Raw genomic sequence first — 44657 nt, 5'->3', positions numbered from 1 at the left:
CTCCGTCGGCCCACTCGGGCCCTCCCTCCTTGGCTGATGCCAAGTCTGGAGGTGTTCAGCCGACGGGGGTCACTTCAGTGGTGAGCCTTGGAACACCTGACGGCGGTGCCAGGCGACGTGCTCAACGGCAGGGGACTGGGTGCCCGGCCGCGGGGTAAGCCGCCTGCCGTGTATTTCGTACACCGCTCGCCCGGACGACGTTCTGGCGCTGAAGCGTTGCGAGACCGTCACAGCCAGGTCGTCGTCCAGTCCGAGTACCCCGCGGTCGAACAGCTTGTGGTGGAGGGAACAGAGGGCCAGGCCGTTGTCCAGGTCGTCGGGCCCCTGCTCGGTGAACCAGCGCACGTGCGCGGCCTCGACGGCCACCGCCATGCCTGCCAGCCGCCCATCGAATCCACAGAAAGCGCACTGGTCGTCCCAGGCGCGCAATATCGAAGTGCGCCACGCAGCGCTTCGCTTGCGCACCGTGGGGGAGGGCACGCCCAGGTGCGACACCTCCGGGTCGAAGCCCACGGCCAGCAGGACGTCACCTGCCACTGTCGGTGGGAAGTGGCTGTCGACGAGGGCACGGGCCACTGCGCCAGCCAGCGTGGGATCCGCCGCCAGCCGTTGCTCGAGAGCCGCCTCGAAGCGCCCGGTGACGCCGGCGCGCAGGGGGCTGACCTTGTCGTCGTCCACGTCGCGGTCCAGTACCCAGATGTGATCGGCGCGTAGTCGGGTGAACGGATAGGCGGCGCTCTGCGCACGACCGGTGTTGGACGCTGGGCCGAACTCGGCGATCAGGTCGGCAAGTTGCTCCTCGGCGACCGACCAGGGGACGTCACTCCTGCCGGTCGCGGCAAGCCGACCGAGCGCGAGAAGTGCCAGCAACGGCTTGTGTGGTGACCGCTGCCCGTTCCGCTGGTGCTGGCGAAGTGACGAGAAGGCGGCGAACACGTCCGGTGCCTCAGCTCGGGACAGGAACCGGCCGCTCTCCGTCTGTGGTGACACGGGCGAACTGTCGCACGGCGGGGACACCTTGTTCGCGCGCCGTACGGCGGCTGCAGCGGCGCACTCGAGGCCTGCGAGGCCAGTCCGAGTAACGGGTGTGACGGATGAGTCTGAAGCGGCGCTTCCGGGCGTCACCTGACAGAAGTGTGCGACGTGGTTGGTCGACTGTGGTCCCCGGTTGACAGTTCACGACCGCCTAGTTTCGGAACAGCACGTCTTGGACCAACACGGGGAGACCGACATGACGCATTCGCCCACGCTCGAGCAGCGGCCTGAGCAGCCGCCGCAGGCGAAGGCCAAGAAGCCGCTGTACAAGCGCGCTTGGTTCATCATCCTGGCCGTCATCGTGGTCTTCGGTGTCGCCGCCAACATGGGTGGCGACGCGGACACCGATGCGGCAGCGAATGGCGCGGACACCGCGGCCCCCGAAGCTGCGGCCCCGGACGCTGCAGTTCCCGACGCCGCGGCCCCGGAGGCCGAGCCGGTTGTGGAGGAGTCCAGCAACCCGGGCATCGGTGAGCCGGCTGCCGACGGCAAGTTCACCTTCGTCGTCAACGGTGTGGACTGCTCTGCGACGGAGATCGGCAGCGAGTACCTGAGCACGACGGCCCAGGGGCAGTTCTGCATGATCGACGTGAGCATCACGAACACCGGAAATGAAGCGCAGAGCTTCTTCGGTGACAACGCCACGCTGTTCAACGCCGAGGGGCAGGAGTTCTCGGCCGACAGCGAGGCTGCCATCTACCTGGAGGACTCGTCGTCGCTGTACGAGGAGATCAACCCGGGGAACAGCCTCAACAGCAAGGTGGTCTTCGACGTCCCGGCGGGGACCGTGCCGACCGCGATCGAGCTGCACGACTCGGCGTTCTCCGGTGGGGTCACCGTCGACCTGCAGTGAGCTGACTGATCGAGCGGGGCCCCTCACCAAGCGTTGGTGAGGGGCCCTTCGTCATAGCGAAGGCGCTTCGTCCCGAGTTGGCTGTGCCCCCTGGGAAGCCACACGCGCTCCGATTCGCGCGCTTCCTGCTGATGGTCAGCTGGTCCAGTTGCCGATCGGGGGTCGCCCTTGCGGGTGGATTCGCTACCGGCCGTGACCGTCAGGAGAAAGGCTCTGCCTTCTCACCGCGTGGTGAGGCGACCACACGAACGGACACATGATGACGACGTCGACACCCGATGCCGAGCCACTCGACCCGCCGGCGGGCGCTGACGGTCGACAGATGACACCCGCGCCGAGTCAGGGACGTCGTCGCTCGGTTCCCTTGCTCCTCTTCGTCATCATCGCGCTTTCCCTCCTCGCGGCGGTTGGAGGAGCCTCTGCCGCAGCAGTGGCGGCCAACAACCGGGCAGGTGAACTGGTTGCTGCCCTGGCGGACGAAAAGGCGGCTGCCGAGGCCGCGGCGGATGAAGCTGAGCAGGTCCTCCACCAAGCGGAGGCCGCTACGAGCTCAGCGGAAGCTCGCGCCATTCAGGCCGAGCAGCGTGAGCGTGTCGCCGAGCAAGCCGCTTCCGACGCAGCCGCAGCAGCTAAGGCTCAGTTGGTGCCATCTGCTGACGAGAGGGAGTTCCTCGAGCTGCTGCGCTCGAACAACCCGATATTCGGGTCGGTTGATGACAGAGCCCTCGTCGACTTGGCCAACAACGCGTGCGCTTACCTAGGGACGATGGGGGGCGCGGAAGGCGACTTCGTCGATCTCATGGACATGGGGATTGCTGCCGGATTCACGGAGTACCAGACGGCATCGGTGCTCAGTGCGGCAACGGTCGCCATGTGTCCGGAGTACCAACTGCTCGGTGGATGAGCCTTCGTGGCGAGAGAGCCCTTGCACAGGGGGTTCCCTGCTCCGGCGGATACCAGTGGCGGGGCAGCAGCTGTCAGCCATGGTTCGGAGGGAGGCGGCGCGTCGACGCGTCTGATCGGCCGCTCGTCGCTCGGGCGCGGGTCCCCACGGGGTGGGCGGTGGCGATCCGCTCGGTCAGGTGCACGTCGACGGTGTCGCCGGCTTGCTTGCCGATCGCTTCGCGCAGCGTGGCCCGCACCGGCAGCTTGTGCCTCCCATCGCCGAGCGCCATGAACGAGCTCCGGAATGGGTGCCCGTCGATCGTCCCGCAGACCTTGACCAGCCCACGGGTGCCGAAGAACGCAACCGAGTCCGGCCACACCAGGTAGGTCCACCCGCCGTCCGCCGGGCTCTTCAGCAACCGGGCCGTGAACCGCTCGTCGAGGGCCGTCATCACGCACCTTCCACCAGCACCAGGACGTTGCCGTCCGGGTCGCGGACGGTGAACATCGGCGGGGCCATCTCGCCCATCCGCAGCACCTCGTCGTCGACGTCCACGCCCCGCCCGCGCAGCTGCGCGTGGGCGGCGTCCGCGTCGGCCGTGCCCAGCCGGATGCCCGGTGGGAAGCCGCTGTCCGCCGCGATCAGGGCGATCGACGTCCCCCCGCCGGCCGGCGCCACCTCGACCCAGCGCATGCCCGGACCCATCTCCGTGTCGCGGACGACCTGCAGGCCCAGGTCGTCCACGTAGAAGTCCAGGGCCCGCTGCAGGTCCGACACCACCACGGTCGTCGTGGCGACCCGGGTGATGCCTGTCGTCGTCTGGTTCATGACGCTCCCACTCCGCCCGGCGCGCACCGCCAGGCAGAGATGAAGACCCGGCTCGTCCCCGGAAGTCATCGCCGAAGCCCGGGAGGGGCCGAAGTCGCGACTTCGGCCCCTCAGGGGATGGGAGCGCCGAGGAGGGCTTCTGGGGTCCAGGTCCCGAGGGCGTCGGCGTGGCCGGCATGGCGGAAGGCGAGGGCGGCGGCGCCGATCCAGCCGGCTTCGCTGCCGAGTTCGGCCAGCTTCACTGGCGGGGCGGAGCGCCAGGCGAGGCCAGCGGCCAGGCCAGCCCGGAGTGGTTCCAGCAGGGCGTCCCCGGCCGCGGTGAAGCCGCCGCCGAGCACGATCGTCGTCGGGTCCAGCAGCAGCGTCGCGGTCACCAGCCCCTGGACCAGCACCTGCATCGCCTCGGCCCACACCCGGTCGGCGTCCGCGTCGCGCCCCAGCCGGGCGACGACGTCCTCCGCCGGCAGCGAGACACCGGAGAGAGCCGCATACCGGCGGGCCAGCCCGGCGCCCGACGCGTACACCTCCAAGCACCCGCTCTGTCCGCACGTGCACGCCTCGCCGCCGGGCACCATCGGGATGTGGCCGAGCTCGCCGGCCGCCCCGCCGTCCCCGGTCACCGGCCGCCCGCCGGTCACCAGTGCCGCGGCCACGCCGGTTCCGATGGTCACCAGCACGAAGTCCTCGACGCCGCGCGCCGCCCCGAGCAGCTGCTCGGCCAGCCCCGCCGTCCGCACGTCGTGGCCGGTCACCACGGGCAGTCCGGTCGCCCCGGCCAGCAGCGCCCGCAGCGGCACGTCCCGCCAGTCCAGGTTCGACGCGTAGACGACCGTCCCGGCCGCCTCGTCGAGCATCCCGGGGGTCACCACGCCAGCGCCGACCACGTCCAGGCCCTCCTCACGTGCGACGCCCGCCAGCGAGCGGAGGTGGCCGGCGATGGCGCCGACGGTGTCCGTCGCCGGGTCGGTGGGCCAGCGCTCGACCACGACCGGCCGGCCGTCGCGCGTCACGACCGCGCCCTTCATCGACGTGCCGCCGACGTCGAGCGCCAGCACCGCGGGAGTGGTCGTCACGAGGCGAGCGCCTCGAGTACGGCCCGGATCGGGCCGGGGGAGGTGGCCAGTCGCGGGACGGCGTAGTCGACGCCGGTGGCCGAGCCGGCGGCCGAGGAGACGACCGGCGAGGCCGCCCGCAGGTGCACCTCCGGCACACCGGTCTCCGCGACGAGGGGTGCCACGTTCGACCCACGCACCGACCCGCCGGCGAGCACGGTGATCCGGTCGCCCGCCAGCTCGACCAGCGAGCGCAGCATGGCTGCCCCCGCCGCCGCCGTCGGCGCACCACCCGAGGTCAGCACCCGGGAGACCCCGGCGGAGATCAGCACCGGCAGCGCGGCGGGGAGGTCGGGGAGGGTGTCGAACGCCCGGTGGAACGTCACCGGGCACCGCCCGGCGGCCGTCACCAGCCGGGAGAGGACGGCGGTGTCGATCGCGCCCTCGGCGGTCAGCGCCCCGACCACGAACCCGACCTGTGCCGACGCGGGCAGCGCCCGGACGGCGGCGATGTCGGCGAGCATCACGTCGACCTCGGCGGGGGAGTACACGAAGTCCCCGGCGCGCGGCCGGATAAGCACCTGCACGCCGATCCGCGACACCTCGGCGAGGACCGTGGACACCAGCCCGATCGACGGCGTCGTCCCGCCCTCCGACAGCGCCGCGCACACCTCGACCCGGTCCGCCCCGCACTCCTCGGCGATCGTCGCGCCGGCGACGTCGTCGATGCAGATCTCGACCGCGGTCACCGGCCGGCCAGCCACGCGAGGACGTCGGCGCCCGGCTCGATCGCACCGACCGGCACCCCACCGCCGAGCACCGGGAGCGTGGTCAGCGAGGCCGCGGCGGAGACGTCCACGCCCAGCCCACCCAGCACGGTCAGCGCCAGCAGCGTCGTCGCCCGCGGGCTGCCGTCGACCACCTTCATCGCCACCGACTGACCATCCGGACCGGCGACGCCGATGACGCCCTCCGCACCGCCCTTGGCCACCGCACCCGGCACCAGCTCCATCACCGCGGAGTTCTGGTGCCCGGTGCCGCCCACGAAGAAGGGGTGCGTCCGCATGGCAGCGGCCACCTCGGCGGCCGGTCCGTCCGTGGCCAGCGACAGCGCACGGAAGGCGGTCGCCAGCCCGCGCACCGTGGTGCCGAACAGCGGGGCGCCGCAGCCGTCGATCGCGTCGTGCCGCACCGGCGCACCGGTCCACTCCGCGGTCACCGCGCGCACGTGCTGCTGGAGCGGGTGGCCTGGATCGAGGTAGGTACCCACCGGCCAGCCGTTGACCGCGCAGGCCAGCAACATCGCGGCGTGCTTGCCCGAGCAGTTCATCCGCACCGCACTGCGTTCTGCGCCGGCCCGGATGAGCGCGACGCGGGTCGCCTCGTCCTCGGGCCAGTCGACCGGGCACTGCAGCGCCGACTCGTCCAGCCCGGCCCGGTCCAGCAGCCGGCGGACGACGTCGACGTGCGCGTCCTCGCCGGTGTGGCTGCCGGCGGCGATCGCCAGCTCCGCCCCGGTCAGCGGGGCGCCGGCGGTCAGGCAGGCCAGCGCCTGCAGCGGCTTGGTGGTGGAGCGCGGCAGGATCGTGGCGTCGGGATCGCCCAATGACAGCGCCACGGAACCGTCGGCGTCCAGGGCGAGCAGCGAGCCGAGGTGCCGGCTCTCCACCAGGCCCGAGCGGCGGACCACGGCCAGTTCAGCGGACAACGGGGGTCTCCAGTTCACGGTCGGCGGCCTGCTCGGCGGGCCCGGACGGCGGCGCCACCTGGCGGCGGACCCGGGTGCGCAGCCGTGCGGCCAGGTAGGACAGGGCGCCGTTGAACACCAGGTAGATCAGCGCCACCACGAGGAAGGTCTGGATGAGCAGCCGGTTGTAGGCGCTGAGCACCTGCGCCCGGTACAGCAGCTCGGTGAAGGCGACGACGTAGCCCAGCGACGTGTCCTTGATCAGGCTCACCAGCTGGGTGACCAGGGACGGCGTCACGTGCCGCAGCGCCTGGGGCAGGACGACGAACCGCATCGCCTGGCCGCGCCGGATGCCCAGGCTCAGCGCCGCCTCCATCTGCCCGCGCGGCAGGGCCAGCACCCCGGCCCGGACGATCTCGGCGACCACCGCGGCGTTGGCGATGGTCAACGGCACGACGAGCTTCCAGAGCACCGGCAGGTTGATCCCGTAGGCCGGCAGCCCGAACAGCATCAGGTAGATCAGCAGCAGCACCGGGATGGTGCGGGCCACCTCGATGTAGCCGGTCGACAGCCAGCGCAGCGGCCGGCTCTGCGACAGTCGGCCGATGGCCAGCAGCACGCCGAACGCCCCGGCCAGGACGGCGACCAGCGCGGCCGCCAGCGCCGTGCCACGCAGCCCGACCAGCAGGTAGGACCAGATCGGCCAGTCGAGGAACGGAGTCCACCGGTCGGCGTCCAGCTGCCCGGTCCGGCCGAACTGCACCAGCGCCAGGGTCAGCAGGCCGGCCAGCACCAGGGCGCTGACCACCGAGCCGAGCATGATCCGCCGGCGGGTGCGGGGCCCGGGGGCGTCGTAGAGGAACGCACCGGTGTGGCTCATCGGTGGATCGCCACCTTCTTCTCGATCCGCCCGGCGGCCAGCCCGATGGCCAGCGCGAGCGCCATGTAGGTGAGGCCGGCGGCGGTGAAGATCGGGATCGGCTGGGCCGCGACGAGGTTCACCTTGTTCACCGCCGACGTCAGCTCGACCACGCCGACGGTGGCGGCCAGCGCGGTGTTCATCAGCAGCGCGATCATCACGTTGCCCAGCGGCTGGACGACGGCGCGCACCGCCTGCGGGACGACGACGTGCCGCAGCGTCTGCGACAGCCGCAGCCCCAGCGCCCGGGCGGCCTCGACCTGCCCGGCGGCGACGGTGTTGATGCCGCTGCGCACCGCCTCGGCGACGTACGCCGCCTCGTAGACGGTGAGCACGACGATGACCGTGGTGGTCAGCGGCATCAGCAGCCCGGCGTCGGGCAGCGCGAAGACGGCCAGCAGCAGCAGCGCCAGCAGAGGGACGTTGACGAACACCTGCACGTAGGCGAACGCGGCCCCGCGCAGCACCGGGATCGGGCTGACCCGGGCCACGGTGACCAGCACGCCGAGCACGAGGGAGCCGACCGCAGAGATCACCAGGATCAGCACGGTGGTCCCCAGCGCCCTCAGCAAGGGGTCCAGGTTCTCGATCACTGCAGTCACGTCGTCGTCCTCTGCTGGCGCTGCTGCCTCAGGGGCGCCGGGTCAGGAGCCCGGCACCGAGCCGATCTCGGGCGGCGTCGGGGCGTCGCCCTCGACGACCGTGCCGAGGGTCGCCTCCCAGATCTCGGCCCAGGAGCCGTCCTCCTGGATCTGCTCCAGCCAGTCGTTGACGAACGCCTGGTACTCCGCGTCCTCCGGCGGGAGCCCGATGCCGTACGGCTCCTCCGTGAAGGGCTGGACGGCGATCTTGATGTCGGGGTTGTTCGCCGCCGCAGCCAGCAGCAGGGTGTAGTCCTGCACGTAGGCGTCGCCGCGGCCCTGCACCAGCGCCTGCACCGCCTGCGGGTCGGTGGCGAAGCTGGTCACCTCGGCGTCGGGGGCCACCTCGGGCACCGCGGTGACCGCCGGGGTGTTCGCGCCGACGATGACGTCCTTGCCGTTGAGGTCCTCGACGCTGTCGATGTCCTCGTTGTCCGCCCGGGTCGCGACGGCCAGCCCCGAGGTGAAGTACGGGCCGGCGAAGTCGATCTGCTCGGCCCGCTCCTCGGTGATCGTGTAGGTGTTGAAGACGGCGTCGACGGTGCCGTTCTGCAGCAGCGCCTCCCGGGTCTCCGACGCCGGCGGCACGATCTCGATGTTCGGCTCGCCCAGGAGGTAGATGGCGAGCATCTTCGCCAGGTCGATGTCGAAGCCCTCGACGTCCTCGGGGTTGCTCGGATCCTGCTGGGAGAGCAGCGGTGCGTCGAGGGCGGCGGCGACGCGCAGCACGCCGCGCTCCTGGATCTCGGCCATCGTCGAGCCCGAGGGGATCGCGGAGTCGTCGGCGACCGGCGCGTTCTCGTAGACGGCGTCCAGGCCGGCGGCGGCGGTGTCGCCGCCACCACCCGGGACGGCGTCGGACGAGGACTCGGACGACCCGCACCCGGCGACCGCCACCGAGGCGGTGGCCAGCACGGCGGTGATCAACGGGAAGCGACGCCTGGGAAGGCGGATGTCACTCATGCCTTGCCTTTCTGATCAGCCCTGCCGGGGGAGCGGCGCCGGGCGTGGGGTGGGCGGGTCCGCCCGGGGTGCGCTCGGCCGTCAGTGGGCCAGCACGTTGGAGAGGAACGAGCGCGCGCGCTCGCTCCTGGTGGCGTCGAAGAACTCCGCCGGTGGGGCCTCTTCGACGATCTGACCGGCGTCCATGAAGACGACGCGGTCGGCGGCACGGCGGGCGAAGCCCATCTCGTGGGTCACCACGACCATCGTCATGCCGTCCCGGGCGAGGCCGACCATCACCTCGAGGACCTCGCTGACCATCTCCGGGTCCAGCGCGGAGGTCGGCTCGTCGAAGAGCATCAGCTTCGGGTGCATCGCCAGCGACCGGGCGATCGCGGCACGCTGTTGCTGGCCGCCGGAGAGCTGGGCGGGGAAGCGGTCGGCCTTGTCGGCGATGCCCACCCGCTCCAGCAGCGCCATCGCCTCGGCGCGGGCGGTCGCCTTGGACACCTTGCGGACCTTCAGCGGTGCCAGCATCACGTTGTCCAGCACGCTCAGGTGGCCGAACAGGTTGAAGGACTGGAAGACCATGCCGACGTCGGCGCGCAGCTGGGCGAGCTGGGCGCCCTCCTCGGGCAGCGGCCGGCCGTCGACCCGGATCTCGCCGGCGTCGATCGGTTCGAGGCGGTTGATCGTGCGGCAGAGCGTCGACTTGCCCGACCCGGACGGCCCGATGACCACGACGACCTCCTGCGGAGCGACGTCCAGGTCGATCGAGCACAGCACGTGCAGGTCGCCGAAGCGCTTGTCGACGCCGCGCATGCTCACCATCGGTGTGCTCATGGTCGTCCTCCTCACGATCGGCGTTGAACGTTGGAGGAAGGCTAAGTGGCGATCGTTACAACGAGAAGTCCATGAAGTATTTCCACTTCCGGAGTAAGTGGCCGTTGCTTCGGACGGCGGGCGTTGCTTCACTGATCGACATGCCCACCCCCGCCGGTGACCGGTCGGCCACCTCCCCGAGCGAGGTGCTCTCCCTCGTCCGGCTCGGCCGCGCCTCCTCGCGCGCCGACGTCGCCCGCGAGACGGGGCTCTCGGCGACCACCGCCGCCGCCCGGGTGGAGATGCTCATCCGCCGCGGCTGGCTCGTGGAGACCGGCAGCGGACCCTCGGCCGGGGGGCGGCCGCCGCGCCGGCTGGAGATGCGCGGCGCGGCCGGCCTGGTGGTCGCCGTCAGCCTGGGGGAGCGGCACGCGGCGATCGCCGTCCTCGACGCCGCCGGCCGGCAGGTCGCCGAGCGGCACCTGCCGATCGCCGTCTCCGACGGGCCGGAGGCGGTGCTGCGCACCGTGGTCACCGCGGTCACCGACGCCGTCGACGGGCTCGGCGAGTCCGCGCCGCTGCTGGCCATGTGCGTGGGGGTGCCCGGGCCGGTCAGTGCGCGCACCGGGCTGGTCGTCTCCCCGGCCCGGATGCCCGGCTGGAACGGTGCCGACGTCGCCGCGATCGTGCGGCAGTGGCTGCCCGTGCCGGTGATCGTGCAGAACGACGCGAACCTGATGGCACTGGGCGAGCACGCCGCCGGCGGTTCACCGGCGGAGCAGATGGTGTTCGTGAAGGTCGGCTCGGGCATCGGCTGCGGCGTCGTCGCCGGCGGGGTGCTGCACCGGGGGAGCGGCGGGTTCGCCGGGGACATCAGCCACACCACCGTGCCCGGCGCCCCGCCCGTGCCCTGCTCGTGCGGGCGGGTCGGCTGCCTGGACGCGGTGGCCAGCGGCGCCGCCCTGGTCGAGCAGCTCGCCGAGCGCGGCGTCCCCGCCCCGGACACCGAGGGGATGCTCGACCTGGCCCGGGACGCGCACCCGCTGACCACCCAGCTGCTGCGCGAGGCCGGCGGCAGCACCGGCACCGTGCTCTCGACCATCCTGAACTTCTTCAACCCCGAGCGGTTGGTGATCGGCGGGCACCTGAGCAGCGCTGAGGCCTTCGTCGCCGGGGTGCGGTCGGCGATCTACGCGCAGTGCCCGCCGATGATCACCGACGGCTTGGAGATCGCGGTCAGCCGCGTGGGCCAGCAGGCCGCCGTGCTCGGTGCCGCCCGCGAGGCGCTGGACCTGGCGTTCTCCCCGGAGCAGCTGGCCGCCCGCGCCGCCGCCCGCTGAGCCGGGAGGCGGCGGCCCGGGTCAGGACGTCCGGTGCTCGGCGAGGAAGCCGTCGACCAGCGGCACGAACTCCTCGGCCCGCTCGACCCCCAGCGCGTGGCTGGACCCGGGACCGGTGAACATCTCCAGCCGTGCACCCGGGATGGCGTCGGCCACCTGCCGGCCGTGCCACGGTGGGGTCAGCAGGTCCTGCTCCCCGGCGATCACCAGTGTCGGCGCCGTGATCCGGTCGAGCCGGTCCAGGGTGTCGTGTGCCAGGTCGGCGTCCCACTGCTCGGCGGTGGTGCGGATCTGCTCCGGCGTCGAGGGGAACAGCGGGAGCAGCTCCTCGATGAGGGTGCCGAACTCCGGGCTGTCGAGGAGCTGCGGGGAGAAGGCCACGCCGAGGGCGCCGAGCGCCGCCGGCAGGTCGCCGGTCCGCCACGGGTGCGCCAGGCCGGTCATCAGCGCCCGTTGGAAGCCGTCCGACCGCGCCCAGGTGCAGTACAGGACGAGCGAGCTGACCCGCTCCGGCGCGGCCAGGGCGAGCTCCTGTGCGATCGCGCTGCCGAGTGAGTAGCCGAGCACGTGGGTGCGCTCGATCTCCAGGGCGTCGAGCAGTCCGAGCGCGTCGGCGGCCAGCGAGGCGATGCTGAACGGGCTGGACCCGCGCTCGGTCCCGCCCATCCCGCGCAGGTCGTAGGTGACCACCCGGTGGCTGCCCGCCCACACCTGCACCAGGTCACCCCAGAAGCCGAGGGACTGGCTCGTGCCGTTGACCACCAGCAGCGGCTCGCCGTCGCCGTACTCCTGGACGGCGACGGCGATGTCGCCGACCTGGACGGTGCGCGGCGCGTGGATCGTCGGTGTGCTCAACGGGACTCCCGTGCTCGGCTGAGGGGTGGCCTGGAGCACACCACACGTCGTCGACGGCCGAAAGGCGGACCGGGCAAGAAAGTGAGCTGGACCACACATGGCCGGTGGTGAGTGGTAGAACGGCGAGGGGACGCCGCACGACGAGGTGCGCCGTCTCGCAGGAACTGGGGGATCGGCCATGACGATGACGCAGCCGGCTCGGACGGCGACCGACGAGCGGGTCGAGCACGTCGACGTGCTGATCGTGGGAGCGGGGATCTCCGGCATCGGGGCCGCCCACCACCTCAGGGAACGCTTCCCGGACAAGAGCCTCGTCGTCCTCGACGCCCTGGCCGGCCACGGCGGGACGTGGCGCACGCACACGTACCCGGGCGTGCGCTCCGACAGCGACCTGTTCACCTTCGGCTACCGGTTCAAGCCCTGGCGCGGCCCCTCGATCGCGTCCTCGGAGGAGATCCTCCGGTACCTCGACGAGGTCATCCGCGACGGCGGCCTGGACGCCCACATCCGCCACCAGCACCGCGTCACCTCCGCGCGCTGGTCGAGCGACGACCGGCGCTGGACCGTGGAGGTGACCCGCGGCGACACCGACGAGCAGCTCGTCTTCACCACCGACTTCCTCTGGATGTGCCAGGGCTACTACAAGCACGACGAGGGCCACACGCCGCAGTGGCCGGGCACGGACCGGTTCCCGGGCCCGATCGTCCACCCGCAGAAGTGGCCCGCTGACCTCGACTACGCGGGCAAGCGGGTGGTCGTCATCGGCTCGGGCGCGACGGCGGCCACGCTCATCCCCGCGATCGCCGAGACCGCCGCGCACGTGACGATGCTGCAGCGGTCGCCGACCTTCTTCTACGCCCGACCGAAGACCCACGAACTGGCGACGACGCTCCGCGCGCTCGACGTCCCGGAGGACTGGACGCACGAGATCCTGCGGCGGGCCTACATCGCGGAGCTCGACGAGCTCACCCGCATCTCGGCCGAGTCGCCGGACGAGGCCCGTGAGTTCCTGATCGAGTCGATGCGCCCTCAGCTGCCGCCGGACGTCGACATCGACAAGCACTTCAACCCGTCGTACCGGCCGTGGCAGCAGCGGATCGCCGTCCTCCCCGACGGCGACCTGTTCACCGCCATGCGCGAGGGAAAGGCCTCCGTCGTCACCGACACGATCGAGACGTTCACCGAGCGGGGGATCCGGCTGACGTCGGGAGAGGAGCTGGAGGCCGACGTCGTCGTCACCGCCACCGGCTTCGACCTCAGCGTCTTCGGCGACATCGCCTTCACCGTGGACGACGGACCGGTCGACTTCGCGCAGACCGTCACCTACCGCGGGCTGATGTTCACCGGCCTGCCGAACCTGGCCTACGTGTTCGGCTACTTCCGGCACAGCTGGACGCTCCGGGCCGACCTGATCAGCGACTTCGTGTGCCGGCTCCTCGCGCACATGGAGGAGAAGGGGGCGACGACGGTCGTCCCGCAGCTGCGGCCGGAGGACGCCGACATGCCGCTGGGCCCCTGGGTCGACCCGGCCAACTTCAACCCCGGCTACCTGGCTCGCTCCATGCACCTCATGCCCAAGCAGGGCGACCGGGAGCCGTGGACGCACCTGCACGAGTACGCCGTCGAGCGGGAGCTGCTGCCGGCCGCCGACCTCGACGACGGCACGCTGGTCTGGTCCTAGCCGGGGTCGGCTCCTTGGACGCCGATCCGCTCGGGCTGCCCGTCCGGGCGGCTGCCGGATGAACAGCTCGTGCCCCGAGTCGACTTGTCGGCATCCCTCGCTACCTTGACCCGGCAACCGGACGGCCGGCCCAGGAGGGCGGCTGACGAGCTGGGGGAGATCGAGTGCGCAGACGGACGACGGTGACGGTCGCGGCAGCAGTGCTGGCGATGACCTTCGGGGCGGTGACCCCCGCGGCAGCGAGCCCGGGCCATCACGACAAGGGCCACGGCAACGGGCACGGCAACGGCCACGGGCACGGCCACGGGCACGGCAAGGGCAACGGCGGCGGGCACGGCACGGGGCAGAGCCTCGAGCTGACGATGCTGGCCACCACCGACCTGCACGGCCGCGTGCAGGACTGGGACTACTTCCGCGACGCCCCGTACACCGAGCGCTCCGGGGACGCGACGGGTCTGGCCCGCGTCTCCTCCGTGGTCGACTCGGTGCGCGCGGAGAAGGGCGCGGACCGCGTCTTCGTCGTCGACAACGGCGACTTCCTGCAGGGCACCCCGCTCACCTACCTGGCCGCGCAGCAGCCTCCGGAGGCCGAGCACCCGATGGCGGCGGCCTTCGACGTCATCGGCTACGACGCCCAGGTCGTCGGCAACCACGAGTTCAACTACGGCCTGGACACCCTCGCCGACTACGTCGACGACGTCGACCACCCGGTGCTCGGTGCCAACGTCGTCGACGCCGCCACCGGTGAGCCGTACCTGCCGCCGTACACGCTGCAGGAGATGAAGGTCCGCGGCGCCAAGCCGGTCACCGTGGGCATCCTCGGGCTGACCACGCCGGGCTCGGCGATCTGGGACCGCAACAACGTCGAGGGCCAGGTCGAGTTCCGCGACATGGTGGAGACGGCGCAGGAGTGGGTGCCGATCGTGGCCGAGCAGGCCGACGTCGTCGTCGTCCTCGCGCACGCCGGCGTGGGTGGGACGTCGTCCTACGACGACCCGGCCGTGGGCACGGAGAACCCCTCCGACGTCATCGCCCGCACGGTGCCCGGCATCGACGCGATGGTCGTCGGCCACACGCACCGCGACGCCCCGTCCCAGGTCGTGGTCAACGAGGTCACCGGCGAGGAGGTGCTGCTCACCCAGCCCTACCGCTGGGGCGGCACGGTCAGCCAGGTCGACTTCGCGCTGACCAAGACCCGCGGCCAGTGGGACGTCACCGGCGCCACGGCCACCGCGCTGCGCACCAAGGACTACCCCGAGGACCCCGACGTCCTCGCCGTCACCGACGAGGCGCACCGGACGACGGTCGACTACGTCAACCAGGTCGTGGCCACCTCCACCGAGGAGCTGACCACCCTCACCAGCCGGTACTCCGACACCCCGATCCTCGACTTCATCCAGCAGGTGCAGACCGAGACCGTCGACGCCGCGCTGGAGGGCACCGAGCGGGCGGACCTGCCGGTGCTGTCGATCGCCGCACCGTTCAGCCGGGAGGCGGTCTTCCCGGAGGGCGAGGTCACCATCCGGGACATCGCCGGGCTCTACGTCTTCGACAACACCCTGGAGGCGGTGGAGATGACCGCCGCCCAGGTGCGGGACTACCTGGAGGAGTCGGCGAGCTACTTCACCCAGGTGCCGGCCACCGGTGACGTCGACCCCGAGACGATCACCAACGCCGACGGGACGCCGGACTACAACTACGACGTGCTCTCCGGTGTCGACTACGACCTGGACGTCTCCCGCCCGGTCGGGGAGCGGGTCACCCGGCTGGAGATCGACGGTGTGCCGGTGGCCGACGACGCCCGGTTCGTGGTGGCGGTGAACAACTACCGGCGCTCCGGCGGCGGCGGCTTCCCGCACGTCTCGACGGCGCCCGTGGTCTACAACGAGCAGCTGGAGATCCGCCAGCTGCTCATCGAGTGGGCGCAGGAGCGCGGCGTGATCGACCCGGCCGACTTCTACGTCGAGAACTGGCAGCTCGTCCGCGACGGTGAGCCGCTGCTCGGCTGATCCCCCCGGAGGGGCCGGGTCCACGGCCTCTCCGGACCGACGAACGCCCCGTCCTCCCTCGGGAGGGCGGGGCGTTTGCGTACGTCCGGGCCTCGGACGACGTCCGCCCCGCTCCGGCGGACCGGAACGGGGCGGACGTGGTCGTGCGGGGAGAGCTCAGGCGCCGGACTCGGCGATCCCGAACTGGACCGTGCCGGCCGGGTCGGCCTGCGCGTCCAGGACCTTGTCGTCGAGGACCGTCGCGGCCTTCTCGTCCAGGAACACCCGGGCGCCGGACTCGTCCAGCACCTGGTCGTCCTCGGCCGGCACGGCGGCCAGGCTCAGCGCCAGCGACTGGCCGGTCGGGTCGTTGGCGATCCGCAGGCCGCCCTGCTCGGGGATCTCGGACTGGTCGAGGATCCCGCGGATCGCGGTTGCTGCCTGGGGGGTCAACGTCAGCATCGGTGAGGTTTCCTCTCGTGTCTGGGTGCCCTGACCAGCTGCGGGAGGGTGCGGCGCGGCACTGCGCCACACCCTCCGCAGTTCGTCGGCCGCCCCTGCGGACGACCGGGCCGTACGGGGCCGGGACTCGCTACCTCGCACGTCCCAACCTCGCGGGCAGGGCGACACGGGGCAAGAGGCAACGCCGATCGTCACGGGGTCGCAACACCCCGGGCGACGTCAGACCAGACGACGCGCGGAGTTGTAGCCCCACATCGTGTCGACGTTGATGGTGCGGACGACGTCCCCTGCGGTCGGCGCGTGCACCATCAGACCGTTGCCGATGTAGATGCCGACGTGGCCCACCGGGTCGTAGAAGAAGACCAGGTCACCGGGCTGCAGGTCGGCGCGGGCGACCGGGACGCCCATCGTCGACTGCATGCGGGAGGAGTGCGGCAGCGTGATGCCGGCGGCCGCGTAGGAGTACTGGGTCAGCCCGGAGCAGTCGTAGACGTTCGGACCGGCGCCGGCCCAGACGTAGGGCTTGCCCTGCTGGGCGAGCGCCGTGTCCACGATGATCTGGGCAGCTGCGTTCGGAGCCGCGACCGGGGCGGCCGCTGCTGCGACGGGTGCTGCGACGGGCGCTCCACCGCCACCGACGGAGGCCTGGGCGGCCATCGGGGTGAGGGCGACGCCGGCGCTGGCGAACAGCGCGATCAGTGCCCGGCGACCGGAGCGAGAGGGACGACGGGCAGGGGACGTGCGAGTGGTCGTCATGGACGACGGGTTCTCCTTGTTCTCCTCGACCGCCTACCGAGTTAGCTGACGGGTTCGGGCGGGGAACTCGCCCGGCGCTCCGGCACTCGCATGCCGTCGCGCTTCACCCCAGAACTGCGGTGGGTCCCCGGTCCGGGCATTCGCTGCGACGTCGCAGCGGGTGCCCGGTTCGGCGGTGCTCGCCGGTGTCACCGTGTGTGGTGACTCATGGACCGGCGGGCGCGGATGACGGTAGGGCTGTCATGGATTCGTCACAAAGTGCCGCCTGTCGCGGTTCCGACACCCCGTGGGGCCGCAACACGCCCGGGCGACTCGGGCGACTCGCCGACGTGACGTCGGGCAACGCCGGAGGGTGCTGCGTGCGACGACGGCTCGGATCGGCTGTTCCCGGGCGGGAGCCGATTTTGGCCGGCCCGGCGGGTGTGCACGGTCTGTGCTCGGCGCATCACGCCGACGTCGGGCGTTGTCGCGACGCCCGCTGTTGGAGTCCGGTCGCGACCGGGGAGACCGGCGTGGGCTGCTGGCGCGTCGACCGAGGGGGAGTTCGAGCGGCGTGCTGGTGTGTCGGACCGGCTCGCGTCAAGGGGTCAGGGTGATCTGTGGACAAGCTCCTGACCTCGGGGTTTGTGTTGTGGCAACCCTTCTTCGGCCGTAGTATTCGTACACACGTTCGAACCGGTCGGGAGGTGTCGTGAGCGAGTTGCAGTCGGCTCTGGACGCCCTTGCGGCCGAGGACCTGCATGGGTTGACGGATGGCGCTGTGTTGGACCGGACGACGTTGCTGGTGCAGGTCGGCAATCGGGTCGCGGCGGAGTTGACCCGCACGGTGCGGCACGCGGAGACCACTCAGGCTGCGGAGTACGACGGGTTGAAGTCGATGCGGTCGTGGTTGATCGGTCATCCCCGGTTGTCGCAGGCGGAGGCGTCGCGGGTCGTGCGGTCGGGGCGGGTGCTGGAGCACTTCCCGGCGCTGGCGGCCGGGTTCGCCGAGGGTGTGGTGACCGCAGCGCAGGTGAACGTGGTGGCGGAGAAGATCGGCCCCCGCGAGGTCGCCCGGGCCGAGGAGCAGGACATCGACCTGGGTGCCTTCGACCAGGTGTGGGCGAGGGTGGCCACGGAGTCCACGCACGAGTCGCTGGCCGCCGCGGTGCAGGCCTTCGAGGACGCCCTCGATCCCGACGGACCGGAGCCGGATCCGACCGAGGGCCGGCGGTTCACGATGGTCAAGCACGCCGATGGCACCGTCACCGGCCACTTCGAGCTGGATGCTGCCGGTGGGGAGAAGGCGCAGACGGCGATCGAGTCGATCGTGCAGGCCAACCGCCCCAAGAGCGATGAGCGGACGCGGTTGCAGCAGAACGCCGATGCCTTCGTCCAGCTGTGTGACAACCAGCTGGCCAGCGGGAACCTGCCGATCCTGCGGACGGTGAAGCCGCACGTGGTGGTGGGCATCGACCTGGAGGACCTGGTCGACCCGGCGACCGGTCCTGGTGCCGGGGAGATGGGCTTCGGAGCGACGATCTCCGCCGCCCGGGCCCGATACCTCGCCTGTGACGGCAGCATCTCCCGGATCGTGATGGGCCCCGACGGAACCCCGCTCGATCTCGGTCGAGATCACCGGGTGGTCACCCCCGGGCTGCGCAAGGCCGTGGAACGCCGCGACAAGAGCTGCGTGTTCGCCGGCTGCGGCGCCCCGAGTTGGTGGTGCGACGTTCACCACCTGATCCACTGGCTGCACGGCGGGGAGACGTCGCTCGCCAACAGTGCGCTGTTGTGCGAACGGCACCACACCAAGGTGCATCACGGCTTCCGGGTCCAGCGAGATCCCGGCGGGCGATGGCGCACCTACCGCCCCGACGACACCGAGATCCTCATCGGAGCACTGGCGCACTGATCGGCCCGGTCCCGGCAGCCGGCCACGGTCCCACCGTGGCCGGCTACCGGTGCGCGCATGCGGCCGTCACGTCGCCCGGCTACCCGAGTTGCCCGGCGACCCGAGTTGCCCGGCGACCGGAGTTGCCCGGCGACCGGAGTTGCCCGGCGACCGGAGTTGCCCGGCCGCCGGATCGGGTCACCCGGCGACGGGCTGGTCGAGGCCTTCCGGCGCCGGGAGCCCTTCCGGCACTGCGAGCCCTTCCGGCACTGCGGCGCTGTCCGGGACAGGTGGGGTCGCGACCGCCTGCAGGTCCGCATCGCCCTCGGCCACCGCGGTCAGCCACTGACCGGCGCCCTGCCGGGTGATCCGGCCGGCGCGCACCGCCTGCGCGAGCGCCACCTCGAGCAGCGGCATCAGCACCGGGTGCCGGCGGCGGTGCCCGAACACCGCCAGCGTCTGCTGGAACAGGTCGTCACGGGTCATCCCGGCCACCGACCGGCACAGCGCCACCATCGCGTTGCCGATCTCCTCCGGCGGCACGTGCTCCAGCGCCCGGTCGGTGCCCGTCGCCTGCCGCCGGAACGTCGTCCACCCGGCCGGGTCTGGTGGCGTCCGGTCCGACGTCGCCGGCCACAGGAACTCCGCGCCGGGCTCGGGCAGCAGCGCCAGGATCGACTCCATCCGGGCCGCGTTCACCCGCGGCACCCCGAACGCCGCCGCCGTCAGCCGGGCCAGCCGCTCCCGGTGGATCGGCCCCTCTGCCCGGATCCCGGCCGCCAGCACCCGCCGCACCAGCCGGGCCGCCTCCGGGTTCTCCAACTGCCGCAGCATCCGCGGCTCGCCCACCGGCTTCGGCGTCCACGCCCGGAACGGCACCTCACCGGCGAGCAGCGCCGGCGTCACCACCGGGTGCGCCGCGCAGCGCACCGGCTCCGCCGTCGACACCTCGTCCAGGTCGTCGGGGGCCTCCGGGTCGAACGGGTCGATCTCCTCCGCCGGCTCGTCGACCGCGGCGACCGGGGCCGGCAGCGGCGGCAGCAGCGGCTCCACCGGGGAGGCCTCCGCCACCGCGGTGACCAGCCGGTCGAGCACCGTCTCCCACTCGGCCAGCCACTCCGGCAGCCACACCCGCTCCACCGTCGGCCAGCCCTGTAGCTCCAGGTACGCCAGCTCGCGGTCCACCGTCGCCCGCTGCGCCCACGCCGGGCCGTCCAGCAGCACCGCCAGCACCGGCCGCTCCGGCGCCTCCGGCCGGGCCACGGTCAGGTCGACCCGGAACCGGGAGAGCCCGACGTCGGTGCGCACCACCAGCCCCCGGCCCCGCAGCGCCGCCGCGACCTCCTCGCGGTGCGGATCGCGCGTCGCCACGGCGCTGCGCGGGACCGCGTCCACGCCGCGCAGCGCCTGCTCCAGCCAGGTCCGCAGCCGGCGGACGCCCGGCTGCCCCGTCGTCGCCGGCCGCAGCAGCGACGGCGCGAAGGACGCGAACACCACCACCTGCCGGCGTGCCCGGGTCGCCGCCACGGTCAGCCGCCGCTCACCGCCGGCCCGGTTCAGCGGCCCGAGGTCCAGCGGCAGGCAGCCGTGCTCGTCGGCCGCGCACCCCAGCGACAGCAGGACGACGTCGGCCTCCTCGCCCTGCGCCGCCTCCACCTCCCGGACCCGCAGCTCGCCCCGGTCCAACGCCTCGGCCACCCGGTCCCGGCCCACCCGCAGCAGGCCCTCGATCAGCCGGCGCTGCGGCCCGTGCAGGGTCAGCACGGCCACCGACGGCACCGCCTCCGGCGACGCCGCGAACCGCTGCCGCAGCTCCGCGACCACCGCCTCCGCTTCGGCCGGGTTGGTCTCCCGCTGTTCGCCGGTGCGCAGGAACACCCCGTCCACCCGCACCAGCGAGATCGCCGGCCCGGCCGGTGGGCCGGGGACCGTCGTCAGCCGGGAGCCGTAGCCGACGGCGTTGGGGAGGGCGACCAGCGACTCGTCGGCGCTGCGGTGGTGCCAGGTCAGCTCCCGCCGGGGCACCCCGGCCCGCAGGCAGGCGGCCAGCAGCCCCTCGTCGGCGGGCTCGTCGACCGCGGCGCGCGGCGGCAGCTGCTGGCGGTCGCCGACCACGACCGCCGCGCTGGCCCGGCCCAGCGCACCGAGCGCGTCGGCCACCCGCAGCGACGAGGCGTCCTCGACCACCAGCAGGTCGAAGGAGCCGGCGGTCGCGGGGAGGAAGCGGGCCACGGCGTCCGGGGTGGCCAGCACGGCCGGTACCCGGTCGCCGGCGGCGAGGGCCGCGGCCGCCTGGGCGCGGCTCGCCGCCGCAGCCGTGAGCGCCCGTCGGACCGCCTGCTCCGCCGCCCGCGCGTCGGACGCACCGAGCCCGCCGGCCGCCGACCGCTCGGCGAAGGACGCCTCGGCCACCCCACGGTCGAAGGCGGCGACGGCGCCGTCGGCCGGCACCGCCCCGGACAGCAGCGCGGCGCGCGCCTCGGCCAGCCCGGCGGCCTCCAGCAGGTGCAGGTGCCGCAGCAGGTCCAGCCAGTGCCCCAGCGAGGGGACGCCGAACTCCTCGACGGCCCGCTCGTCCTGCGTCGCCTCCCACAGCCGCACGATGCCGGTGTCCCCGGCCCAGGCGAGGAGCTGGTCCAGCGAACTCAGGCAGGCCACGGGCAGGGCGATCAGCGCCGCCCGCAGCTTCCGGACGGCGACCGCCCGGGTCGGGTCCGGCGCCGGCGCGGTGTCCAGGAAGCGGCGCAGCGGGGGAGTGAAGGCCGGGTCGCCGTCCAGCGCGGAGCCGAGCCGGTTCAACGCGGCCACCTGCCGCTCGACCAGCAGCGGGTCGGTCAGCGGGTTCCAGTTCCACGGCACCGCCAGCCCGGCCACCGACGCGCAGCGCAGGGTCAGCTCGCGGGCCGCGCCCTGCACCTGGAGCAACTCGGCGGTCAGCAGCGGGACGTCGGTCGGCTCGACGTGCGCGTCCGGGCGCAGCGACGGGGTCAGCTCGGTGAGCACCGCGGCCAGCCGCTTGGCCCGGCCGAACCGCCCCGAGACGGCCGCCTGCTCGGCGTCCTCGGCGATCCCGGCCAGCGGCAGGTCCAGCGCCTCGGGCAGGGCGACGTCGAGCCCGGGGTGCGCCGCGGTGACGAAGGCGGAGACCTCCGCGAGCAGCGCGTCGACGTCCTGCGCCCACTGCTGGGTGCGGACGGCGTCGACCGCGGCGAGCGGCACGTCCGGGCCGGACAGCACGGTGGTGACCGCGTCCAGGTCCTCCGGGTTCCGGGCCGCGGCGATCACCCGCGCCAGCGGCCCGGCGGGCGGCAGCGCGCGCAGCGCCGTGTCGACGGCGAGCACCGCGGCGTGCACGGCGACCGGGTCGGCGTCGGCCGAGTCGAGGAAGCCCCACGGGTGCCGCGGCCGCGGCCGGGTACGGGCGGCCACCTCGGGCAGCGTCGTCAGCAGCTCGTGCACCTTCGCGGTGGTGCGGGCCGACGCGGTCGCGACGTACGTGGTCGCCAGCGGCAGCGCCGGGGTGCCGGGCACCGCGGAGAGCACCCCGGCGCGCGCGGCGTACAGCGACAGCCCGGCGGAGTTGGGTGCGTGCAGCCGTTCGGCGTAGCCGGCCAGCTCGCGCCGCGCCGTCCGCAACTCGTCGGGGAGGGCGGGTGCGTCGGGTGGGCTCCCCGCCTCGGACGGGGCGTCGGCGGGACGGCGCAGGGTCGTGACCAGCCCGCCGAGCCCCACCCCAGCCAGCCGCCGGGAGACCGTGTCCAGCGCGGACTGCTGTGCGGCGAGGACCAGCACCCGCTGACCACCGGCCGCGGCCGCCGCGACCAGGTTGGCGACCGTCTGCGACTTCCCGGTGCCCGGAGCGCCCTCGAGCACGAAGGTCCGCCCGGCGGTGGCGTCGGTGATCGCCCGCAGCTGGTCGGTGTCGGCAGGCAGCGGCAGGGTCGCGGCGAGCTCGGTGAGGTCGGTGGCCAGGGCGGTGCCGGGCGCCGGCGCGGGGTCGACGAACGGCTGGCCGGGGCGCAGCAGCACCGGCACCAGCGGGTTGCGCAGGGCCGCGGCCCCGAGGTGGTCGGCGTCCTGCCGGATCCGGGCGGCCGCCGCGGGCAGCAGCGCCAGGTCGGCGGTCGGCTCGACCCGGTGTGGCAGCCCGCGCTGGGCCAGCCCCTGCCGCAGCGCCGGCAGCGCGACGGCCAGGTCGAGGTCCACGTCGGCCTCCAGCGCCGGCACGGTCACCCCGGTGCGGCGGCGCAGCTCGGCCAGCAACTGCCCGTTCGGGCCGATCGCCCCAGCGGGGTCGGCGGTGAGCCGGTAGGCGCCGGTGCTCGCCACCCGGGTGAGGAGCACCGGGACCAGCGCCAGCGGCGAGCGCACCGAACGCCCGTCGAGCTCCCACGTCACCGAGCCCAGCGCCAGGTGCAGGTCCCCGGCGCCGGTCTCCTCCAGCAGCGCGGCCGCCTGGTCGGCGAGCGCAGCCAGCCGGTGGGCGTAGTCGGCCGAGCCCAGCCCGGTGTACAGCCCGCCGTGCTCGACCAGCAGCTCACCGAGCTGGTGCGGCGGCAGGTCCCGGGCCGAGCGGATGCCGCGGCGCCGGGCCGCGGCGCCCAGCTGGTCGGTGGGCACCAGCGTCAGCGCGGCGTCGGCGGCGAGCCGCTCGGCGAGGACGGTCAGCCGGCCGGGCGGCACGGTGATCGGCACGGTCCCGCCGTCGGCCCGGTCCAGGTCGAGCAGCGCGGCCGTCGTCCCGGTCGGTCGCCCGCTCGGGCGCGAGGGGCTCGCGGCCGGGCGGTGGTCGGGCAGCTGGGGCAACGGGAGCGGGACGACGCCGTCCAGCCGGGCGCGGTGCACGTCGGTGACCCCGAGCACCCGGTGCAGGTCACCGGCGAGCCAGGCGGCGGCCGCGGTGCGGTGCAGGTCGCCGAAGGTCGCCGGTTCGGCGGCGATGCCCAGCATCGTGGTCTCGACGAGCGCGATCTGGCCCAGCTCGACCAGCTCGGCGAGCCCGGAGACCTCGGTGGTGGCCGCGCTCTCGGCGCAGCGCTCGGTGCGCCAGTAGCCGAGGAAGGCGTGCCCGGGACAGGTTGCGCCGTCGGCGGCGATCCACAGCAGCGGGCGGATCCCGGCGTGCTCCAGCGCGGCGGCCAGGGTGAGCACGGTGTCCAGGCTGGTGCCGGCCCGGTCGTCGAGGACCTGGTCGGGGGTGCGCACCCGCTGCGGCACGTCGGCCCAGCCGGCGACCGGTGGGCGCGGGCGGATCGCCCGGCGGCGCATCGCCTCCACGATCGCCGCGGCGGTCTCGTCGATGCGGGTCGCGCCGATGTGTGCGGCGCCGGTGGGGTGCCCACCGACCGTGGGGTCGCCGGTGCGCTGACGCAGCAGGTCGGCGGCCGCGCCGACGAGCCCGGCGACCGCGGGGGAGCCCGGCTGCACGTGGGCGGCCAGCAGCTCCAGGGCCAGCGGCGTGGGTGCGGCCAGCCACTGGCCGGCGGCCAGCACCCGGACGGCGGTCCGGGTGCAGCCGAGCAGCCGCCCGTCCCGCTCGACCCGGGCCTCGACGGTCGCGGTGCCCGGCTCGGCGACGGCGGCGAGCACCGCCGGGTCCAGGCACAGGTCGACGTCGGTGAGCACCGTCGTCCGGCCGGGGTCGACGTCGACGGTCACCTCCGCCGACGCGCCCAGCGGACCGGCGGGGGTGGAGATCGTGACGCTCACCCGCGCGCCGTGCACCGGCTCGGTTCCGCCGGTCAGGGTGAGGACGGCGACGACCGGCACGCCGGCGCGGGCCAGCGCCTCGCCGACCACGGGCACGCAGTCGAGCTCCACGGAGACCGAGGACTCGGCTTCCGCGGTGTGCTGCGGGCACGGGGAGACGCCCATGGAGTCGTTCTACCTCCGTCGGGCCCCCGGATCGGGGAGCCCCGGCGGAGGTGTGACAACTGAGACGGAAGGGTCGCACCCCGCCGGTGGTCAGGCCGCCGCGTCGCGCTCCAGCGCCCGCACCGCCAGCTCGGCGTGCAGCAGCGCGCCGTCGGCGAGCACCTCGTCGCTGAACTGGGCCCGCGGGCTGTGGTTGTTGGGGGCGGTGGCGTGGTCCTTGCCCACGGCGGCGCCCAGGAACAGGTAGCAGCCGGGCACCTCCGCCAGGACCCGGGAGAAGTCCTCGGACCCCGACTGCGGGAACACCTTCGGCGCGTACCGCTCCTCGCCGAAGACCTCCTGGGCCACCCCGGCGGCGAACGCCGTGTGCGTCGGGTCGTTGACCGTCACCGGGTACTCCTCCAGGTACAGCGCCTCGGCCTCCAGGCCGTAGCCGGCCGCCACCGACTCGCACAGCCGCACCGAGGCCACCCGCATCCGCTCCCGGGCCTCGGCCGAGAAGGTGCGCACGGTCGCCTGGAAGGTCGCCTCGTCCGGGATGATGTTGCGCTTCGTGCCGCCGGCGAACAGGCCGACGGTCAGCACCACCGGGTCGAAGACGTCGAACTGCCGGGTGACCATCGTCTGCAGGTCACCGATCAGCTGCGCGGCCACCGAGATCGGGTCACGGGCCAGGTGCGGGGCCGAGCCGTGCCCGCCACTGCCGCGCACGGTCACCCGGAGCTCGTCGCTGGCCGCCATCAGCGTCCCCGGGCGGGTGGTGAACTCCCCGCGGGGGCTCATCGCCGACATCACGTGCATCCCGTAGGCCGAGGTGACCCGCGACCCGGCCGCATCGAGCACGCCCTCGCGCAGCATGTGCCCGGCGCCGTCCCAGCCCTCCTCGCCCGGTTGGAACATCAGGACGACGTCGCCGGCGAGGGACTCCCGGTGCGCGCTCAGCAGCCGTGCGGCGCCGACCAGCATCGCGGTGTGCAGGTCGTGCCCGCAGGCGTGCATCGTGCCGTCGACCTCGCTGGTGAACTCCACCCCGGTCTGCTCCTGCACCGGGAGGGCGTCCATGTCACCGCGCAGCAGCACCGCGGGACCGGGCCGGCCACCGCGCAGCACCGCCGTCACCGACGTCAGCCCGGTGCCCGTGCTGACCTCCAGACCCAGGCCGTCCAGGGCGGTGAGCACGGTCTCCTGCGTCCAGGGCAGCTGCAGCCCCACCTCGGGCCGCCGGTGCAGTGCGTGGCGCAGCTGCACCAGCTCGTCCTGCATCGCACGGGCGTCCTCGTGCAGCGCGCCTGACCGGATCACGTGCCCTCCTTCGGATTGCTGGGCGGGACGTTAGGAGTTCGGCACGTTGTCCGACAGGATTTGCAGTCATCCGTCACGAGAGGTGCCCGAAGTGACTCGATCGGTTGTGCTGGACGAGGAGGACCTGGCTCTCGTCGAGGCGTTGCAGCGCGACCCGCGGGCTCCGTGGACCGAGGTGGCGGCGATGGTCGGCACGAATGCGGTCACCGCGTCCCGGCGGTGGGAGCGGCTGCGCGCCACCGGCGCCGCGTGGGTCACCGGCACCCCCGGCCCGGGGTCGCACCACGCGCAGGTGCTCGCCTACGTCGACGTGACCTGCCTGCCGAGTGAGAAGACCCGGGTCGCGAACGAGCTCGCCGGTGACGCGCACGCCCTCTCGGTGGACATCACCGCCGGCGGCCGGGACCTGATGCTGACCGTGGCCGCCGTCGACCTGCCCACCCTCGGGCGCTACCTGCTGGAACGGCTGGACCGGGTGCCCGGGGTCACCGGCACCCGGGCGCGGATCGCCACCCGGCTCTACGCCGAGGGCAGCACCTGGCGCCTCGGTGTGCTGCCGTCGACCGGCGGCAGCGGCGGGCCGCCGCACCTGACCCGCCCGACCGTGCTCGACGACGTCGACCGGGAGCTGATGTCGGCGCTGGGGGAGGACGGCCGGGCGTCCTACGCCGCGCTGGCCGCGGCGACCGGGATCAGCCAGCCGACCGCGCGCCGCCGGGTCGACCGGCTGATCAGCTCCGGCGCGGTCCTGATGCGGACCGAGGTGGCCGCACCGCTGGCCGGGCTGCCGGTGATGGTCGTGCTGTCGGCCGACGCCCCGGCCGGGCGGCTGGACGACGCCGCGGCCCGGCTGGGCCGGCTGCGCCAGGTGCGGCTGTCCACGACGCTCGCGGGCACGCCCAGCCTGCTCGTGGTCGCCTGGCTGGCCTCGCTGGAGGAGGTGCACCGCTTCGAGCAGGAGCTGGCCCACGTGGTGCCCGACGTCGTCGTGGTGGACCGGCTGGTGGTGCTGCGCGCGGTCAAGCGGATGGGCCGCCTGCTCGACGTCGAGGGGTGCGCGACCGGCACGGTCCGGATGGACGTCTGGTCCGATCCGGTGCCCGGCGAGCAGTAGTCTCCCCTCCGACCACACTGAGTGTGAGGCCGGTCACACGGAGCGCATGGACTCACCGTCGTGACATGACCGTCACCCAAACCCGGTCACAGTGACCTAGCTTTCACCCACTGATCGGTCGAGGAGGCGCTGTTTGTGAGCAGTCCTGTTCTCTCCGTCCGGGGCCTGACGACTGAATTCGTCACCCCCGCCGGCGTCGTGCGGGCGGTCAACGACGTCAGCTGGGACCTGTTCCCCGGCGAGACCCTCGGCGTGGTCGGTGAGTCCGGCTCCGGCAAGAGCGTCACGGCGATGTCGATCCTCGGCCTGATCCAGAGCCCGCCGGGGCGGATCACCGCGGGCGAGATCCTCTTCGAGGGCCGCGACCTGCTGACCATGCCGGACAAGGAGCTGCGTCGGCTCCGCGGCAGCGAGATCGGGATGATCTTCCAGGACCCGATGACCAGCCTGAACCCGGTGCTGACCGTCGGCGCCCAGATCTCCGAGGCGCTCCGGCTGCACGACAAGAAGATGAGCAAGAACGCCGCCCGCACCCGGGCGATCGAGCTGCTGACGATGGTCGGCGTGCCCAACCCCGAGGGCCGTGTCGACCAGTACCCGCACGAGCACTCCGGCGGCATGCGCCAGCGGGCGATGATCGCCATGGCGATCGCCAACGACCCGAAGGTGCTCATCGCCGACGAGCCCACCACCGCCCTGGACGTGACGATCCAGGCCCAGGTGCTCGACGTGCTGAAGACGGCGAAGGAGCGCACCAACGCCGCCACCATCCTCATCACCCACGACCTGGGACTGATCGCCGAGCACGCCGACCGGGTCGTGGTCATGTACGGCGGCAAGGTGGTCGAGGTCGCCGACGTCTTCTCGATCTTCGCCGCACCCCGGCACCCGTACACGCTGGGCCTGATGAGCAGCCTGCCCCGGCTGGACGTCGACCTGGCCCGGCTGGACCCGATCCCCGGCGCGCCGCCGAACCTCATCGACCTGCCGCCCGGGTGCTCCTTCCACCCGCGTTGCCGGGTCTCCAAGGGCCGCGAGCGCTGCCGCACCGAGGTGCCGCCGCTCTACGACACCGGCGACGGCGCGCGGGCCGCCTGCCACTTCACCGAGGAGGTCCCCGCCGAGATGGCCGTCGTGTACCGCGAGATGGGCGCCCGGCTGGGGAGCGGCGGCGCATGAGCTCCGTCGCCATGCCGTCGAGAGGCGCTGCCCAGGAGTCGACCGGCGCACCCCAGGACCTGCACACCCGTGCCGCGCACGGCACCGAGATCCTCCGGGTCACCGACCTGAAGACCCACTTCCCGATCCGCGGCGGGGTCACCCGGCGGCAGGTCGGCACGGTCTACGCCGTCGACGGCGTGAGCTTCACGCTGACCGCGGGGGAGACCCTCGGCCTGGTCGGGGAGTCCGGCTGCGGGAAGACCACCACCGGCCGCACCCTGGTCAAGCTGCTGGAGCCGACGTCGGGCTCGGTGCACTTCAAGGGCGTGGACATCACCGGCTTCGGCCGGGCGCAGATGAAGGCGGTCCGCCGGGAGATGCAGTTCGTCTTCCAGGACCCCTACACCTCGCTGAACCCGCGGATGACGGTGCGCGGCATCGTCGGCGAGCCGCTGCAGATCCACGGCCTGGCCTCCGGCAGCGAGCTGCGCGCCAAGGTCGACGACCTGCTGGAGTCCGTGGGGCTCAGCGCCGAGCAGGCCAGCCGGTACCCGCACGAGTTCTCCGGCGGACAGCGGCAGCGGATCGGCATCGCCCGGGCCCTCGCCCTGGACCCGCAGGTGCTGGTGCTCGACGAGCCGGTCTCGGCCCTGGACGTCTCCATCCAGGCCCAGGTGGTCAACCTGCTCCAGGAGCTGCAGGACCGGCTCGGCCTGGCCTACGTCTTCATCGCCCACGACCTGTCGGTGGTGCGGCACATCTCCACCCGGGTCGCGGTCATGTACCTGGGCAAGGTCGTCGAGATCGGCGACCGGGCCGACATCTACGCCCGCCCCACGCACCCCTACACGCAGGCGCTGCTGTCGGCGGTGCCGATCCCGGACCCGACCAAGCGCGGCAGCCGGGAACGGATGATCCTCACCGGCGACGTGCCCAGCCCGGCGAACCCGCCGTCGGGCTGCAACTTCCGGACCCGCTGCCCGAAGGCCCAGCAGATCTGCGCCGAGGAGGAACCGGCGCTGATCGACCGCGCCGGCTCCGGCCACCCCAGCGCCTGCCACTTCGCCGAGGTCAAGCCGGTGATCGCATGACCGGCCCGGTCTCGCCACCAGCCCCGTCGTCGCCGACGACACCGACCCGCCGTCCGTCCCACCGTCCGTCCCGTTGTGTGCCACCTCGTCAGAGCGGAAGCCGATGAACACGACCCGAGCACGACGCAGCCCCTCCCGGATCAGGTCCATGGCCGCCGTCGCGGCCCTGGGCCTGCTGATCAGCGCCTGCAGCGTCAGCGACCCGGAAGCGCCCGCAGCCGACGGGGAGGGCGGTGACTCCACCTTCTCCATCGCCGTGGGCATCGACCCGGACACCTTCGACCCGGCCGGGCAGACCACCACGACCGTCTCCAACATCGTCGACTACGTCGTCGAGACGCTCGTGACGATCAACGACGAGAACGAGATCGACGGCGTGCTCGCCGAGTCCTACGAGGTCTCCGAGGACGGTCTGACGATCACCTTCGAGCTGCGCGAGGGCGTGACGTTCCACGACGGGACGCCGTTCGACGCCGAGGCGGTCGTCTACAACTTCGAGCGGATCACCGACCCGGAGCTGACGGTGCCGCAGGGGGCGGCCTTCACGGCCTTCGATTCGGCCACCGCCGTCGACGAGAACACCGTCGAGGTCACCCTCAGCCAGCCCTCGCCCGGCTTCGTGAGCGCGCTGTCGGCGACGGTGGCCGGGATGATCTCCCCGACCTCGGTCGACGCGGAGGGCAACAGCTACCAGGAGTACACCCGGCCGGTCGGCACCGGGCCGTACGAGTTCGGCGAGTACACCGCCGGCGAGAGCGTCACCGTCACCAAGTACGACGACTACTGGGGTGAGGAGCCGTACTACGAGACGGTCGTCTTCCGGGTGGTCCCCGAGGCAGCGACCCGGGAGAGCCTGCTGCTCGCCGGCCAGGTCGACATGATCATCCTGCCGCCGGTGTCGGACATCGAGGCGCTGCAGGCCAACGAGGACGTCGAGGTGCTGCTCGCCGAGAGCGACCGCACGATCTTCATCGCGCTGGACAACACCGACCCGGTGACGTCCAACCCGCTGGTGCGACAGGCGATGAACTACGCGGTCGACAAGCAGGCGATCATCGACAACGTGCTCTTCGGCGCCGCCGAGGTGCTGGACGCGCCGATGGCCCCGAGCCTCTTCGGCTACTGCGAGACCGGCTCCTACGAGTACGACCCGGAGCTGGCCCGGGAGCTGCTGGAGGAGGCCGGCGCGGTGGGGGCGAGCATCGAGCTGCTCACCCCGAGCGGCCGCTACGTACAGGACGCCCAGGCCGCCGAGGCGATCGCCGGCTACCTGCGCGAGGTCGGGCTGGACGTCACCGTCTCCACCAGTGACTTCCCGTCCTTCCTGGCCCGGGTGAACGCACCGGTCACGGAGAACACGCCCGAGGCGCACCTGCTCGGCTGGGCCCCGGCCTACCTGGACGCCGACTTCCAGATGCAGATGTTCCGCGAGGCGACCCACCCGCCGGCCGGTCTGGCGACGTCGTTCTACACCAACCCCGAGGTCGAGGCGCTGCTCGCCCAGGCGGACGTGGAGACGGACCCGGACACCCGTGAGCAGCTGTACTGCGACGCCTCGCAGATCATCTGGGACGACGCCCCGTGGATCTTCCTGTGGACCCAGTCGTTCCCGATCGTCTACGACGCGGACATCACCGGCGTGAGCGCCACCCCGGTCGAGAAGTTCGACGCCATGTACGCCCGGCCGGCGAACTGACCACCATCGGACGGCCGCCCCTGCCTCCGGGCAGGGGCGGCCACCCCCCGGCGGTGCACGCGAGCCGCCGGTCCGGGTACGGGAGAGGACGGGGATGAAGGGCACCGCCGCACACATCGTGCGCACCCTGCTGCTGTCGTTGATCACCCTCTTCGGGGTCTCGATCCTGATCTTCCTGATGCTGCGCGTGCTGCCCGGTGACCCCGCGCGGGTGCTGGCCGGCCTGAACGCCAGCGAGGACCAGGTCGCCCGGCTCCGGGCCGAGCTCGGGCTCGACGACTCCCTGCTGGCGCAGTACTGGTCGTTCATCACCGGCGTGCTGACCGGTGACCTCGGCACCTCGGCGCGCACCTCGGCACCGGTGGCGAGCGAGATCGGCGTCCGGCTGCCGGCGACGCTGCTCCTGGCGATCGTGGCCACGATCATCGGCACCATCGCCGGGGTCACCGCCGGCGTGATCGCCGCCGTCCGCCGCAACTCCATGGTCGACCACGTGATCTCCAGCGTGGCGATGATGGGCGTGTCCATGCCGGTCTACTGGCTGGGCCTGCTGCTGATCCTGTTGTTCGCCGTCACCCTGGGCTGGCTGCCGGCCGCGGGCAGCGGGGAGCCGCTGAGCATCGTGCTGCCGGCGGTGACGCTGGCGGCGTTCTCCACCGCGCTGATCTCCCGGATGACCCGGGCCAGCATGCTCGAGGTCCTCGGTCAGGACTACGTCCGCACCGCCGAGGCCAAGGGCGCACCGCCGATCACGGTGATCATGCGGCACGGGCTGCGCAACGCGTTCATCCCGATCCTGACGGTGATCAGCCTGCAGTTCGGCGCCCTGCTCGGGGGTGCGGTGCTGACCGAGACGGTGTTCGGCTGGCCGGGCATCGGACGGCTGCTGGTCGACTCGATCGGCGCCCGTGACTTCGCCGTCGTCCAGGGGATCGTCCTGGTCTACGCGGCGGCGTTCATCCTGCTCAACGTGATCGTCGACGTGCTCTACGTCGTCGTCGACCCGCGGATCCGGTACTGATCATGGAGGGGATCCGATGAGGGCATGGGGCCGGTTCCGGCACCACACGCCGGCGATGATCGGCCTGGGCATCATCGTCACGTTCGTCGTGCTGGCGATCTTCGCCCCGCTGATCTCGCCGTACGACCCGAACGCCCAGAACCTCGCGGAGGCGATCGAAGGGCCGTCGGCCTCGCACTGGCTGGGCACCGACCAGCTGGGCCGGGACATCGCCACCCGGCTGATGTTCGGCGCCCGCATCTCGCTGCTCATCGGCGTCCTGGCGGTCTCGATCGGCCTGGTCATCGGCGTGCCGCTGGGGATGATCGCCGGCTACTACGGCGGCTGGGCCGACCTGGCCATCTCCCGGTTCGCCGACATGATGTTCGCCTTCACCTCCATCCTGCTGGCGCTCACGCTGGTCGCCGTCCTCGGCGTCAGCCTGCAGAACGTGATCATCGCGGTCGGGATCAGCGTCATCCCGGTGATCATCCGGCTGGTGCGCTCCTCGGTGCTCAGCCTGCGCGAGGAGCCCTACGTCGAGGCGGCGCGGGCGCTGGGCGCCAGCAACCTGCGGATCATCACCCGGCACGTGTTCCGCAACTCGCTGACCCCGGTCCTGGTGCACGGCACGCTGAGCATCGGGGTGAGCATCCTGCTCGCCGCCGGTCTGGGCTTCCTCGGCCTGGGCGTGCAGTCACCCACCGCCGAGTGGGGCACGATGCTGGGGGAGGGGCGCCAGTTCATCTTCAGCGCCCCGCACCTCACCACGTTCCCCGGGATCGCGATCTTCCTGGCCATCCTCGCCTTCAACCTGCTCGGCGACGGCCTGCGCGACGCCCTGGACCCGCGGATGCGGACCGTCGACGGGCCGGCTGGATGATCGCTGGCATGCAGACGACCGACCCGGCACTGGTGACCCTGGACGACGTCCGGGCCGCGGCGGCGCGGCTCACCGACCGGGTGCACCGCACCCCGGTGCTCCGCTCCACCAGCCTCGGGGAGCTGTGGGGGGTGCGGCTGGACCTCAAGGCCGAGCTCTTCCAGCGGACCGGCAGCTTCAAGGCCCGTGGCGCGCTGAACAAGGTGCTGTCCCTCCCGCCCGACCAGCGTGCCCGCGGCGTGATCACGCTGTCCGCCGGCAACGCCGGGGCCGCCGTCGCCTACGCGGCCGCCAGCGTCGGGGTGCCGGGCACGGTGGTCATGCCGACGACCGCGGTGCCGGCGAAGATCGCCGCCTGCCGGGCGTACGGGGCCGACGTCGTCCTCACCGACGGCGACCTGCTGGACGTCTACACCGCCACCGTCGCCGAGACCGGCCGGGTGCCGGTGCACCCGTTCGACGACCCCGCGGTCGTCGCCGGCACCGGCACCGTCGGGCTGGAGATCGCCGAGGACGTGCCGGACGTCGAGGTGGTGCTGGTGCCGGTCGGCGGGGGCGGGCTGATCTCCGGGGTCGCCGCGGCGCTGGCCCGGTTGGCGCCGGGGGTCCGGGTGATCGGCGTGGAGCCGGAGACCGCCGACGTGATGACCCGCAGCCTGGCCGCCGGCGGGCCGGTGCGGCACCCCGGCGCGCGCAGCATCGCCGACGGCCTGGCCGCGCCGATGAGCGGCCAGGTCACCGTCGACCACGTGCAGGCCTTCGTCGAGCGGGTGGTGACGGTGAGCGACGAGGACATCCTGCGGGCGCTGCCGCTGGCGATCTCCCGCACCAAGCTGCTGCTGGAGCCCTCGGCCGCCGCCCCGCTGGCGGCGCTGATGACCGGGGTGCTGGACCTGCCCGCCGGCACCCGGGTCGTCTCCATCGCCAGCGGCGGCAACGTCGACCTCGGCCTGTTCGGTCGCCTGACCGGCTGAGCCCTGTTCGGGCGCACGACCACCTGACCGGAAGGCATCACATGACCCCCGCCAGCTTCCTGCTCCGCAACGTCACCGTCGTCGACGGCACCGGCTCCGCCCCCGTCCCCGGGCAGGCGCTGGTGGTCGAGGGCCGCCGGATCGCCTGGATCGGCCCCGTCGCCGACGCGCCGAGCACCGCCCCGCAGAACGTGGTGGACGGCGGCGGGCGCACGGTGCTGCCCGGGCTGATCAACTGCCACGTGCACCTCACCGCCGACGGCGCACCGGACCTGATGGCCCAGACCGCCGGCGACACGGTGCCGCTGGCCACCCTGCGCGCGGCCGCCGGGGCGGTGGAGACGCTGATGTCCGGCGTCACCACGGTGCGCGACTGCGGGGCCGCCGACGACGTGGTGGTCGAGCTGGCCAAGGCGATCGACCGCGGCCTGGTGCCGGGGCCGCGGGTGCAGGCGGCCGGCCGGGTGATCACCATGACCGGCGGGCACGGGCACTTCATCGGCCGGGAGGCCGACGGCCCCGACGAGGTGCGCAAGGCCACCCGTGCGGAGATCAAGGCCGGCGCTGCGGTGATCAAGGTGATGGCCACCGGCGGGGTGCTCACCCCCGGCGTCTCCCCGACGCAGACCGCGCTGCTGCCCGAGGAACTGGCGGTCGTCGCCCAGGAAGCGCACAACTCCGGCCGCCGGGTCACCACCCACGCCATCGGCCGGTCCGGCATCCACAACGCGCTGATCTCCGGCATCGACTCCATCGAGCACGGCTTCTACCTCGACGACGAGCTGCTGGACATCGCCGTCGCGCAGGGCACCTTCCTGGTACCGACGATCCTCGCCGTCGACGGGATCATCCGGAACGGCATGGCCGCCGGCATCCCCGAGTGGGTGGTCGACAAGGCCGAGCGTGAGGCGGCCAAGCAGCGGGAGAGCTTCGCCGCTGCGGTCGCCTCCGGGATGAAGATCGCCGCCGGCACCGACGCCGGCACGCCGTTCAACCCGCACGGCGACCTCGCCCGCGAGCTCGCGCTGATGGTGCAGCACGGCCTGACGTCGATGCAGACGATCGTCGCCGCCACCCGCGGGGCCGCCGAGAACCTCGGGCTGGCGCACGAGCTCGGCACTCTGGAGGTCGGCAAGCTGGCCGACCTGATCGTGGTCGACGGTGACCCGGTCGCCGACATCGCCGCGACCGGTCAGGTGGTCCTGGTCGTCAAGGACGGCGTCGTCCACCGCGACGAGCTCGCCGGCACCGGCCCCGCCGTCCCCACCGCCTGAAGAAGGACCCTCCTGCCCCCCACCACTCGCAGGCTCGCGGCGGGCCCCTGCAGGAGGGCCGCTGGTGACATCGACAGGCGGCCGGCCGGGAGCCTCAGTAAGCGAGTCGGTGGAGGGCGGTGGCCAGGACGGAGGCGCCGCGGGCGCAGTCGGCGGGTGAGGTGTACTCCGCCGGGGTGTGCGAGCGGCCCTCGACGCTGGGCACGAAGACCATCGCGGTCGGCACCCGGGAGGCCAGCAGCTGGCTGTCGTGACCGGCGCCGCTCGGCATCCGCCGCCAGCTGGCCCCGCACTCCTCGGCCGAGCCGCGGAGCACCTCCAACAGGTCGGCGTCCATCGTCGCCGGCTCCTCGTCCTTGTCCCGGACGACGTCCACCTCGACCCCGTGCCGCTCGGCGACGGCCGTGCAGATCCGGTGCACCGTGTCCAGCAGCCGGTCCCGGACCCCGAGGTCGGGGTGCCGGAGGTCGACGGAGAACCGGGCCAGCCCCGGCACGATGCTCGGCTGCCCGGGTTCGACCGTCCAGCGCCCGGTGGTGACCACGGCCGGCCGGCCCTCCTGCTCGACCGCGGTGGTGATCTCCCGCGCCATCTGGGCCGCCGCCTGCAGGGCGTCGCGGCGCAGGTCCATCGGCGTCGCGCCGGCGTGGTCCTGCCGGCCGTGGACGGTGACCGTCTCCCAGGCGATGCCCGGGATGACCTCCACCAGCCCCACGTCGACGCCTTCGTCGGCCAGCACCCGGCCCTGCTCGATGTGCAGCTCCAGGAAGGCGCGGAGGTCGTGTCGTTCCGCGTCCGCCACCGCCGCCGGGTCCAGGCCGGCCTGCCGCATGGCGTCGGCGAGCAGCACGCCGTCCCGGTCGCGGAGCCGGTCGGGCTCGTCCGGGGCGATCAGGCCGAGCATCCCGCGGGTGCCGAAGAAGTTGGCCGGGAAGCGGCTGCTCTCCTCCTCGCACAGCGCGACGACCTCGCAGGTCGTGCGCGGGGCGCCGTGCTGGGCGCGCAGCGCGGCCAGCGCCGCCAGCCCACCGACGACGCCGAGCGCACCGTCGTACTTGCCGCCGGAGGGCACCGTGTCGACGTGCGAACCGGTGAGGACGACGCCGTCGCCGGAGCCCGGCAACCGCCCGAAGACGTTGCCCACCGCGTCGACCCGGCCCTCCAGGCCGGCCTCGTCGATCCACCGCAGCAGGGCGTCCCGGGCCCGCTGCCACGCCTCGTCGTACATGAACCGGTACATGCCGTCGGGGGTCTCGCCGAGGGCGCCCAGCTCGGTGACGTAGGTGTCCAGCAACTGCTCGTCGACGTGCACTGCGGTCATGTCGTCCTCTCCGGGATGTCGACCAGCCGGCCGCCGAGGACGACGGCGCGGACGTCGGTCAGGGCGGCCACGTCGTCCAGCGGGTCGGCGCCGGTGACCACGACGTGTCCGGGGGCGCCGACCGACAGGTGCCCTAGGTCGGGCCGGAGCAGGCAGGAGGCCGCGGTGGCGGTGACCGCCCGCAGCGCCTGCGCCGTCGTCAGCCCGATGTCGGCCACCAGCAGCGCCGCCTCCTCGGCGACCCCGCCGTGCGGGTTGAACGGGGTGCCGGCATCGGTGGCCCCGGCGATCGGGATGCCGGCCCGGGCCGCGCGCCGCAGCGACTCGATCGCCGCGGCCTGGACCTCCTCGGCCCGGGCCACCACGGCCGGGTCGACCAGGTGCCGGTTGCGCAGCATCCGGGCCACCGCGACCTGGGTGGTCACCAGCACCGCTCCGGTCGTGGCCATCAGCGCGACCGTCTCGTCGTCGAGGAGGTAGCCGTGCTCGACGCTGGTCGCCCCGGCGCGCAGCGCGCGCTGGGTGCCCTCGTGGCCGATGGCGTGCGCAGCGACCCACCGGCCCTGGGCCCGGGCGACGGCGGCGGCCGCGGCCAGCTCGCCCTCGGCGAAGGGGGCGTTGCCGAGGGCGGGTCCCGGGGTGAGCACCCCCCCGGTGGCGACCAGCTTGATGCCACCGGCGCCGGCGGTCAGCTCCGCCCGGGCGGCGGCGGCCAGCTCCGCGGGCCCCTGGACCTCGACGCCGAGGTAGGGGATGTGGCCGCCCGGGGCGGTCAGCGCCCGGCCGGCTGCGGTGACCTCCGGGCCGGGGAGCCGACCCTCGGCGACCTGCTGTCCGAGGGAGATCGCGATGCCGTCGGGGGCGCCCAGGTCGCGCACCGCGACGATGCCGGCGGCCAGGGTGCGCCGGGCGTTGGCCGCGGCCCGCGCCGCCAGCTGATCGGTGCTCGACCGCACCACCGAACCGGCGAAGTCGGCGGCGCCGTCGGCGACCAGGTGCACGTGGGCATCGACCATCCCCGGGACCACCGCGCCGTCGCCGGCGTCGACCTCGGTCACCTCCCCGGTCAGGTGTGGGGCCCGGGAGGCCGGGCCGACGTAGGTGATGACGCCGTCCTCGACGACCACCGCGCCGCGCGGGACCGGATCGGCGAGGACGGGCAGGACGAGGCCGCGCAGCAGCACCGGCACGTCAGACCCCCGTCTCGGGCAGCACCGACCAGGACGCCGGGTCCAGGTTCGCCCCGCACACCACGACGCCCACCCGGTCCCCGGTGCCGGCGACGTGCGCGCCGGACAGCAGGGCGGCCAGCGCCGTCGCCCCGCCGGGTTCGGCCAGGACCCGCAGCTCCTCCCAGAGCAGCCGCTGGGCCTCCCGGATCGCCTCGTCGGGCACCAGCACGGCCTCGTCGACGTACCGGTCGGCGACCTCGGCCGCGATGGCGCCCAGCCGGCGGGCGCCCAGGGCGTCGGCGGCCAGCCCGCCCACCTCGACGTCCACCGGGTGCCCGGCCGCCCGCGCGGTGTGCAGCGTCGGCGCCCGTTCCGGCTCGACCCCGACCACGCGCAGGCTGTCGGTGTACCAGCTGGCGCAGCCGGCGATCAGCCCGCCGCCGCCGACGGCGATGAGCACCGTGTCCAGGTCGGGTGCCTGCTCGCTGAGCTCGGCGGCGACCGTGCCCTGCCCGGCGACCACCTCGGGCTGGTCGTAGGCGTGCACCCGCAGCGCCCCGGTACGCGACTCCTCCTCGACGCTGGCCCGGTACGCCTCGGCGTAGTCGCTGCCGACCGCCACCACGTCGGCGCCGTACCGCCGGATCCGCGTCAGCTTCGCCTCCGGTGCGGCGGCGGGGACGAAGATCGTCGCCCGGTGCCCGAGCCGCTGGGCGGCGTACGCAACGGCGGCGCCGTGGTTGCCGCCGGAGGCGGCGATCACCCCGGTGGCCGGGACGTCGGCGGACAGCAGCGTGTTGAAAGCCCCGCGCGCCTTGAACGACCCGGAGTGCTGGAGCTGCTCGAGCTTGACGACGACGTCGTGCGGCAGCCCCAGCCCGGAGCCGGCCAGGACGACGACCGGTGTCCGCCGGACGAAGGGCGCGATCCGGGCGGCTGCCTGCCGGACGTCTGACCGGGTGATCGTCACGCAGCATCCTCCTCCGGCCGTCCGGGAGCGGCGGCTCCCGCACGCTATCCCCCGCGACCGGCTGCCACGACCGGGCGGGACACGACCGGGCGGGGACGGCAGCGGGGCCGGACACCAGCTGGTGTCCGGCCCCGCAGGTGGTGCGGCGGGAGGTCAGGCCGCCACGTCGGTGCTCCGGTTGCCGCTGGCGCCCTGCCCGCGGTCGTGCCCCTTGCTCTTGCCCTTCTCCTTGCCCTTGGCCTTGGCCTTGCCCGGGTGGTCGTCGGTCCGGTCCAGCGGGGTCGGGTCCTGGGCCAGCGAGAGCGTGGCGAAGGCGATCGCCTGGCTGTTGATGCCCAGTGCGGTCAGGTCGACGTTGCTGAGGTCGTCGGCGGGGGAGTGGTAGTTCGGGTCGTGCGGGATCCCGGCGGTGCCGCCGAAGAGCGCGACCTCCTCGGGGGTCTTGATGTCGTCGGCGCCGGTGAACAGCCCGGTGGCCGGGATGCCGTACTCGATGAAGCCCTGGTAGTCCGACCGGCCGGAGAACTCGGTGTCGACCCATGGCTGCTCAGTGCGGTCGAAGTACCCGGTGAAGACCTGCTCCAGCGAGGCCGACCCCTCCGGCACCGCGACCGGTGCGGTGTAGGTCGACTCGTCGGCGTCGTACACCCCGATGATGTGGTTCGGGGACCCGATCATGTCGAAGTTGAGGTACCCGGCGATCTGCCCGCGCTCGGCCTCGGTCAGTGACTCGACGTACTCCCAGGAGCCGATCAGCCCGGACTCCTCCGCACCCCACCAGGCGAAGCGCACCGCGTTCTGGGTCGGCTTGAGCTCGGCGAGCTCGAGCGCGGTCTGCAGGATGCCGGCCGAGCCGGTGGCGTTGTCGTTGATGCCGGGGCCGTCGGGGACCGAGTCCAGGTGGGCGCCGAGCATGATCACGTTCTCGGTGTCGCCGTAGGGGGTCTGGGCGATGAGGTTGGAGGTGGCGGTCTCGGTGACCTCGACCTGGATGTCGAGGGTGACCGGCGTCCCCACCTGGCCGAGCAGCGCCTGCCCGGCCGCCTGGGTGAGCCCGCCGGCCGGGGCGCCGGGGACGGGCTCGCCCAGAGTGCCGTTCAGCGGTTCGTCGGGGACGTTGTTGTAGACGAGGACCCCGATCGCACCGGCCGCCGAGGCCAGCTGCTGCTTGGTCGTGAAGGAGCAGGAGCCGCGGGAGACGAGGACGACGGTGCCGGCCACCGTCCCCGGGTAGTCGGCGGCCTCGCAGCCCGGCGTCGCGTCGTCGGCGGCCAGCGCCGAGAGCGCCCCGGTGACCGTGCCCGACGGCGAGTACTCCATGGCGATGACGTCGACCGGGGCACCGGCCAGGGTGAGCGCCTGGGCCGTCGTGGACGAGGCCACGAAGTCGAAGTACTGCCGCTCCACCTGGTAGCCGGCCTCCTCCAGCAGCTGCTGCACGTAGTCGGCCGAGGCGTCGTACCCGGGCGTGCCACTGGCCCGGTTGCCGCCGTGGGTGTCGGCGATCTCCTGGAAGGCGGCGAGGTGCGCGGCGACCTCCTCGGTGGAGACCCGCTGGGCGAAGCCGTTGGGATGCGGGTTGCCCCCGGCGCTGGCCGGTGCAGCCAGCAGCACCGAGCCGGCGAAGGTGGCGGCGGCGGTGCCCAGGGTGAGGGCGGATCTGCGGGTGCGGCGCGACATGGACGTCCTTCCGGGAAGCGGCCGCACGTCCCGTGCGGCGGCCGGTGACGGCAACCTAGGCACGGTCGCGCGTCCGCGTCGAGAGGCTGTCGGTGGTCCCGAGTCGGTCCCGGTCCGGATGTCGGTGCGGCGCCGACGGCGAACCTGCTGGTGACGACGGCGGGTCCGGACAGATCGCCAGATCTGGGACGGACGAACACACGGCGTGGCGACACACCGCAGGGCGTGGGGGCGTCGCCTGGCTGCCCGGCCGCTGTGAACCCGGTCCCAGCTCCCTGGGAGGGGCCCGCATCGGCCAGACGGTGTGGCACTGTTCGGCGCTGACCTGGCCGGCGCCGCTGCCGGCCCACCACGGACGGCTCCACGGCGTCCCACCCCGGAACAGACGAGGCACGCACCAGATGAGCACCGACAGCACCACCCCGGCCGCCCCCACGCGGGAGGTCCCGACCCAGCCCGGCGCCACGCCGGTCGTGCCCACGGACGACGGCGCCGTCGAGCAGGAGCAGGAGCCGGGCTTCGTCAGCCGGCACACCACCTCGCTGATCACCGTGCTGGTCGCGGTCATCGTCGCGGCCCTCGCGATCGGTGGCCTGTCCTGGTACCACCAGCAGGCCGACGACGCGAACGCCGACACCGAGGCCGCCTTCGTCGCGGTCGTCGGCGGCCAGGGCGCCACCGTCGAGACCGTGGAGTGCGACGGCGACACCTGTGCGGCCGTCATCGGTGGCCAGGCCTACACCGTGCTGGTCCAGGAGGACGGGGGCGGCGGGCAGCACTTCGGTGTCGCCGCCTACACCGGCGACTGAGAGCGGGTCGGCGTCCGGGTCCCGCGCTCGGGCTGAGGCCCGTGGGACGGACGGGGCGCACCGCCTGGTGCGTCGGCGGTGCGGAGCCCGGTCCGGGCTCCGCACCGACCTACGGTGACCCGACCGCCCGCCGGGTGGCCGCACCACCCTCCCGACGCTGGAGCACCCGCCGTGGCCCCTCGCCGTTCCTCCGCCGACGCCGGCCGGGCGACCCGACGCCGGCCCCGCGCGGCAGTACTGCTGGTGGGCGTGGCCCTGGCCGGCGTGGCCGCCTGTGGCGGCTCGACGGGGACGACGGCCGTCGCAGAGAGCACCACGGCGACGCCCCCGCCCCCTCCGCCGCCCCCACCGGTGCTCTGGCCCCTGACCGGGCTGGAGAGCGGACCGGTCGACCCCCGTCCCGCGCTCGCCGTGAAGGTCGAGAACTCCGTCGCGGCCCGGCCGCAGACCGGCCTGGGCGCCGCCGACCTGGTGTGGGAACAGGTCGTCGAGGGTGGCATCACCCGCTACGTCGCGGTCTACCACTCGACCCTGCCGGCCGGGATCGGGCCGATCCGGTCCGTGCGTCCGATGGACGCGGCGATCGCCGCCCCGCTGCACGGTCTGTTCGCCTTCTCCGGTGGCCTGGCCGGCTACGTCGACGCGGTGGCCGACGCCGGGTTGCAGGTGCTCAGCAACGACGCCGGCGCCGGCGGCTTCTCCCGCACGACCGATCGCCCGGCCCCGCACAACGTGCACGCCGACCCGCTGCTCTTCCTCGCCCAGGCCGACCCCGGCCACCAGGCGGCGCCGCCTCCCCAGTTCGACCTGGCCGCCACGGCCGACCAGGCCACCGCGGTGACCGCGGGCACGCCGGCGACGAACCTGGCGCTGACCCTCTCCGGGGTCAGCCACCCGCAGTGGACCTGGAGCTCGCCCGACGCCCGGTGGCTGCGGTCCGAGGGGAGCGCTCCCGCCGTCGGGGCCGACGGGGCCCGGCTGGGCGCCACCAACGTCGTCGTGCTCCGGGTGGACGTCCGGGCGACTGCGGCCCGCGACCCGGCCGGGAACGCGGTCCCGGAGACCGTGCTGGTCGCCGAGGGGGAGGCCCTGGTCGCCACCGGCGGGAAGACCGTGGCCGCCACCTGGGTCAAGAGCGGCGTCGGTGAGCGCGTGGTGCTGCGTGGAGCCGACGGCAACGCGGTCCGGCTGGCTCCGGGGAACACCTGGGTGGAGCTGGTGCCGAACTCCGGCGGGGCGGTGGCCGTCAGCTGAACGCCGGCCGCCCCGCACCCGGGAGACCGGGGCGGGGCGGGGCGGTCAGCTGTCGCTGCGGGACAGCACCGGGCGGTCCTTGGCCCACTGCAGGAAGCGCGCGGCCTGCTGCAGGTCGGGGAGGTCGTTGCCGACCAGCGAGCGCAGCAGGTCGTTGCTCCAGACCGCCAGTCGGCCACTTGTCCAGGCCGTCTTCTCCACCGGCGGGAGGTCGAGCTCGAACACCATCTTGGCCAGCTCCTTCTTGCCACCGCTGGCGGCGGTGTACCGCACCACGGGCAGGAAGCGCTCGGGCTGGACGACGCAGAGCACCTTCGTCAGCAGCGCCTCCTTGAACGACGGGAAGCCCAGGCCCTTCTTGCTGCCGTCGATCAGCTGGGTCATCCGGTCCTCGAGCCGCAGGCTCTCCGGCCCGTACAGCAGGTGCTCGATCGTCGCGCGCACCTGGGTGGCCGCCTTGTCCGGACCGGCGGTCTTCCACGCCCGGTTGAAGCCGGACACGTTGCCCGGGTCGGCCACGGTCGTGGAGTTGGCGAAGTGCAGCAGCTGCTCCGGCGTCGCCGACGGCAGGTTCTCGCGGGTGAAGAGCGCGGCGTACCGCTCGCGGTAGGGCTCGACGTCCGGGTCCGGCTCGGGCCGGTCCATGGCGAACTCCGACTGCAGCAGCATCACCCGCTCCCGCACGTCGGGACGGACGTCGGCCGGGGTCGGGAAGGCCGCCTGCAGCGACTCGACGGACTGGACGGCGGGCCGGGCCGGGTCGCGGCGGGTCTCCCCACGCAGCCACTCGGCGCCGCAGTCCTCACAGTGGATCAGCAGCCGGCCGTCCGGCTGCGGCTTGCCCGAGATCTCCTCGGAATTGCAGGTGGGGCAGGTGATCAGTGCCAAGGGAGCCCCGTTCGTCGGCGGCGAGTCAGCGAGCGCGTCGTCGTCAGTCAGGGTCCAGCGTCCCACGTCGGGCCGGGAGCATGTCACCTCCGGCCCTGTTTCCTGGACCGGTGGGTGCCGGCAGGACGCGCCGGGCAGGCAGGGCAGGGCGGCGGTGTGTCCCGGGACGCGGGACAATCGGCCCCGATGTCGATCACCCGGGGCGGGGACCAGCTCCCCCTTCCCCTTCCGTTCTCCCGCCGCCAGCAGGCCGAGCGCATCGCCCGGCACACCGGATCCGTGGCCTCCCGCGTCGTCGGGCTGCTGCTGCGCTGGGCGCTCCGGCTGGTCCTGCCGCTGGCCTGCGCCGCCGCGGCGCTGCGTGCGTTCCCGTACCAGGCCACCGTGCAGGGCGTGCCGTTCGAGGTGCGGGGCACGCTGCTCAGCCGGCCGGGGCTCAGCGCCGACACCACGCTGGGCAGCTGGGAGTTCCCCGAGGTCAGCGGGGTGCCCTTCGGCGTGCACATCAGCCCGGTCGACGTCGACGTCCTGCAGCTCACCCGGCTGGCCGGTGGGGACCTGCCCGGCTTCGTGGAGCGGATGCAGGCCGACTTCGCCGCCCAGCTGCCGCGGATCGCCACCTGGCTGATCGCCGAGCTGGTGCTGGGCATCCTCGCCGGCCTGCTGATCGCCGCGGCGATCAACATGTCGGTGCGCTACCTGCGGGGCCGGCCGCGCCGCTCCGACGAGCTGCGGCACCGGGCGCTGCAGGCCGCGGGTGCCGCCGCCGTCACGGTGGCCGTCGCCGGGTACGGGGTGCTCAGCTACAACCCGAACTGGGTCCGTGACTCTCAGCTGACCGGCACGCTCGCCGCGGCGCAGCTGTTCCCCAGCGAGCTGAACGCCTACTACAGCCAGTCGAACAAGGCGCTGGACGTGCTCGGCTCGGTGGTCGGCATCCAGGCGGCCCTGCAGGCGCAGATCGACGACGCCCAGACGCCGGAGACGGCGCTGCAGATCATGACGATCTCCGACATGCACCTGTCGGCGAACTACCCGCTCGTGGCGCGGTACGCGGAGAACTACGACGTCGACCTGATCATCAACGCCGGCGACGAGAGCGCGTTCGGCACCCGCCAGGAGCTGACGCCGGCCTACCTGGAGGGGATCACCGCCCTCACCTCCGTGGCCCCGATGCTCTGGGTGGCCGGCAACCACGACTCCCCGGCCACCGTGGAGGTCATGCGCACCATCCCGGGGGTCACGGTGCTGGGCGACAAGGTCGCCACCGAGGACGGCTACGAGGTGACCGCCGGCCTCGTCGACGCCTACGGGCTCACCGTCGCCGGCCTGTCGGACCCGCGGGTCTACGGCGGCCCCGGCCGGTACGGCGCTGACGCCTCCGACGTGGTCGAGCCGCTGCAGCGCGAGGCGGTCCGGGAGGCCCTCGGGGTGCGGGAGGACGAGGAGATCCCGGCGGACGAGGAGATCGTCGCCGCCGACGGCGACGAGGCCGCCGGCGACGACGGGGTCCTCTGGGAGGCAGACGGTGCCCCCGCCGGAGGTGCCGCGGACGCCGGGGAGGGCGGTGCCCT

At 73.3% G+C, this 44657-nt stretch carries 37 protein-coding genes and 1 riboswitch (1 of these 38 only partly in view); of the genes, 17 read left to right on the top strand and 20 right to left on the bottom strand.

Annotated features, from left to right (window positions below; translation table 11 throughout):
- Positions 1–69 precede the first annotated feature (69 nt).
- Complete coding sequence (locus tag O2W16_RS21305; protein WP_442928926.1) at positions 70–960, bottom strand: phosphorothioated DNA-binding restriction endonuclease; 891 nt, start codon at positions 958–960, stop codon at positions 70–72.
- A 271-nt stretch (positions 961–1231) separates the two neighbouring features.
- Between O2W16_RS21305 and O2W16_RS21300 the strand changes: the two genes are divergently transcribed.
- A complete protein-coding gene (locus O2W16_RS21300) occupies positions 1232–1888 on the top strand; it encodes a DUF4352 domain-containing protein (protein ID WP_269160846.1) in 657 nt (218 codons plus the stop codon).
- Between the two features lie 322 nt (positions 1889–2210).
- Positions 2211–2792, top strand: a complete 582-nt coding sequence (locus O2W16_RS21295; RefSeq protein ID WP_269160845.1) for a DUF732 domain-containing protein — start codon at positions 2211–2213, stop codon at positions 2790–2792.
- A gap of 73 nt (positions 2793–2865) precedes the next feature.
- Here the strand turns inward: O2W16_RS21295 and O2W16_RS21290 are convergent, their stop codons facing one another.
- From O2W16_RS21290 to O2W16_RS21250, 9 genes are all read right to left on the bottom strand, one after another.
- Complete coding sequence (locus O2W16_RS21290; protein ID WP_269160844.1) at positions 2866–3225, bottom strand: DUF1905 domain-containing protein; 360 nt, start codon at positions 3223–3225, stop codon at positions 2866–2868.
- Positions 3225–3602 (bottom strand): VOC family protein, encoded by a 378-nt coding sequence (locus O2W16_RS21285; RefSeq protein WP_269160843.1) that lies wholly within the window; start codon positions 3600–3602, stop codon positions 3225–3227. The genes O2W16_RS21290 and O2W16_RS21285 overlap by 1 nt, the downstream gene beginning before the upstream one ends.
- Before the next feature lie 110 nt (positions 3603–3712).
- Positions 3713–4675, bottom strand: a complete 963-nt coding sequence (locus O2W16_RS21280) for an ROK family protein (RefSeq protein ID WP_269160842.1) — start codon at positions 4673–4675, stop codon at positions 3713–3715.
- Positions 4672–5418, bottom strand: coding sequence for a copper homeostasis protein CutC (locus tag O2W16_RS21275; RefSeq protein WP_269160841.1), 747 nt, complete (start codon positions 5416–5418; stop codon positions 4672–4674). The genes O2W16_RS21280 and O2W16_RS21275 overlap by 4 nt, the downstream gene beginning before the upstream one ends.
- Positions 5400–6362, bottom strand: a complete 963-nt coding sequence (locus O2W16_RS21270) for an asparaginase (RefSeq protein WP_269160840.1) — start codon at positions 6360–6362, stop codon at positions 5400–5402. Before O2W16_RS21270 ends, O2W16_RS21275 begins: the two co-directional genes overlap by 19 nt.
- Positions 6352–7221 (bottom strand): amino acid ABC transporter permease, encoded by an 870-nt coding sequence (locus O2W16_RS21265; protein ID WP_269160839.1) that lies wholly within the window; start codon positions 7219–7221, stop codon positions 6352–6354. The genes O2W16_RS21270 and O2W16_RS21265 overlap by 11 nt, the downstream gene beginning before the upstream one ends.
- Entirely contained in the window at positions 7218–7862 is a 645-nt protein-coding gene (locus O2W16_RS21260; RefSeq protein WP_269160838.1) for an amino acid ABC transporter permease, read from the bottom strand. The genes O2W16_RS21265 and O2W16_RS21260 overlap by 4 nt, the downstream gene beginning before the upstream one ends.
- Positions 7863–7904: 42 nt before the next feature.
- The gene (locus O2W16_RS21255) at positions 7905–8864 is read right to left on the bottom strand and encodes a glutamate ABC transporter substrate-binding protein (protein ID WP_269160837.1); all 960 of its coding nucleotides are present in this window, start codon (positions 8862–8864) and stop codon (positions 7905–7907) included.
- An 81-nt stretch (positions 8865–8945) separates the two neighbouring features.
- Positions 8946–9686: an amino acid ABC transporter ATP-binding protein gene (locus O2W16_RS21250; RefSeq protein ID WP_269160836.1), complete on the bottom strand. Its 741-nt coding sequence runs from the start codon at positions 9684–9686 to the stop codon at positions 8946–8948.
- 140 nt (positions 9687–9826) lie between these two features.
- Between O2W16_RS21250 and O2W16_RS21245 the strand changes: the two genes are divergently transcribed.
- Entirely contained in the window at positions 9827–11005 is a 1179-nt protein-coding gene (locus O2W16_RS21245; protein ID WP_269160835.1) for an ROK family transcriptional regulator, read from the top strand.
- Between the two features lie 21 nt (positions 11006–11026).
- Here O2W16_RS21245 and O2W16_RS21240 read toward each other — a convergent pair whose 3' ends face one another.
- On the bottom strand, positions 11027–11860 hold the full coding sequence (locus tag O2W16_RS21240; protein WP_269160834.1) for an alpha/beta fold hydrolase: 834 nt from the start codon (positions 11858–11860) through the stop codon (positions 11027–11029).
- 178 nt (positions 11861–12038) lie between these two features.
- Between O2W16_RS21240 and O2W16_RS21235 the strand changes: the two genes are divergently transcribed.
- A complete protein-coding gene (locus tag O2W16_RS21235; RefSeq protein ID WP_269160833.1) occupies positions 12039–13541 on the top strand; it encodes a flavin-containing monooxygenase in 1503 nt (500 codons plus the stop codon).
- A 164-nt stretch (positions 13542–13705) separates the two neighbouring features.
- Positions 13706–15550: a bifunctional metallophosphatase/5'-nucleotidase gene (locus O2W16_RS21230; RefSeq protein WP_269160832.1), complete on the top strand. Its 1845-nt coding sequence runs from the start codon at positions 13706–13708 to the stop codon at positions 15548–15550.
- 156 nt (positions 15551–15706) lie between these two features.
- On the opposite strand, the gene O2W16_RS21225 is transcribed toward O2W16_RS21230, so the two are convergent.
- Both O2W16_RS21225 and O2W16_RS21220 read right to left on the bottom strand, forming a co-directional pair.
- Positions 15707–15991 (bottom strand): HesB/IscA family protein, encoded by a 285-nt coding sequence (locus O2W16_RS21225; RefSeq protein WP_269160831.1) that lies wholly within the window; start codon positions 15989–15991, stop codon positions 15707–15709.
- A 219-nt stretch (positions 15992–16210) separates the two neighbouring features.
- Positions 16211–16747 (bottom strand): C40 family peptidase, encoded by a 537-nt coding sequence (locus O2W16_RS21220; RefSeq protein WP_331253775.1) that lies wholly within the window; start codon positions 16745–16747, stop codon positions 16211–16213.
- A 16-nt stretch (positions 16748–16763) separates the two neighbouring features.
- Positions 16764–16908, bottom strand: a riboswitch (cyclic di-AMP (ydaO/yuaA leader).
- 530 nt (positions 16909–17438) lie between these two features.
- Here O2W16_RS21220 and O2W16_RS21215 point away from each other — a divergent pair.
- On the top strand, positions 17439–18641 hold the full coding sequence (locus O2W16_RS21215) for an HNH endonuclease signature motif containing protein (protein WP_269160830.1): 1203 nt from the start codon (positions 17439–17441) through the stop codon (positions 18639–18641).
- Positions 18642–18818: 177 nt separating this feature from the next.
- Here O2W16_RS21215 and O2W16_RS21210 read toward each other — a convergent pair whose 3' ends face one another.
- Both O2W16_RS21210 and O2W16_RS21205 read right to left on the bottom strand, forming a co-directional pair.
- Positions 18819–24494 carry a DUF4011 domain-containing protein gene (locus O2W16_RS21210; protein WP_269160829.1) on the bottom strand — a complete coding sequence of 1892 codons (5676 nt, stop codon included), beginning with the start codon at positions 24492–24494 and terminating at the stop codon, positions 18819–18821.
- 90 nt (positions 24495–24584) lie between these two features.
- Positions 24585–25796 (bottom strand): M20 metallopeptidase family protein, encoded by a 1212-nt coding sequence (locus O2W16_RS21205; protein WP_269160828.1) that lies wholly within the window; start codon positions 25794–25796, stop codon positions 24585–24587.
- 91 nt (positions 25797–25887) lie between these two features.
- On the opposite strand from O2W16_RS21205, the gene O2W16_RS21200 reads away from it, so the two are divergent.
- From O2W16_RS21200 to O2W16_RS21165, 8 genes are all read left to right on the top strand, one after another.
- Positions 25888–26910, top strand: coding sequence for an Lrp/AsnC family transcriptional regulator (locus O2W16_RS21200; RefSeq protein WP_269160827.1), 1023 nt, complete (start codon positions 25888–25890; stop codon positions 26908–26910).
- A gap of 135 nt (positions 26911–27045) precedes the next feature.
- Positions 27046–28089, top strand: coding sequence for an ABC transporter ATP-binding protein (locus tag O2W16_RS21195; RefSeq protein ID WP_269160826.1), 1044 nt, complete (start codon positions 27046–27048; stop codon positions 28087–28089).
- Complete coding sequence (locus O2W16_RS21190; protein WP_269160825.1) at positions 28086–29162, top strand: ABC transporter ATP-binding protein; 1077 nt, start codon at positions 28086–28088, stop codon at positions 29160–29162. Before O2W16_RS21195 ends, O2W16_RS21190 begins: the two co-directional genes overlap by 4 nt.
- A 148-nt stretch (positions 29163–29310) precedes the next feature.
- A complete protein-coding gene (locus O2W16_RS21185) occupies positions 29311–30858 on the top strand; it encodes an ABC transporter substrate-binding protein (RefSeq protein ID WP_269160824.1) in 1548 nt (515 codons plus the stop codon).
- A gap of 94 nt (positions 30859–30952) precedes the next feature.
- Positions 30953–31879: an ABC transporter permease gene (locus tag O2W16_RS21180; RefSeq protein ID WP_269160823.1), complete on the top strand. Its 927-nt coding sequence runs from the start codon at positions 30953–30955 to the stop codon at positions 31877–31879.
- Between the two features lie 16 nt (positions 31880–31895).
- Complete coding sequence (locus O2W16_RS21175; protein ID WP_269160822.1) at positions 31896–32741, top strand: ABC transporter permease; 846 nt, start codon at positions 31896–31898, stop codon at positions 32739–32741.
- Between the two features lie 8 nt (positions 32742–32749).
- Positions 32750–33715 carry a threonine/serine dehydratase gene (locus O2W16_RS21170; protein ID WP_269160821.1) on the top strand — a complete coding sequence of 322 codons (966 nt, stop codon included), beginning with the start codon at positions 32750–32752 and terminating at the stop codon, positions 33713–33715.
- Positions 33716–33756: 41 nt separating this feature from the next.
- Entirely contained in the window at positions 33757–34989 is a 1233-nt protein-coding gene (locus O2W16_RS21165) for a metal-dependent hydrolase family protein (protein WP_269160820.1), read from the top strand.
- A 94-nt stretch (positions 34990–35083) separates the two neighbouring features.
- Here the strand turns inward: O2W16_RS21165 and O2W16_RS21160 are convergent, their stop codons facing one another.
- From O2W16_RS21160 to O2W16_RS21145, 4 genes are all read right to left on the bottom strand, one after another.
- Positions 35084–36310, bottom strand: coding sequence for a M20 family metallo-hydrolase (locus O2W16_RS21160; RefSeq protein ID WP_269160819.1), 1227 nt, complete (start codon positions 36308–36310; stop codon positions 35084–35086).
- Complete coding sequence (locus tag O2W16_RS21155) at positions 36307–37500, bottom strand: amidohydrolase family protein (RefSeq protein WP_269160818.1); 1194 nt, start codon at positions 37498–37500, stop codon at positions 36307–36309. Before O2W16_RS21155 ends, O2W16_RS21160 begins: the two co-directional genes overlap by 4 nt.
- Position 37501: 1 nt before the next feature.
- The gene (locus O2W16_RS21150) at positions 37502–38452 is read right to left on the bottom strand and encodes a threonine/serine dehydratase (protein WP_269160817.1); all 951 of its coding nucleotides are present in this window, start codon (positions 38450–38452) and stop codon (positions 37502–37504) included.
- 153 nt (positions 38453–38605) lie between these two features.
- The gene (locus O2W16_RS21145; protein WP_269160816.1) at positions 38606–40132 is read right to left on the bottom strand and encodes a M20/M25/M40 family metallo-hydrolase; all 1527 of its coding nucleotides are present in this window, start codon (positions 40130–40132) and stop codon (positions 38606–38608) included.
- A gap of 401 nt (positions 40133–40533) precedes the next feature.
- On the opposite strand from O2W16_RS21145, the gene O2W16_RS21140 reads away from it, so the two are divergent.
- Both O2W16_RS21140 and O2W16_RS21135 read left to right on the top strand, forming a co-directional pair.
- The gene (locus O2W16_RS21140) at positions 40534–40941 is read left to right on the top strand and encodes a hypothetical protein (protein ID WP_269160815.1); all 408 of its coding nucleotides are present in this window, start codon (positions 40534–40536) and stop codon (positions 40939–40941) included.
- A gap of 171 nt (positions 40942–41112) precedes the next feature.
- The gene (locus tag O2W16_RS21135) at positions 41113–42195 is read left to right on the top strand and encodes a DUF3048 domain-containing protein (RefSeq protein ID WP_269160814.1); all 1083 of its coding nucleotides are present in this window, start codon (positions 41113–41115) and stop codon (positions 42193–42195) included.
- A gap of 45 nt (positions 42196–42240) precedes the next feature.
- On the opposite strand, the gene O2W16_RS21130 is transcribed toward O2W16_RS21135, so the two are convergent.
- Positions 42241–43083 carry a hypothetical protein gene (locus tag O2W16_RS21130; RefSeq protein WP_269160813.1) on the bottom strand — a complete coding sequence of 281 codons (843 nt, stop codon included), beginning with the start codon at positions 43081–43083 and terminating at the stop codon, positions 42241–42243.
- Between the two features lie 186 nt (positions 43084–43269).
- Between O2W16_RS21130 and O2W16_RS21125 the strand changes: the two genes are divergently transcribed.
- On the top strand, positions 43270–44657 hold the 5' portion of the coding sequence (locus O2W16_RS21125) for a metallophosphoesterase (protein ID WP_269160812.1). 523 nt of this gene lie beyond the right edge of the window; 1388 of the gene's 1911 nt are visible here — the first part of the coding sequence; it begins with the start codon at positions 43270–43272; its stop codon lies beyond the right edge, outside the window.

Origin of the sequence: Modestobacter sp. VKM Ac-2984 (assembly GCF_026967985.1) — a bacterium.
Lineage (GTDB): Bacteria > Actinomycetota > Actinomycetes > Mycobacteriales > Geodermatophilaceae > Modestobacter.
Note: the sequence above shows the minus strand (reverse complement) of the source record. Positions and strands in the feature narration are given on the sequence as shown.

Excerpts from the sequence above, each read along its gene's own strand:
- O2W16_RS21300 (WP_269160846.1), top strand. The coding sequence starts at position 1,232 with ATGACGCATTCGCCCACGCTCGAGCAGCGGCCTGAGCAGCCGCCGCAG.
- O2W16_RS21295 (WP_269160845.1), top strand. The coding sequence starts at position 2,211 with ATGACACCCGCGCCGAGTCAGGGACGTCGTCGCTCGGTTCCCTTGCTC.
- O2W16_RS21290 (WP_269160844.1), bottom strand. The coding sequence starts at position 3,225 with ATGACGGCCCTCGACGAGCGGTTCACGGCCCGGTTGCTGAAGAGCCCG.
- O2W16_RS21285 (WP_269160843.1), bottom strand. The coding sequence starts at position 3,602 with ATGAACCAGACGACGACAGGCATCACCCGGGTCGCCACGACGACCGTG.
- O2W16_RS21265 (WP_269160839.1), bottom strand. The coding sequence starts at position 7,221 with ATGAGCCACACCGGTGCGTTCCTCTACGACGCCCCCGGGCCCCGCACC.
- O2W16_RS21255 (WP_269160837.1), bottom strand. The coding sequence starts at position 8,864 with ATGAGTGACATCCGCCTTCCCAGGCGTCGCTTCCCGTTGATCACCGCC.
- O2W16_RS21250 (WP_269160836.1), bottom strand. The coding sequence starts at position 9,686 with ATGAGCACACCGATGGTGAGCATGCGCGGCGTCGACAAGCGCTTCGGC.
- O2W16_RS21245 (WP_269160835.1), top strand. The coding sequence starts at position 9,827 with ATGCCCACCCCCGCCGGTGACCGGTCGGCCACCTCCCCGAGCGAGGTG.
- O2W16_RS21235 (WP_269160833.1), top strand. The coding sequence starts at position 12,039 with ATGACGATGACGCAGCCGGCTCGGACGGCGACCGACGAGCGGGTCGAG.
- O2W16_RS21225 (WP_269160831.1), bottom strand. The coding sequence starts at position 15,991 with ATGCTGACGTTGACCCCCCAGGCAGCAACCGCGATCCGCGGGATCCTC.
- O2W16_RS21220 (WP_331253775.1), bottom strand. The coding sequence starts at position 16,747 with ATGACGACCACTCGCACGTCCCCTGCCCGTCGTCCCTCTCGCTCCGGT.
- O2W16_RS21210 (WP_269160829.1), bottom strand. The coding sequence starts at position 24,494 with ATGGGCGTCTCCCCGTGCCCGCAGCACACCGCGGAAGCCGAGTCCTCG.
- O2W16_RS21190 (WP_269160825.1), top strand. The coding sequence starts at position 28,086 with ATGAGCTCCGTCGCCATGCCGTCGAGAGGCGCTGCCCAGGAGTCGACC.
- O2W16_RS21185 (WP_269160824.1), top strand. The coding sequence starts at position 29,311 with ATGGCCGCCGTCGCGGCCCTGGGCCTGCTGATCAGCGCCTGCAGCGTC.
- O2W16_RS21180 (WP_269160823.1), top strand. The coding sequence starts at position 30,953 with ATGAAGGGCACCGCCGCACACATCGTGCGCACCCTGCTGCTGTCGTTG.
- O2W16_RS21175 (WP_269160822.1), top strand. The coding sequence starts at position 31,896 with ATGAGGGCATGGGGCCGGTTCCGGCACCACACGCCGGCGATGATCGGC.
- O2W16_RS21170 (WP_269160821.1), top strand. The coding sequence starts at position 32,750 with ATGCAGACGACCGACCCGGCACTGGTGACCCTGGACGACGTCCGGGCC.
- O2W16_RS21165 (WP_269160820.1), top strand. The coding sequence starts at position 33,757 with ATGACCCCCGCCAGCTTCCTGCTCCGCAACGTCACCGTCGTCGACGGC.
- O2W16_RS21160 (WP_269160819.1), bottom strand. The coding sequence starts at position 36,310 with ATGACCGCAGTGCACGTCGACGAGCAGTTGCTGGACACCTACGTCACC.
- O2W16_RS21145 (WP_269160816.1), bottom strand. The coding sequence starts at position 40,132 with ATGTCGCGCCGCACCCGCAGATCCGCCCTCACCCTGGGCACCGCCGCC.
- O2W16_RS21140 (WP_269160815.1), top strand. The coding sequence starts at position 40,534 with ATGAGCACCGACAGCACCACCCCGGCCGCCCCCACGCGGGAGGTCCCG.